This window comes from Paenibacillus sp. SYP-B3998 (assembly GCF_010820665.1).
Classification (GTDB): Bacteria; Bacillota; Bacilli; order Paenibacillales; family NBRC-103111; genus Paenibacillus_E.
On sequence record NZ_JAAIKC010000010.1, the window covers coordinates 1 to 57,671 of the forward strand.

51 protein-coding genes, 6 pseudogenes and 1 riboswitch (1 of these 58 running past the window's edge) are annotated in these 57,671 nt (G+C 41.9%); of the genes and pseudogenes, 15 read left to right on the forward strand and 42 right to left on the reverse strand.

Going from position 1 to position 57,671, the window contains the following annotated elements; translation table 11 throughout:
* Positions 1–285 precede the first annotated feature (285 nt).
* Positions 286–1,092, reverse strand: a complete 807-nt coding sequence (locus tag GK047_RS21415; RefSeq protein ID WP_163951559.1) for a helix-turn-helix domain-containing protein — start codon at positions 1,090–1,092, stop codon at positions 286–288.
* A 75-nt stretch (positions 1,093–1,167) separates the two neighbouring features.
* Here GK047_RS21415 and GK047_RS21420 point away from each other — a divergent pair, with 75 nt between their 5' ends.
* A complete protein-coding gene (locus tag GK047_RS21420; protein ID WP_205516906.1) occupies positions 1,168–1,644 on the forward strand; it encodes an SRPBCC family protein in 477 nt (158 codons plus the stop codon).
* Positions 1,645–1,809: 165 nt separating this feature from the next.
* Here the strand turns inward: GK047_RS21420 and GK047_RS21425 are convergent, their stop codons facing one another.
* Complete coding sequence (locus GK047_RS21425; RefSeq protein ID WP_163951562.1) at positions 1,810–2,391, reverse strand: hypothetical protein; 582 nt, start codon at positions 2,389–2,391, stop codon at positions 1,810–1,812.
* Between the two features lie 209 nt (positions 2,392–2,600).
* The gene (locus tag GK047_RS21430; protein ID WP_163951564.1) at positions 2,601–2,825 is read right to left on the reverse strand and encodes a hypothetical protein; all 225 of its coding nucleotides are present in this window, start codon (positions 2,823–2,825) and stop codon (positions 2,601–2,603) included.
* Positions 2,826–3,163: 338 nt separating this feature from the next.
* Here GK047_RS21430 and GK047_RS21435 point away from each other — a divergent pair, with 338 nt between their 5' ends.
* Positions 3,164–3,379: a hypothetical protein gene (locus GK047_RS21435; protein ID WP_163951566.1), complete on the forward strand. Its 216-nt coding sequence runs from the start codon at positions 3,164–3,166 to the stop codon at positions 3,377–3,379.
* 23 nt (positions 3,380–3,402) lie between these two features.
* On the opposite strand, the gene GK047_RS21440 is transcribed toward GK047_RS21435, so the two are convergent.
* The gene (locus GK047_RS21440) at positions 3,403–3,804 is read right to left on the reverse strand and encodes a DUF4362 domain-containing protein (protein WP_163951567.1); all 402 of its coding nucleotides are present in this window, start codon (positions 3,802–3,804) and stop codon (positions 3,403–3,405) included.
* A gap of 309 nt (positions 3,805–4,113) precedes the next feature.
* On the opposite strand from GK047_RS21440, the gene GK047_RS21445 reads away from it, so the two are divergent.
* Positions 4,114–4,974 (forward strand): alpha/beta hydrolase, encoded by an 861-nt coding sequence (locus tag GK047_RS21445; RefSeq protein WP_163951569.1) that lies wholly within the window; start codon positions 4,114–4,116, stop codon positions 4,972–4,974.
* A gap of 341 nt (positions 4,975–5,315) precedes the next feature.
* Here the strand turns inward: GK047_RS21445 and GK047_RS21450 are convergent, their stop codons facing one another.
* Entirely contained in the window at positions 5,316–9,254 is a 3,939-nt protein-coding gene (locus tag GK047_RS21450) for an S-layer homology domain-containing protein (RefSeq protein WP_163951570.1), read from the reverse strand.
* A 271-nt stretch (positions 9,255–9,525) separates the two neighbouring features.
* Here GK047_RS21450 and GK047_RS21455 point away from each other — a divergent pair, with 271 nt between their 5' ends.
* From GK047_RS21455 to GK047_RS21475, 5 genes and pseudogenes are all read left to right on the forward strand, one after another.
* Positions 9,526–9,864 carry a hypothetical protein gene (locus tag GK047_RS21455; protein ID WP_163951572.1) on the forward strand — a complete coding sequence of 113 codons (339 nt, stop codon included), beginning with the start codon at positions 9,526–9,528 and terminating at the stop codon, positions 9,862–9,864.
* Between the two features lie 37 nt (positions 9,865–9,901).
* Positions 9,902–10,135, forward strand: a pseudogene (locus GK047_RS30695) (hypothetical protein); the annotation flags it as partial.
* A complete protein-coding gene (locus tag GK047_RS21465; protein WP_163951575.1) occupies positions 10,123–10,509 on the forward strand; it encodes an alpha/beta fold hydrolase in 387 nt (128 codons plus the stop codon). The pseudogene GK047_RS30695 and the gene GK047_RS21465, both read left to right, overlap by 13 nt.
* An 83-nt stretch (positions 10,510–10,592) precedes the next feature.
* Positions 10,593–12,716, forward strand: a complete 2,124-nt coding sequence (locus GK047_RS21470) for a sensor histidine kinase (RefSeq protein ID WP_163951577.1) — start codon at positions 10,593–10,595, stop codon at positions 12,714–12,716.
* A gap of 3 nt (positions 12,717–12,719) precedes the next feature.
* The gene (locus tag GK047_RS21475; RefSeq protein WP_163951579.1) at positions 12,720–13,427 is read left to right on the forward strand and encodes a response regulator transcription factor; all 708 of its coding nucleotides are present in this window, start codon (positions 12,720–12,722) and stop codon (positions 13,425–13,427) included.
* Between the two features lie 562 nt (positions 13,428–13,989).
* Here GK047_RS21475 and GK047_RS21480 read toward each other — a convergent pair.
* The 14 genes and pseudogenes from GK047_RS21480 to GK047_RS21545 form a co-directional block, all read right to left on the reverse strand.
* Entirely contained in the window at positions 13,990–15,276 is a 1,287-nt protein-coding gene (locus GK047_RS21480) for an IS110 family RNA-guided transposase (RefSeq protein ID WP_163951581.1), read from the reverse strand.
* A gap of 220 nt (positions 15,277–15,496) precedes the next feature.
* Positions 15,497–16,123, reverse strand: a complete 627-nt coding sequence (locus tag GK047_RS21485) for a hypothetical protein (protein ID WP_163951583.1) — start codon at positions 16,121–16,123, stop codon at positions 15,497–15,499.
* Positions 16,124–16,537: 414 nt separating this feature from the next.
* Positions 16,538–18,016, reverse strand: coding sequence for an Lsa family ABC-F type ribosomal protection protein (locus tag GK047_RS21490; protein WP_163951585.1), 1,479 nt, complete (start codon positions 18,014–18,016; stop codon positions 16,538–16,540).
* A 435-nt stretch (positions 18,017–18,451) separates the two neighbouring features.
* Complete coding sequence (locus GK047_RS21495) at positions 18,452–19,075, reverse strand: HutD/Ves family protein (protein ID WP_163951587.1); 624 nt, start codon at positions 19,073–19,075, stop codon at positions 18,452–18,454.
* Between the two features lie 84 nt (positions 19,076–19,159).
* A complete protein-coding gene (locus GK047_RS21500; protein ID WP_205516907.1) occupies positions 19,160–19,423 on the reverse strand; it encodes a hypothetical protein in 264 nt (87 codons plus the stop codon).
* A gap of 18 nt (positions 19,424–19,441) precedes the next feature.
* Positions 19,442–20,722 (reverse strand): Glu/Leu/Phe/Val family dehydrogenase, encoded by a 1,281-nt coding sequence (locus GK047_RS21505; protein WP_163951591.1) that lies wholly within the window; start codon positions 20,720–20,722, stop codon positions 19,442–19,444.
* A gap of 30 nt (positions 20,723–20,752) precedes the next feature.
* The gene (gene hutI / locus GK047_RS21510; RefSeq protein ID WP_163951593.1) at positions 20,753–22,036 is read right to left on the reverse strand and encodes an imidazolonepropionase; all 1,284 of its coding nucleotides are present in this window, start codon (positions 22,034–22,036) and stop codon (positions 20,753–20,755) included.
* Positions 22,037–22,111: 75 nt separating this feature from the next.
* Positions 22,112–23,776: a urocanate hydratase gene (gene hutU / locus GK047_RS21515; protein WP_163951595.1), complete on the reverse strand. Its 1,665-nt coding sequence runs from the start codon at positions 23,774–23,776 to the stop codon at positions 22,112–22,114.
* A gap of 29 nt (positions 23,777–23,805) precedes the next feature.
* Positions 23,806–24,774: an agmatinase family protein gene (locus tag GK047_RS21520; RefSeq protein ID WP_163951597.1), complete on the reverse strand. Its 969-nt coding sequence runs from the start codon at positions 24,772–24,774 to the stop codon at positions 23,806–23,808.
* A gap of 205 nt (positions 24,775–24,979) precedes the next feature.
* Complete coding sequence (locus GK047_RS21525) at positions 24,980–26,173, reverse strand: helix-turn-helix domain-containing protein (protein WP_163951599.1); 1,194 nt, start codon at positions 26,171–26,173, stop codon at positions 24,980–24,982.
* A 110-nt stretch (positions 26,174–26,283) separates the two neighbouring features.
* On the reverse strand, positions 26,284–27,714 hold the full coding sequence (locus GK047_RS21530; protein WP_240344088.1) for an amino acid permease: 1,431 nt from the start codon (positions 27,712–27,714) through the stop codon (positions 26,284–26,286).
* A 62-nt stretch (positions 27,715–27,776) separates the two neighbouring features.
* The gene (gene hutP, locus GK047_RS21535; RefSeq protein ID WP_163951603.1) at positions 27,777–28,253 is read right to left on the reverse strand and encodes a hut operon transcriptional regulator HutP; all 477 of its coding nucleotides are present in this window, start codon (positions 28,251–28,253) and stop codon (positions 27,777–27,779) included.
* A 246-nt stretch (positions 28,254–28,499) separates the two neighbouring features.
* Positions 28,500–30,035: a histidine ammonia-lyase gene (gene hutH, locus GK047_RS21540; RefSeq protein WP_240344089.1), complete on the reverse strand. Its 1,536-nt coding sequence runs from the start codon at positions 30,033–30,035 to the stop codon at positions 28,500–28,502.
* Positions 30,036–30,469: 434 nt separating this feature from the next.
* Positions 30,470–30,990 (reverse strand): annotated as a pseudogene (locus GK047_RS21545) (transposase); the annotation flags it as partial.
* Between GK047_RS21545 and GK047_RS30700 the strand changes: the two are divergent.
* Positions 30,947–31,216: a polymorphic toxin-type HINT domain-containing protein gene (locus GK047_RS30700; protein WP_481856034.1), complete on the forward strand. Its 270-nt coding sequence runs from the start codon at positions 30,947–30,949 to the stop codon at positions 31,214–31,216. The pseudogene GK047_RS21545 and the gene GK047_RS30700 overlap by 44 nt on opposite strands.
* A gap of 377 nt (positions 31,217–31,593) precedes the next feature.
* Positions 31,594–32,430: a DUF2599 domain-containing protein gene (locus GK047_RS21555; RefSeq protein ID WP_163951611.1), complete on the forward strand. Its 837-nt coding sequence runs from the start codon at positions 31,594–31,596 to the stop codon at positions 32,428–32,430.
* Positions 32,431–33,451: 1,021 nt separating this feature from the next.
* On the opposite strand, the gene GK047_RS21560 is transcribed toward GK047_RS21555, so the two are convergent.
* Positions 33,452–34,366, reverse strand: coding sequence for a helix-turn-helix domain-containing protein (locus tag GK047_RS21560; RefSeq protein WP_163951613.1), 915 nt, complete (start codon positions 34,364–34,366; stop codon positions 33,452–33,454).
* Between the two features lie 425 nt (positions 34,367–34,791).
* On the opposite strand from GK047_RS21560, the pseudogene GK047_RS21565 reads away from it, so the two are divergent.
* Positions 34,792–36,022 (forward strand): annotated as a pseudogene (locus GK047_RS21565) (IS110 family RNA-guided transposase).
* 355 nt (positions 36,023–36,377) lie between these two features.
* Here the strand turns inward: GK047_RS21565 and GK047_RS21570 are convergent.
* The 8 genes and pseudogenes from GK047_RS21570 to GK047_RS21595 all read right to left on the reverse strand — a co-directional run.
* Positions 36,378–37,541, reverse strand: coding sequence for a DUF4317 domain-containing protein (locus GK047_RS21570; RefSeq protein ID WP_163951614.1), 1,164 nt, complete (start codon positions 37,539–37,541; stop codon positions 36,378–36,380).
* A 345-nt stretch (positions 37,542–37,886) separates the two neighbouring features.
* Positions 37,887–38,111: pseudogene (locus tag GK047_RS30705) on the reverse strand (transposase); the annotation flags it as partial.
* Between the two features lie 286 nt (positions 38,112–38,397).
* Positions 38,398–38,865, reverse strand: coding sequence for a hypothetical protein (locus GK047_RS21575; protein ID WP_163951617.1), 468 nt, complete (start codon positions 38,863–38,865; stop codon positions 38,398–38,400).
* A 170-nt stretch (positions 38,866–39,035) separates the two neighbouring features.
* Positions 39,036–39,236 carry a carbohydrate-binding protein gene (locus tag GK047_RS29815; protein ID WP_240344091.1) on the reverse strand — a complete coding sequence of 67 codons (201 nt, stop codon included), beginning with the start codon at positions 39,234–39,236 and terminating at the stop codon, positions 39,036–39,038.
* Positions 39,229–39,336, reverse strand: coding sequence for a hypothetical protein (locus GK047_RS30710; protein ID WP_481856035.1), 108 nt, complete (start codon positions 39,334–39,336; stop codon positions 39,229–39,231). The genes GK047_RS29815 and GK047_RS30710 overlap by 8 nt, the downstream gene beginning before the upstream one ends.
* 564 nt (positions 39,337–39,900) lie before the next feature.
* On the reverse strand, positions 39,901–40,920 hold the full coding sequence (locus GK047_RS21585) for a cysteine synthase family protein (protein WP_163951619.1): 1,020 nt from the start codon (positions 40,918–40,920) through the stop codon (positions 39,901–39,903).
* 33 nt (positions 40,921–40,953) lie between these two features.
* Positions 40,954–41,805 (reverse strand): DMT family transporter, encoded by an 852-nt coding sequence (locus GK047_RS21590; protein ID WP_163951621.1) that lies wholly within the window; start codon positions 41,803–41,805, stop codon positions 40,954–40,956.
* Positions 41,806–42,299: 494 nt separating this feature from the next.
* Positions 42,300–42,419 (reverse strand): annotated as a pseudogene (locus tag GK047_RS21595) (ArsB/NhaD family transporter); the annotation flags it as partial.
* Positions 42,420–42,707: 288 nt separating this feature from the next.
* On the opposite strand from GK047_RS21595, the gene GK047_RS21600 reads away from it, so the two are divergent.
* Complete coding sequence (locus tag GK047_RS21600; RefSeq protein ID WP_163951623.1) at positions 42,708–42,917, forward strand: hypothetical protein; 210 nt, start codon at positions 42,708–42,710, stop codon at positions 42,915–42,917.
* 290 nt (positions 42,918–43,207) lie between these two features.
* On the opposite strand, the pseudogene GK047_RS21605 reads toward GK047_RS21600, so the two are convergent.
* The 4 genes and pseudogenes from GK047_RS21605 to GK047_RS21620 all read right to left on the reverse strand — a co-directional run.
* A pseudogene (locus GK047_RS21605) lies at positions 43,208–43,590 on the reverse strand (DUF1405 domain-containing protein); the annotation flags it as partial.
* A 278-nt stretch (positions 43,591–43,868) separates the two neighbouring features.
* A complete protein-coding gene (locus GK047_RS21610) occupies positions 43,869–44,069 on the reverse strand; it encodes a hypothetical protein (RefSeq protein ID WP_163951625.1) in 201 nt (66 codons plus the stop codon).
* An 11-nt stretch (positions 44,070–44,080) separates the two neighbouring features.
* Entirely contained in the window at positions 44,081–45,475 is a 1,395-nt protein-coding gene (locus tag GK047_RS21615) for a sensor histidine kinase (RefSeq protein ID WP_163951627.1), read from the reverse strand.
* The gene (locus GK047_RS21620) at positions 45,472–46,074 is read right to left on the reverse strand and encodes a response regulator transcription factor (protein ID WP_346010374.1); all 603 of its coding nucleotides are present in this window, start codon (positions 46,072–46,074) and stop codon (positions 45,472–45,474) included. Before GK047_RS21620 ends, GK047_RS21615 begins: the two co-directional genes overlap by 4 nt.
* Positions 46,075–46,821: 747 nt before the next feature.
* A riboswitch (cyclic di-AMP (ydaO/yuaA leader) is annotated at positions 46,822–46,952 on the forward strand.
* A 6-nt stretch (positions 46,953–46,958) separates the two neighbouring features.
* Between GK047_RS21620 and GK047_RS21625 the strand changes: the two genes are divergently transcribed.
* Entirely contained in the window at positions 46,959–47,444 is a 486-nt protein-coding gene (locus GK047_RS21625) for a C40 family peptidase (protein ID WP_163951629.1), read from the forward strand.
* Between the two features lie 247 nt (positions 47,445–47,691).
* Here GK047_RS21625 and GK047_RS21635 read toward each other — a convergent pair whose 3' ends face one another.
* From GK047_RS21635 to GK047_RS21670, 8 genes are all read right to left on the reverse strand, one after another.
* Positions 47,692–47,892, reverse strand: a complete 201-nt coding sequence (locus tag GK047_RS21635) for a DUF2933 domain-containing protein (RefSeq protein ID WP_163951631.1) — start codon at positions 47,890–47,892, stop codon at positions 47,692–47,694.
* Positions 47,893–48,464: 572 nt separating this feature from the next.
* Positions 48,465–49,250: a prolipoprotein diacylglyceryl transferase gene (gene lgt, locus GK047_RS21640; protein ID WP_163951633.1), complete on the reverse strand. Its 786-nt coding sequence runs from the start codon at positions 49,248–49,250 to the stop codon at positions 48,465–48,467.
* 115 nt (positions 49,251–49,365) lie between these two features.
* A complete protein-coding gene (locus tag GK047_RS21645) occupies positions 49,366–50,184 on the reverse strand; it encodes a prolipoprotein diacylglyceryl transferase family protein (RefSeq protein ID WP_163951635.1) in 819 nt (272 codons plus the stop codon).
* A 19-nt stretch (positions 50,185–50,203) separates the two neighbouring features.
* The gene (locus GK047_RS21650; RefSeq protein ID WP_163951637.1) at positions 50,204–50,716 is read right to left on the reverse strand and encodes a TlpA family protein disulfide reductase; all 513 of its coding nucleotides are present in this window, start codon (positions 50,714–50,716) and stop codon (positions 50,204–50,206) included.
* Between the two features lie 17 nt (positions 50,717–50,733).
* Positions 50,734–51,474, reverse strand: a complete 741-nt coding sequence (locus GK047_RS21655; RefSeq protein ID WP_163951639.1) for an urease accessory protein UreH domain-containing protein — start codon at positions 51,472–51,474, stop codon at positions 50,734–50,736.
* Positions 51,475–51,488: 14 nt separating this feature from the next.
* Positions 51,489–52,202, reverse strand: a complete 714-nt coding sequence (locus tag GK047_RS21660) for a cytochrome c biogenesis CcdA family protein (RefSeq protein ID WP_205516910.1) — start codon at positions 52,200–52,202, stop codon at positions 51,489–51,491.
* A 61-nt stretch (positions 52,203–52,263) separates the two neighbouring features.
* Positions 52,264–53,124, reverse strand: a complete 861-nt coding sequence (locus tag GK047_RS21665) for a M56 family metallopeptidase (RefSeq protein WP_163951643.1) — start codon at positions 53,122–53,124, stop codon at positions 52,264–52,266.
* Positions 53,121–53,552, reverse strand: a complete 432-nt coding sequence (locus GK047_RS21670; RefSeq protein WP_163951644.1) for a BlaI/MecI/CopY family transcriptional regulator — start codon at positions 53,550–53,552, stop codon at positions 53,121–53,123. Before GK047_RS21670 ends, GK047_RS21665 begins: the two co-directional genes overlap by 4 nt.
* Before the next feature lie 144 nt (positions 53,553–53,696).
* Between GK047_RS21670 and GK047_RS21675 the strand changes: the two genes are divergently transcribed.
* Positions 53,697–55,280, forward strand: a complete 1,584-nt coding sequence (locus tag GK047_RS21675; RefSeq protein ID WP_163951647.1) for a multicopper oxidase family protein — start codon at positions 53,697–53,699, stop codon at positions 55,278–55,280.
* 77 nt (positions 55,281–55,357) lie between these two features.
* Positions 55,358–56,191, forward strand: coding sequence for a C39 family peptidase (locus tag GK047_RS21680; RefSeq protein WP_163951648.1), 834 nt, complete (start codon positions 55,358–55,360; stop codon positions 56,189–56,191).
* Between the two features lie 66 nt (positions 56,192–56,257).
* On the opposite strand, the gene GK047_RS21685 is transcribed toward GK047_RS21680, so the two are convergent.
* Together GK047_RS21685 and GK047_RS21690 are read right to left on the reverse strand one after the other, a co-directional pair.
* A complete protein-coding gene (locus GK047_RS21685; protein WP_163951650.1) occupies positions 56,258–57,166 on the reverse strand; it encodes a WD40/YVTN/BNR-like repeat-containing protein in 909 nt (302 codons plus the stop codon).
* Between the two features lie 12 nt (positions 57,167–57,178).
* Positions 57,179–57,671: the 3' portion of a TVP38/TMEM64 family protein gene (locus GK047_RS21690; RefSeq protein ID WP_163951652.1), read on the reverse strand. It continues 74 nt past the right edge of the window; only the last 493 of its 567 coding nucleotides appear in the window; the start codon falls outside the window, past its right edge — the gene reads right to left on this strand; it ends in the stop codon at positions 57,179–57,181.

Below are 57,671 nucleotides of genomic sequence, written 5' to 3' on the forward strand. Positions count from 1 at the left end.
AAGAAACCGTCTCCTTTGAAATGGTTGGGTGGTACCTCCATTTTACCAAAGAACGGTTTCTTTTTGTTGCATAAAATGAAAAAGAGGCCCTCCCTCAGTCATTATTCATGACTTTTGGGACAGCCTCATGCTTTATGGGACGGTTCTTTTCCGTTCACTTTTTTAAGTACACCACCTCATGAATTCGCCATTAATAATTAAATATTGACAAGCTATTAGCTGGAATAGCGGAGTGAGGCTGCCATCGCGTGAAACGAATGGCACTTTTCTCTCTTACAGCGGCAACTATTCACTGGATGCTCTTCTGTTGCGAAATTCTTCCGGAGTCAATCCAATAACGGATTTGAAAGCTTTTATAAGATGGGTTTGATCATGATAACCGAGATCTAATGCCAGTTGGGACCAATTCAGCTCCTCATCCCTGGCTGTCCTTTCTGCGATGTCATGGAGCCGATATCTCTGGATCACCCATTTGGGACTGACGCCCACATACAAATTAAACAAACGTTGCAGTCCCCTTGAATTCATTTGAAAATGGGAAGCAACATGTTCAACCCTTGTCAGTTCCCGATCTGACATCATGACTTGGTGGATTCGGTTAATCAATTCCACATTGTCATCACGTTCCGGAAGCCTTGCAGTTAAAAAAAATTCCACCGTCTCGACCATTTTCTCTCGGTCCGCCTGCGATAAGATTGCATCCTCAAGCTCTTGTACATTTAAATCAAATAAAGCGGTAAGTTTCATCGTTCCATTCGTAATTTGCGACACCGGAATGTACATGAAAGGATAAAAAGCCCCCGGCCTAAACTTTATGCCAAATATGGTTCCATAGCCTTCGAGCAAATAACCGAATTTTCCGGTGACAACGCCAACCACCCTCGTGTTGTTCTTCTCAAAGACCATATGGACGCTAGGATGAGGCAGATTTTCTGAAAGAAACGGTTCTTCTCCACGTAAATCCCACTGAACCATCCAGTAATTCTCCACAAAAAAAGCAAGATGCTCCGAAGGTCGAAATAAGGATAACTTAAACTTAGTCTCTGCGGATTTATTGTTTAACATGCCGATTGGTTTTATTTCAGCCGCCATTATTTTACCTCCTGTCGCATTTTTACGATACTTCCCTTTCCTCATGTTGTAATATTTCATATTGGAAAGATTATATTGACCATTAAATTTAATAAAGAAAGGTTTGAGATTATGAGCAACATGTTATCCATTGACAAACAAAGAGAAATTGTTGCAGCAGCAGAGACTGTTTGGAATGTCTTAATTGACCCTGATTTTATTAAACAATGGCTGGGAGTCACAATCAAGACTGATTGGAAAATTGGCCATCCGATTTCCTTTTCCTTCAGTTGGGATGGCAAAGTTTTCGAAGATAAAGGACATCTATTGGAGTTGGAAGCTCCCAAAGTTTTCTCGTATGACTACTGGAGCGGCCTCTCCGGCACAGATGACACCCCTGAAAACTATTCAATCATCAAATTTACGTTATTAAACCAAGATAACAAGACAATTTTAAAGTTAAAACACAGTAACTTTTGTACTTGGACTATGTACGAACATTCAGATAAGAACTGGGAAGAAACATTGGACAGTATAAAGAAAATTGCTGAAAGAGAATCTATAATCAACTGACCCGCACTTGATCTTGAAACTATCCTGCCCATTCAACAGGCTGCCGATTATACCGGCAGCCTCGTCGTGTCGTTCTGTAATTGAGCTATAGTTCTGAGTTAGCTTAGTCCAAGGTTTACATTTCGTACGAAACGGGACGCAAAAAAGGCACTTCCCTATTATGTGTCATTTATCATTTGCCTTCATTTTTCGGCGTCTTTTGAAATAGAATATAGTCACAAGAAGGCACAATATCAACATACCACCCAAGATCAAAACATCATAGTCCTTATCCGTCATAAACCACATTTTGTATTCCATATTCACCTGATTTATTGGAGTATTTCCCTCACCAAATTGCTTGTCTATCTGGTTAAGTGACTGTATTTCTTTAACTGGACCACAGGGACTATTCACTAACTCTCCATTGAGATTTTGTGCATGAAGTAAGTATGATTTTCCTTTTTCAAATGGAAATCCCCAAGAATAATCTGTTGCCACAATTATTTGTGAGGGGACCTCAATATTCCAGCTTCTTTCAACATCAACCAGTATGTATGTAACATACTCCTTGGGACCAATAAAACCTTTTTGCTTGATATCTCCCTTAATCTGAATTACTTCACCATATATTGCTCCTCCGAAAGTCTCCATTTTCTCCTTATACCCATCTACCTTAACGCAAGATAATGCATTCACATCATTTTTTGGGGAAACAAGAAAAATAAGACTAACTATAAGTAAAGGCATCCAAATTTTAAACTTCAATCAACTCAACCCCTAAGTGTGTGAAGTACTTTAAGTTTAAGACGAAACCTCCTATCGATATGTTTCAAAAAAAGTATCTTTTTGCACTATCCTGCCCAATAGCTTAATGAAGCTGCCGACATCCTTCCGCGGCAGCTTCATTGTCAATGCATTAAGCTCTTGTACATCGTTAGAGTGTAATGATATCAATCTAAGTTAAGATTAATTCGTTAAGGGCTTACTTTGGCATGTGAATTCTTCCCCTCATGATAATCTTCCCATAGTGGGGCGATGTATTTTTCTAATGTTTTTACGACGTCATCTCTTCGGCTCTCTTCGACATTTACAGTGTCACTTGAAATATCATTTCTAATTCGTATGAGCACAAATAAAGGGGGTAATGCAGCCTCACGAAGAGCCTTAATCATATTTTCTTCTTGTGGAGTAATATCCATAACGTATCACATTTCCTTTCTAATAGATTTCTGCTCGATATAATTCCATTATAAACCTTGACCTCAGTGTTAGGGTCATGTGGAAGTAAGCTATTCAACTGTGCTGCCCGTTACTTAAATGAATCAAAAAAAGAGCTTCTTCAATGCAGCTCCTGCGCTATAGTTCTGCGTTAGCGTAACATGCAGATGCCGTGTCCGTGAGGATGGGTAATGGGGAAAATATTTACAAAGAAGCATTTGGTAGTCTATGATTTAAATATTCGCCCCTGGGGGAAATTGTGCGTCTTTTGGGACCGACTACGCCGGCAATGAAATCAAGCTGAAGGAGATGAATAAAGGTGAAGAATAGATTCGAATTTACTGCGGTCGTCTTAATAGGCAATGGTGAGTTAACAGACGACTTTACCATCGATATCGCCAAAATGGCTGACCGTTTAACCACACAGCTGGAGATCGCCAAGAAAGCGCTCCAAACTATTGCGGTGAGCTCAGCGCAAGGCAACGAGGCAGCCAAGACGATTGCCGCAGAAGCTCTAATAGCGATTGTCGAGTAGGTGCCGACTCCTATCGATTTTCTTTAGCGGAATAAATCATTTTTCTTGAGGATGCTAAAAATTGACAGGCTATTTTCACCTTCATTGTCACATTGATCGAGTGTATAAACATAATGTTCTTTTGTCTCATGCATGCTAATGCTCTTGCATCGGTAAACCTGTTTACCATGCTCAGAGCTCATTCCATCCCTGTTATTGTCAATGGTCCATGTGATTTCATTGCCATCTGATTGCACATCATGTATCCAGTACCCTCCATCGATAATCGGCGGAATTAGCATGAGATAATCACCTTTTCCATTTTTATGACGCTCAACCAACTCGTTTAACCGTTTTATGTCAGTTTGGTCGAAACGGTGAAGGATAATATCTGTACTTTTAAGAGCACCTTCATCATGTCTAAAAATAACGAAAATAATCGTCAACAAAAGCCCGATGATAGCAATTAGCAGTCCTATCGTTACCTTTTGTTCGTATCATGTATTCCTCCTTATCTTCAGTTTATTAGACGTTCTACCGCTAGTATCGTTGCGTTATTCTGTCCGTTACTTGAACAGGCTGCCCAATGCAGGCAGCCTGTTTTATTATTTTGTAATCGTTTTCCGTTAGCGTAGGGCACTCTTCCTCCCCTGGACCAAGTTATTACCATCCGATGATAACTCTTTCCATTAATGATTGCCTCTTGTAAGATTTATATAAAGGAAGGTCAAAAGAAATGCGGAGGGATCAGCTTTATGAATACTTACCCTGAAGACTTTGAAACGTACACCGCTCGTGATGGTGCTCAACTTCCATACCGTTTTTTTGAGGGTCCACCCGATGTTGTGCTTATTTTCCTACACGGTATTACGGAACCTAGCCTGTATTTGAGGGAATTCGGCCAATATATATCCCAACTTGGGCTCGCCACCGTGTACCTTCCGGATCTACGTGGGTATGGAAATCATCCCATTCGACGCGGTGACATTGACTACATCGGGCAACTTGATGATGATATGGAGGACCTGTTCTGTTTTGTTCAGAAGCACCATCCCGGTGCGAGGATCATTGTAGGAGGTCATTCTGCGGGAGGTGCAACCGCGCTCAGACAAACAATACGACCGATTCATAAGGACATTTTTGCCTATTTACTCATTTCACCAGCACTTAGCCCCAATGCGCCACTTGATCGAAAAGGTGGTTCAGGTAACGAATCCAAGGTGAGCATCCCACGATATCTGTTGTTAATGCTGCTCAATGTACTTGGCATTCACCGTTATAACAACGCTATTGTATACCGCAGACTCACACCGATTGAAAAGCTACATGGGACTGAATCCTGCAATCTTAGCTATCGGCTCGCCTTGTCGCGCATGGTGGGAAATAATTACGAAAATTATTTGTCGCAGTTGACCCAACCGACTTTCGTCATGGTTGGGGCTGATGACGAGGTATTCGACGCTGGTGCATACAAACCACTTTACGAAAGATTTTGCAAGGCTGAGGTCCGCATCATCGCTGATCAAAATCACGACTCGATTGTAAAAACTGAAAATGCACTCTCAATCATGGGGAACTGGCTCAGGTTGATTCAGGAAGGGGGACAAGCAAAATGAACTAGTGAAAGATAAGCCATTAAACAGCGTCTGCCCGTAATCAATACAACTACCCAAGCTAAACTGCCCCTTAGTTTAGAAGACTACCAATTCCATTGGTATCGGCAGCCTTCTAATGTTGATTGAGCTTTAGTTCTCCGAGGGGGTTGAATGTTAAAATGTCATATCGTAGTTATACGTTGAAACCGCCAGCATTAACTGGCGGCTTATTGTGTTAAATAGTTTGAGCCAGGTAATGGCTTGCTGCGTGTATTTCCGTGGGCGGCGGATTGAACATCTCGCACGATCAAGCAGTCTACGGATGAAAGCAACACGCTGCATGACAGCACTTTGCAACGGAATTAGTTAATTAGGTTTAAATTCTTTAACATACGATACAAAAATGATGCACTCTGAGCGCGGTCTGCATTCATGGCAGGAGCCAGCTGGTCATCCGCCACACCGCTTGTAATACTTGTTTTTATCGCCACAGCCATCGCTTCTTTCGCCCAGCCTTGAATGCTGTCATGATCAGCATACCGGGAGAGAATTTTGTCGATATCCGCCGAGGACACTGTCCCCTTCCACATTCCACTCGCATGCATTGCATTATAGATCATTTGAAGCATTTCCATTCTACTTATCTCTGCATTCGGTTTAAAGGTTCCATCGGAATAACCATCGATCAGATGTGCTTTCACCGCAGCCCCAACGGATTGCGCGAACCAATCGCCGGACTTCACGTCTTTAAAAATGGGTTGACTATCACTTGTATCAGGGGTGACGCCGAGCGCTCGCGTAAGCATCGTGATAAACTCGGCACGAGTTACCGTTTTAGTTGGCTTAAAGCTACCATCTTCATATCCGCTTAGCACATATTTGGAAGCCAGTGTATCAATCGCATCTTTTGCATAACTGTTCGCTACATCGCGGAATGTTTTACTATTTTGGGCAACAGCATATATGGCATTATTTCTCCCATAGATCTGCGCCTGAAGTTGTCCATTCGAATCTTTGGTAAATACTGCTGGCACAGGATAATATTTTCCTGTTGCCGGATCGACCATGACGCCAGCCAGATTGCTTAGCGGCGTTTGGCTAAATGAACTTGGCAGGTTTAATAGGTGTTTTGTATAGGAATCAAACTGAGTCATAGAATGATCCGACCCATTTTTCTCGATGAAGTTCATTTTATAATCAATCGGTGTAGTAACAGACGAAATGCCTAATTTACGCAAAAGTTCATCACTTACCTGACTCTTCTTCGACATACGCAGCTTAACATGTGCACCCGTCAAAGGTACCCCGAATTGTTCAAGCGATTTTTGCACAGTGCTAGCGGGAAAATGAAAAGCTGCAAACTTGGACTGGATGATCAGTACCGTTTTCGGGTTTTTATTCAGTAGTTTTTGAAATAGTTCCACTTCAAAATCGAACTCGAAATCATCCCATCCGTCAGATGGTATTTGCATAACCAACTGATCCTTATCACTAGATGATGGCAAATGATCCAACGCATCCAGAATCGTTTTCGTATCCACGCTAACTTGCGAAACCTTGTGCCCATTGGAATCGGTAACCGTTGTCGGGTTTACGGAAAGGCTGCCGTCACTATTCTGTTGCACCGATGGTGATTGGGCGCTGTCGCCTCCTTGGTTGCCTCTCGGGTTGCCTCCTGGGTTGCCTCCCGGGTTGTCTCCTGGGTTGCCTCCCGGGTTGCCTCCTGGGTTGCCTCCTGGATCAGGCGAATAAGGAGTAATCACAACAACTGAAGTATAAGGAACAAATTGGGAGTTGGAATTCAAATATCCTAACAATTGCCCCATTACATTTTCTACACCAATCATGTATTGGTTGGCAAGTGGCTTGGAGTTAAAGTTATCCAGCAGCATGAAATCAGACAAGTTAAATGAGTATGCAGAAGCTCCAGTTGCCGGTATCTCCGCAATTCTATTTTCATTACGTTCATTATTGCCGTCGATCGTCTGAAAGTCAGGCATGATAACATAGCTTGATACGCCTGTCACATTTGATGCTGCATCCCACTTAATAGTCCCACTCAAATTGTTTCCGGTCGAATCTGTGCTTTGCATAGATGCATGCAGCGGCAGCATGGAATCATTCCAAAGACTAACAAAATCTGGGGTGATATGCTCAGATGTACCATCAAAGGTGTATAAACGAATTCCTATTGCACCGGTTGGGATATTGGTTTCTGGTACATCCGGAGCATAATTCGTCGAATCAGGAACAAACGGTGTATCGAGAATCATGTCGCCCAGCTTATTCCCGTTTCCATCTTCGAAATAAAAGCGATAATCCTTTGGCTGTAATGGTCCAGATGAGGGATACCAGGAAACATAACCGGAAATTTTCCCTGCCGGCGTACTACGAGCTTGCCGGTACACAAAATTAGTCGGCTGCGTATTTGAAATCGTCTGAAGCGTATGTGAAACTTGGCTGCCGAATACAAAAACCGAATCCTCAACGATAGTTTCGGGCTCCTCACCGATCATGCCATCTGTAATACCTACATGATATAGACCAGGATACAGATGATTGAATACGGCAACTCCATCCATTGAGGTGTTAGCTGTCATTTTATGACGAAAATCACCATCAGGTGCAATTGTAACTGTAACCCCGGAGACAGGAACACTGTAAACAGAACCGTAAACGGAGTTCGAAACCGATTGATTTGCCGCTCTTGACACATTCCATTCTTTAACCGGTACTCTTAACGTCACGGAACCCGGGTTTACCGTATACCCTTTGCCATTATTATTGTAGGTTACGGTTTCCGATACGGAACGATTCCCCGTATATTCGGTATGGATTTTTACACTGTACGTTCCTGGTGGCAAGTGACCATCCAGTGTATGAGTTACTCCTGTAACACCGTACGGCGAGTCGTATCTACGGGTTGAACCGCTTAGGCTTACAGTGCTTCCACCCAACGGAAATACATCAAAATAGATCTTGTCCAAATTCGACAAAGCCGGAATATCATACGTAAACTTTAATTGATCATTATTAATCACTTGAATGGAAACATTTTTCAATGGTTTTGGGGCTACATCGTACGATGACGCAAAAGGAATCATGGGTATTGGTCTATTTGTAGTATCGAAATTGTAACCGACATCCAAAAGTCCATAAATGCGCGTGTTATTATCATAGTTTGATCCGCTTGCAACGACAGTACCATCCTCATTGATGAAAAAGGAATTGTCAAAACCTGCAAAAACAGCTTTTACGTTGGATACGGTTGTGATTTTCGTGAACTTGGTTACTTGCCCATATATTTGAGGATCGCCTAGTTGTCCACGATAGTTAGCGCCTATTCCCCAAACAGAGCCATCGTTCATTAATGCGAGCACATGGCCCTTACCGACATTTAACGATTTCAAACTTTTGTCTTTCAAAGATGTCACCTGTACGGGGGTGTAGGAATCTTTGGTGTCCCCTGTCCCCAGTTGTCCACTGCTGTTTTGCCCCCAAGCGAAGACACCGCCGCTTGTTACGGCATACGCGAATGCGGCATTCGGGTTAGATACGATTTCGGTTGCTCCAGAAATGCCGTTGACTGCAGTCGCCACGGAAGACGTCGTAAAATTCCGAAGATCTGTCAAACCCCATTGATAGATGGTTCCGTCGTCTTTTAAAGCATATGAGGCCAGATTGCCTTTAGCTATTTGCTTAATACCAGTCAATAGTGTTTTGTTCTCGTCAATAACAACTGGCGAGGGGGTAAGATTCATGGAGAGTGGACTACTGAATTGACTACCTTGTCCCAGCTCTCCCTCAAAATAATTACTGCCCCATGTCAACACTTTCCCATCAGATGTTAATGCCATCGCCATCGTTTGACCTGCTGCAATCTGTTGGATGTTGCTCAGACCATTTACTAATGTTGGAGTATTAATTCCGGTATTGTTAGGATTTGGCGGCAGCATCCCCCATTCCCACACATTGCCTTGGGTGTCTAGGGCCAACGTGTAAGTGGGACCTGCGACAATATCCTTCATTTTTGGAGAACCGCCAATCGCAACCTGGACTGGGTATTGGTGGTCGGCGATATCGCCTATTCCCAGCTGTCCATAATTATTTTTCCCCCATGTCCACACCGATCCGCCGGCATCCAGAGCGACTGTAAAGCTTCCTGAGGAAACAACTTTAACCGGGTAGACACCGGCAATACCCGTCTGAGAAGCATCCGTTGAAGCGAATGAGGCAGGGACAGGAAATACCGACACGATCATAATCATCAATGTCAAAATCCGAAGCAGCTTGAATTTCATAAACACACTCCCATAATTTTTATTAAAAACTTCATTTCAATAGACCTTGTATGTTAAAAAGGTTCTAATGTAACCTAGTCCCATACTCTAACAACGAAAGCGCGTTTCAAAAAGGGATCCCTCTCTTCAAATGAATTCTTGAACTCAAGTATGGAGAGTATCATTGAATGTTTAAAACTGGTTTAAAAAAATAAAATTATTATGATTTTTAATCATTTTTAAACTCTACTGGTTACAGTGGGGTAAAGTTTGCCGAAGGGGGGCTGTGCACATGTTCAGTTTTGTCGTATTGTTGACGATCATTGGGGGAGTATTGCTTTATACGGGAACGGCGGGCGTGCTTCTTATGTTCGCTCCTAAAGGTAAAAAAGTGACCGCGGAAGATGTCAGAACGGAGCCGGTAAGCCAGGATTTGTCCGGCCTCCCCGCTCTTTCGAAATATAAGGCGAGAGATGGAAACGAGCTTGAATATCGCTACTATCCCGTTGTGGATTTTCCGGATAAACCGGTATTTATTTTGCTTCACGGCATAAGCACGGACGGAAAGTATCTTCATTCATTGGCATTGCCGGATAACGCAAAAAGAGATGGCGCATGTATACGTCCCTAATCTCAGGGGATACGGTTAACAGCCGCGAAGAAGGGGGGATATCGACTACATCAGCCAGTTGGAGGATGACCTGTCGGACCTGATCCGCTTCATCCATATGGATCATCCATCTATGCCAATCACGCTCGGAGGGCATTCGGCCGGGGGCGGCACGGCACTTCACCTCTTATTGATGCCTGTCTGCTGCTTTCGCCTGCGCTTCCACCGAGTGCCCCTTTCCATAAAAAAGGGAAATCAACCAGGCTTGTCAGCCTCAGTTTGCCGCGACTGATCGGGCTTATGATGTTGAATACGGTCGGCGTGGAGGCATTTAACGGATTGCCAGTCATGATCATCAACAAGCAGGAGGAAACGCTGGACAGAACGGAAACGTTGTCACTCAGCTGCCGGCTGTTAACTTCGAGGATGCCGCCACTACGTTACGAATCCTCCATGCGGGCACTGCCCGGAACGTCGCTGGTCCTTGTCGGTGAACGGGATGAGGAGTTTGCAGGCGAGAGCTACCAGCCTCTCTTCCCTCTACATACCGACGCCGAAGTCGAAGTACTCCCAGGGCTGACCCACGACGGCATGTTCCTCAGTGAAGAAACTTTTCGCAGGATTGAGGCATGGTGGAACAAACTGGATTGGATGCCGAACACTTGAATTTTCTGTATATCTGGTTCAAAGGTCTTATGATACAATGGTAGCAAAAGACAAGATTCGACACTCGATTTGAGGAGGGACCGATGCGAAAGTCTGCGCTTTATAGCGTAATGCTTCTCATGGTGGTTTTTTGTACGGCCTTTCGGGCTGACGAAGCTCTGGCTGTAGTGAAAGCCCCACATGCCCTGCAAGGTGTGCTGGATGCCACAGGCTGGAGCGCTGAACGGGATGGAGACCTTCCATTGGAAGGAGAATGGGAGTTTTATTGGAACCAGCTCCTTGAACCGAATGATATAAACGATCAATCCTCCCACTTGAATCCTACATACGTGAAAGTGCCGAATGAGTGGCATGGCTACACGATTGGTGGCAAGCCACTTTCCAACGATGGATACACTACATACCGGCTGCAGATCAAACTGCCCCCCGGCGAGATCCATAAACATGAGGCCTTATACATCTCGGGGATAGCTACCGCTTACCGACTTTGGATCGACGGAAGTTACGCCACTTCCAACGGCACTGTCGGAAACAGTAAAGACAGTATGATTCCGCGGAATTACGCCAAAATCGTGACATTTACTCCAGATAAGCAGCAAATCGAACTTGTGCTGCAGGTTTCCAACTTCGTACAGCGCAAAGGTGGTTTATGGTCAAGCATTCGACTTGGGAGCGAGCAGCAGATCAGCTATGAACGGGATAAGAAAGTTACGGTCGAAGCCTCGTTGGCAGCGAGTCTTGCGATCATGGGGTTCTATCATCTTGTGATTTTCTTACTCAGGCGCAAGGACATGTCACCATTGTTTCTTGGCACGTTGTGCTTGGTCATTGCCATTCGGACATTATTTGTCGGCGAGGCGTTGGCGATTCGGCTGTTTCCGGGCATCAGTTGGGAGTGGGGGACGAAGCTGGAGTATCTCGGCGTCTTACTCGGAATTGCCCTAGTCGTAGCGCTCGTAAACTCCCAGTACCCCGGTGAAATGAACAGAAACATGTGCAAGATCGCCGTCTGGGTCAGTGTCTCTTGCGCATTCGTGGTACTCATCACTTCCGCTGGCTTATATACCCGTATGATGCTTGCTTTTCAGCTGTGGATATTGCTGATCTTCGGATACGTCGCCTTCGTATATGTACTGGCGCTACTGAGAAGGAAGGAAGCCGCCGGATTCAACTGCGTGGCGCTTTTATTGTTTATTGCCGCAGCCGTTAACGACACCTTATACTACAATCATACTGTTTCAACGGGAGATTCGTTCCCTCTCGGCTTGGTCGGAGCACTGTTTATACAATCGTTTGTTTTGTCACGCAAATTTTCGCGTTCTTTCAAGCAAGTGGAGAAGCTGTCCAGAGAACTCGCGGTGATCAACGAAACGTTGGAAGAAAAAATTAAAGAAAGAACCGTGCAGCTACGCCAGTCGGTGGCCAACCTGCAAAAGGCGAATAATGAACTCTCACAATTGGAGACGTCCCGACGCCACCTGTTGTCCGGCATTTCGCATGAACTTGGCACACCGCTTACGTCGATTCAAGGTTATGTAAACGGCATGAAGGACGGGGTCATTGACCCAGGAAATCCAAAATATTTAAATTTGATCTATGAGAAAACCGTGTATTTGGACCGAATCATTGGCGATTTAATGGAATTGTCCAAACTGGAAGCTAGGCAAATGGCGTTTCATTTTGAACCGCTTCCCGCGGAAGACTATTTTCGCCATATCTATGAAAAGTATGAGCCGGAGCTTCGTTCGAACGGCCAGCAGTTCGAGTGGGACGGCCTCCAGTCAGCCGAGGAGAGTTTAAAGAACGATGGCAGAATTGTCATTTTTTCCGGCGATCCGCTTCGGATGGAGCAAGTCGTTTCCAATTTGCTTACAAACGCCAGAAAGTTTACGTCAGCAGGAGGAACAATCCGGATAGACCTGCTGTTCGAACATGAGCCAGGTACTATCACTTTACGTGTATCCGATACCGGGGAGGGCATCGCCGATGAGGACCTTCCATTCATTTTCGATCGGTTCTATCGCGGCAAAGGTTCGAAAGAACGACGTGCCGTAGGAACGGGGTTAGGTCTGGCCATCGCCAAAGAAATCATCGAGGCGCATGGGGGAACGATTGGTGTGGAAAGCAAACCAGGGCAAGGAAGTGCGTTTTTTTTCAAACTTCGGGCGTACTGCGAAAAGTTCGGCGGCAGCGGAGAGAGGATGTAACTCATGGCGGGAGAACATATTATGTTGGTCGAGGACGAGGAGGATATCCGCGAGTTAGTCCGGCTATATTTGGTCAAGGAAGGATACCGGGTATCCGTCGCGGAAAATGGTGAGCAGGCGATGGAGCTCGCTTCCAAGGAACGATTCGATCTGTTTGTGCTCGACATTATGCTTCCCGATGCGAACGGTATGGAACTATGCCGACGTATTCGCGCCAATTCGAATGCCATTATCCTTTTCCTTACCTGCAAACGGGAAAGCGATGACATCATTGCCGGTTTGGAAAACGGCGCGGACGATTATGTCGTCAAGCCGTTCAATCCGAAGATGCTGGTGGCGCGGGTCACTGGTCATCTCCGACGTTCCGTGCTCGCTGCTGCTTCCCAAGCGGGAAGGCGCAAAGATGGTCAACTGTGGCGGCATGGGCGCCTGGAGGTGGACTTTGGCAATTACGATGTTCGGGTAGATGGAGACGTCGTCCCTATGTATGCCAAGGAGAAGCAGTTGCTCACTTTCTTCATCGAAAACCCCAACCACGTATTCAATGTAGGACAACTATACGACCGCATTTGGGGTTGGGATCGTGAAAGTGATGAACGTACCGTGATGGTGCATATCCGTAATCTTCGCAAAAAGATTGAAGAAGACCCGGGAAATCCGCGTTATGTGGTGACTGTTCGTGGATTCGGCTACAAGTTTTGTTTGGAATAGGCTTTTCAAAAAAAACTTATTTTAAATTCAATCTTCTGTACAATCCAAATTGCATTTTTCCAGTTTTAACACTTTTGTTTTGTATTTCCACTCTTCTACCCTCCACTAGGTGTCCTTATTGTAACAAGAATTAAGTAGGAGAGTTGAACTAAACTCCCTCTATGGAGAAACGATTTGCTCTTAAATGCTCATGTATTCTTGGAGTCTGACCGTAATGCGTGTGCAGCAGATAAAATTAATGTGGAACTAAATTGAAGATGAAGAAATATGTGGGGCTGGCAAATGCGCAAAAAATCCTTACCCAGACCACTCGCAGTAAAAAGTGGCTCTTTCGGTAAATTATGGTTGCACTTATTGGATCTCCACATCTGCTCATGGAGGTCAACCCTCCCATGTCTCACAGAGTCTATGCTCCCACATTCCTTCATTCAACCTGTCCATGAGGTGGAGGTCAGATATGCTGCCCGACAGGATCTTCGTCCGTAAGATAGTTGCGTTCCGACTCATCCGTGCTTCTTTTATCTGTTGTTGCTACGATCTTAATCTCTCATCATACCTGCATTCAAGCTGCCTTCAGTAACTCTGCGAATCGAGGGATATCTTGCATCATCTTGCTTTCATTGAATTCATGTCCCTTTTTCAATATACCGAACAGCACCCGAATGAGCTTGTTGCATAAGGCGATGAGGGACTGCATCTTTTTCAAGGGATTATCCGGTCGGTTGGTGTAGTACTCGTGCAACGCTTTAAAGGCCGCGTTCTTAGCAACCAACGGCATCATGACACGGAAGAGTAAAGCTCGAAGCCTCTTCCTGCCTCTCTTCGTAATTTTAGCCTGTCCCTTGTGTTTTCCCGAGGTGTTTTCTTTCAGGTTCAGCCCCGCAAGCTTTATGATCTGCTTTGGATGTCGGTACTGCTCAATGTCTCCTACTTCAGCAAGAAATCCAGCGATGGTGTCTCTGCCAATCCCTTTAATCGCTAGCAATTGCGGCACAAATGGAATTTGCATCAGCAGTTCATCCAATTGAGCTTCCAATTCTTCAAACTTCTTTTGGAGCAGATTGTATTGGGTTAATAGAAGACGCAGCTCCATCTTGGCCAGCTGTGATCCTTGCTTTATGCCCACAGAACGACTGGCAGCTGCCTTCAAACTTTTCACGCGACCCAGTCCAAGTCCACGCTTTGCAACTTCTCTTAGATGCTGCAGCAAGGTTTCGTCTGAAAGAGAAACAAACTCATGCGGCAGTAAACAAAGGCTTAGTAAGTGGATGGCTGACTTGCACTCCCAATCCTTAAATACCGTGAGGAACTCTGGAAAATACCGATCCAACCAATTATGGACACGTCCCTGTACCACGCTCAGATCAGTCGACAGATGATCGCGAATTTTCATTGCTTCCCGTAATTCAGCGTAGACGCCCTGAGGAAGATTGGGTACAGCGTACCTTCCGTCTTTGACCAGTTGAGCGATTACTCTTGCGTCCTTGATGTCATTCTTTGTTGGCGAGTTGTCGTCCAACTCTTTACTTTTCTTGACGTGTAGCGGATTTACCACGCCATACTTGACTTGCTGTTCTCTTAGGAAATGAGCAAGATTCAGCCAATAGTGGCCTGTAGGCTCCATGCCGACGATGACGTCCTGGAAGCCTTGCTCAGCCCCAAGTCCTTTGAACCAACTAACAAAGTATTCAAAACCTTCTCGATTATTTTCAAACACAATTGGCTTCCCGAACTCGACTCCGCGGTAGTCTTGCGCACGAGCCACATGTTTAAATTTGGCGATGTCTACACCGACAATTAAGGTTAAAGAAGTGATTTGATTAATCCGTTCATTTTGAGTAGAATGCATGTTGTAGTCTCCTTGGTTTGTTTTTGGATCCGACGCTGGCCAGCATCTGGGACCCATAAACATCATACCAAGGAGTCTTTTTATATCTCAAACTCCGTATTTCTTCAAAATAGGAATGCTGCCCGTTAGCTGAACGAGGCTGCCGTTTCTTACCGGCAGCCTCATCCTGATGTTTATTAAGCTGTCGTTCTGCGTTAGCGTAATGGCATATCCGTGGTTGTTAACCTCTTACTAAACTTGCATAATCCCTTTCTACTATCATAACTCCATTCTTTATATGTTTAATGTAGTATTTAGTTTCTAATTGTTTTTCCAGTTTCAGAAAGGTTTGTTCATCCACAATGCAAAAAGGATTTGTCCGTGGCTGTACACCTTTGCATACCTTGCTAAGACTTTCTGGTGCGTCTAATTCGTGATATGTCTGGACGACATTTAGTTTTTGATTTTCCCATAATTTCACGGAAAGATTAATGAGATTATAAATACGTTCACCATTAAATCTCCAACTTTTATCATCCAATAGCACTTCGTGCTCAGGTGTAATCATATGCAATGTTACTTCGTTGTTTTGATAATTCCAGAATAATCTGAGGTGTTCATGTTTTTCAGATTCTAAAAGTAACTGTTTATAGTCATGCATGACATGTTGATCAAATCCGAGCTCAAACTTACGAGTAAGTAACTCGGAGTTCCAGCTTATTATCTCTTCTAGTGAATTTTTTTCTGCTTGCCAGTATCCTGATTTATAGGGGAAGTAATTTAAAAAAACAGAATATACTTCACTAACGAACTGATCTGAGACAGAAGTATAAGGAAATGAATAATAGACAGAAAAGTATGGTGGCATATTTATGTCTCCTTCTATAAAATGTGCATATTAAGGTATTCTTACCATTCCTTAAATCTCCTTCTCCGTTTATAGTACCCTTCGGCACAATACAAAAAATACCTTTGTACGAAGATGATATTTAACAAATCTGCCCTTTAGCTGAGAAGGCCGCCGAAATATAGCTTGGTTTCAAATCATTTCTAACTGCAGAACAGACGTTAAAAGGAATCGAGGCTATTCATATGATTTGGAAAGGGCAGGCCGAAAATAATTCGTCTGTCCTCTCTGCTGTTGAATGGCTCAATAAAATATTTGGTATTGTGGCATAGTTAATTACAATTTATTAGGTACTTGCTATCTTTTTTAATTCTTGCACCACAGCCGAAAAGGAGAAGCCGCCAATGTATGGCGACTTTCTTGTTAGAAACAACATCAGAGTTCGATGATTTTTGTTGCAACATTTTCACAAAATTCTCTATCATGCTCGACAAAAAGAATGGTTGGTGAGTATTCAAGCAGCAACTCTTCAATTTGCATGCGAGAAATAATATCAATAAAATTAAGCGGCTCATCCCAAATATGCAAATGAACATTCTCACTAAGACTTTTTGCAATCAATACTTTTTTCTTTTGTCCTCCACTAAATGATGAAATATCCTTTTCAAATTGACTTCTTGAAAAATCAAGTTTTCTTAAAATCGATTTAAAAAGACTTTCATCAATCCCGCTGTTTGCAGCATAGTCAGATAAATTTCCTTGAAGATGGGATGTGTCCTGTGAGACGTAGGATATTCTCAACTGGCCGTCCTTCCGGAAGGTGCCTGTATAGTTAATATCCTCACCACAAATAAGTTTGATGATACTTGATTTTCCTGAGCCATTTTTACCGGAAAGAGCAATTCGCTCACCTTGCTTAATCGTAAAACTTACATCTGCACAAATGATCTTCTCATCGTAAAAAATGGAAACATGATCAAGTTCAGCAAGTTGGTTTTTATGAAAAGCAAGCTGTGAAATCTCTAAGCTGTCTGAGCTCTCGATATTTTTTAGGAGTTTAGACTTTTCATGAATAGCAGATTGCTGTCTTTGTTCAATAGCTTTAGAGCGTTTCATCATTTTAGCAGCTTTATGGCCAATATATCCTTTATCTACCTTAGAACCGGAATTTCTTGTTCCGTTTTTTGTTTTTTCCACTTCGTGTGACCAGTTGCCCGTCCGTTTAGCGGAATCTGACAAACGGTTAATGTCTTTTCTAAGTTTCTCGTTCTCTGCAAGCTCAAAGGTATCTTGCCTCATTTTATTTTCCCACCAACTTGAAAAATTACCTTTTTGTATTTCTATGTTGGTCTTATTAATTGAAAGTATGTGATCTACACAGTTATCAAGAAAAGCTCTGTCGTGAGACACCAAAATAAATCCGCTTTTAGACTTGAGATAATCACTGACCAGTTTTCTTGCATTCATGTCAAGATGATTGGTTGGTTCATCAATTAACAGAAAACTATTTTCCTTAATAAATAAAGTAGCCAGTAAAACTTTCGTTTGCTCTCCGTTAGACAATGAATCAAATGGCCGATATAAAACATCTTCAGAAACCTTTAATAATGAAAGCTCACGCATTAATTGCCAGTGAACATAGTCTGGAAAAATGTCGTTGATTACATCAAGCGTATTATTTTCTTTATTTTCTACAGGGAAAGGGAAATATTCAAAACTGATATTAGCAGAAATATTTCCACTGTATTCATATTTACCAAGCAACAAATTGAGAAATGTTGTCTTACCTCTACCGTTTCTTCCTGTAAACCCCAATTTCCAATCGGAATCGATTTGAAAATTTACATGTTCAAAAATGTTATCATAACTTCCTTCATAGGCAAACGATAGGTTTGTAACATTTATTAATGACATAAAAGTATCCTCCTGTATGAAAAAAATAAAAGCTACAAGAAAGTTACATTCTTGTAGCTCAAATAAATACAGTTAATCAACCCCTGCACGGAGTTAAATAAAGATATCGTTCGAGTGAAAGGTAATGTAACTTTCTTGCATACAAAATAAAACATGCGATAATATCGCTTTTACTGTTTTATCGTTAGCAAGAAATCCTACATTATTCTTTCAACTCCAGTCATTAATTTATGTGAATTATATCATCCTTATTATTAATTTTCAATAAATGAGTTTCTAGTTAATATCACCTATATAAACCTTTAGATATGCTGCTTCCATTTACAATTTCCATTATGAAGGGAACCAATGCTTTAGGAAAAACCTATATTCATCAAACTTTTTCACACATCCTCATCAATTCCCTTCGTTTGTTATCCAAACATCTGCGTCCACTCAATTCATAATAATTACTCGAATAACATGCGCCGTAATTTTGTCATGATTATTGTAAATCTTAATATTTACATTTTGGCATGTGGTTCTTTGGGGTAAAAGGATAAAGTCTCCTTCCTCTAAACATTGAGACTCTCCATCATTTACTTTCAAGCCTATACGTCCCCGAATACAATAAAAAGCTTCTGTTACTCGCATAAATTCAATGTTATCAACATTATCCTCTAATTCATGAAACTCTCCTCTACGTATTTGAAAAGCTTCTACTTCTCCCTGGCATCCTGCCGCTGTGATGAGATTGAAGTCTGTTACCTTCCCCATACTTCGGGTAACCCATCCTCCGCTGAAGCTCTCCTGCTCGTAGGGTTTTAACCCCACCTGATGTGATCCTTCATATTCGAGAATCACCTCTCCCTCTATAACCATAAGCTTTCTCCAAAACTCAGGAAGGCAGGTAAACAAAGACTGCTCATCTTGAATGCTGGCCGTACTGATTCTCCATAAAAAATTTCGTTTATTATACTCCGCATGTTCAGGATATATGGCTAGCTCCGTTGTTGTACCGCCTGACCAAGCGGACGTTATTTGCTCATGCTTTTTAATTATTTTTATCGAATGAGACATATCACCATCTCCTTGAATCCTTTCTCATTCCAAGTAAAAAAGGACCTGAAAGTACCAAGTCCCACGTAGAAGTCTTAAGAATACCTATTCTTTCTCTGTCATATCAGCGTACCAAGAAAAATATGAACCTACCGCATCGTTCTTGCGGATCAGTTTCTTTGTTCTATCCTTAACCTCTTCCGCATTGATGTATACGCTTGCGCAACCCGTATCCATTGCTGCTTGAGCAACGGCAGCAGCAACATTCGGAGCAATCATCGGTTCAAACGGAGGCGGAATCATATAGTCCCGATTCAACTTATGTGCAGGAACCAAATCGGCAATGGCGTACACAGCTGCTAGTTTCATGGCCTCACAGAGCATACATTAGATCCAGCCGCGCCATTTTATCGCTTCGACCATTCGCTTTAAACCAACGATATAGGCCGCCAATCTCATGTCGACTTGCTTTTGCAAGGATAACTGATAGACGTTGTTAAACGATTTTTTCAATATTTGTTGAAGCTTTTCATTCACTTCTTCTTCATTCCAATAGTACCCCTGATTGTTTTGAACCCATTCAAAGTAAGAAACGATCACCCCGCCTGAGCTGGCGAGCACGTCTGGAACGATCAAAACGCCTTTATTGGTCAAAATTTCAGTAGCCTTCAAAGTCGTCGGTCCGTTGGCCGCTTCCACCAAAATCTTCGCCTTGATGTCGGGCGCATTGTCTTCTGTGATCTGGTTTTCAATCGCAGCCGGCACTAAGATATCACAGTCTTGGATTAACAGCTCTTGGTTCGAGATGGCATTCGGAAACAAGTTCGTCACCGTTCCGAAAGAATCCCGTCTATCTAATAAATACTGCACGTCCAAGCCTTCAGGATCGTAGAGAGCCCCTTGAGCATCCGAAATGCCTACCACTTTAGCTCCAGCCTCATGAAGGAACTGAGCAAGAAAGCTGCCTGCATTGCCAAAGCCTTGGATAATGACGCGCGCGCCCTCAATCGGAATCCCAGCGACATGAGCTGCTTCTCTAAGCAATAGTACAACGCCCATAGCGGTAGAAGATTCTCTTCCAATCGATCCGCCCAAGACGAGCGGCTTGCCAGTTATAAAACCTGGCGAATCGAATTCCCGAATCCGGCTGTATTCATCCATCATCCACGCCATGATTTGTGAATTCGTGAACACGTCCGGCGCTGGAATATCCTTGGTCGGCCCAACAAGCTGGCTGATTGCCCGTACGTAACCACGGCTTAACCGCTCCAGCTCGCCGAAGGATAATGTGCGCGGATCGCACTGAATTCCGCCTTTGCCTCCACCATAAGGCAGATCGGCAATGCCGCATTTAATGGTCATCCACATAGAAAGAGCCTTCACTTCGTCTTCAGTGACCCCGGGATGGAAGCGAATGCCCCCCTTGGTCGGTCCGACCGCATCATTATGCTGCGCACGGTACCCTGTGAATACCTTCACCGAACCGTCGTCCATTTTCACAGGAATGCGTACGGTTAGCAATCGAAGCGGCTCCTTTAGCAATTCGTATAAGGATTCCGCGCATCCCATTTTATCGAGAGCAGCTTGGATTACAAGCTGCGTTCTGCTCAAAACATTCAAGCTTTCCGCTTGCATAGGCTTCTCTTTTACTTCCGTCGGAGCTTCCATGATGATCCCCCTTGAGATTTAGTACACCTTTTAATGAATCCGATTGCCGTCCGAGACGACCATTTTTCCTTGCTTGAATACAGAATGAACATGGTTGATCCCAAAGTGATAAGGCAGATAAGCCACGTTATCTGCATTGAAAATAACCAAATCCGCCTGTTTTCCTGCTTCCAAACTGCCAATTTTATCCGCTTTTCCGATCGCGTGAGCCGCATTGATGGTCACAGCCGTCAGAACTTCCTCCGGCGTCATCCCTAAATTCAGGCAGCCCAGCGTCATGACAAGCTGCATAGATTCCGTTGGCGAACTACCCGGATTATAATCCGTGGATAACGCTACGGGGAGTTCCATTTCAATCATCCTACGCGCACGGGCGTGATGTTTCAGTCTTAAATTAAAGGAGGTAGCCGGCAAACAGACGGCAATGACGCCAGCTCGCTTCATCGCTTCCAATCCTTCATCTGATGCAGCAATCAAATGCTCAGCGGAGATACAGCCGAGTTTACCGGCAAGCTGCGCGCCACCCATCGGCTCGATTTCGTCCGCATGGATTTTCAGACCGAAGCCCATTGCTTTTGCGGCCAACAGGATTTGCTCCGATTCTTCCACGGAGAATACGCCATGCTCACAAAACACATCGCAAAATTCAGCAAGTCCCTGACGTTTCACTTCGGGGAGCATTTCTTCAATGAGAAGCTGAACGAATTCTTGTGACCGGCCCTTATATTCTTCCGGAACCATATGAGCACCCATGAACGTAGATACCAGATCAACCGGATGTTCCTGGTTGAGTTTGCGAGTAACCCGAAGCTGCTTAAGCTCATCCTCCAGCGTTAGACCATACCCGCTCTTGGCTTCTGCTGTGGTAACCCCATAAGAAAGCATCGTATCCAAGCTTTTTTTAGCCTTTACGTACAACTCATCTTCCGAAGCCTGACGGGTTGAACGGACTGTACTGAGAATCCCGCCGCCTTGAGCTAAAATTTCTAAATAAGAAACTCCTTTCAGCTTTAAGGCTAGTTCATTCTCGCGAGAGCCGCCGTGAACCAAATGCGTATGAGGGTCAATAAGTCCAGGGGTAACAAGCTTACCCTCAGCATCATGCTTATGAGTTACCGGCCGTCCACCAATTTGTGCCAAAACTTCTTCTTCCGTTCCGGCTGCAACTATGATACCGTCTGTGATTGCCACTGCTCCCCTTCGAACTGCCGCAACCTCTGACATTTCATCGCCTCGGCGCGGCTCCTGAGTTCCTTGCATGGTGATCAGTGTACCAATATTATGGATCAGCAGGTCAATCCGATTGTTCTCCATCGTTTCTCCCCCTCGAAATACAGCAAGCCTGATCGGGCTTGCTGCGAGTTATCATCATTCTTTTTCCAGTAACAATTAGATGCCCATCATCGGTACGCGAACACCGCGTTCCTTCGCCGTTTGAATGGCAATGTCATAGCCGGCATCGGCGTGACGGATGACGCCCATTCCAGGGTCCGTGTTCAAGACACGTTCTAACCTTTCGTCTGCTTCTTTGGAACCGTCCGCGACGACAACCATACCTGCGTGCAGGGAGTAACCCATGCCTACGCCGCCGCCGTGATGGACGGAAACCCAGCTCGCACCGGATGCTGTATTCACAAGCGCATTCAAGATAGCCCAGTCGCCAACTACATCGCTGCCGTCCTTCATGGACTCGGTTTCACGGTTAGGCGATGCCACGGATCCGCAATCCAGGTGATCACGTCCGATAACGATCGGCGCGGATAATTCTCCATTGCGCACCATTTCGTTAATCGCCAGACCCATCTTGGCCCGTTCCCCATAACCCAACCAGCAAATACGAGCTGGCAAACCTTGGAACGCGACTTTTTCTCTGGCCAATTCGATCCATTTACGCAGATGCGCATTTTCTGGGAACAGTTTCAAAGCAAGTTCATCTGTTTTATAGATATCCTCCGGATTACCGGACAATGCCGCCCAACGGAACGGTCCTTTCCCTTCGCAGAAGAGCGGACGAATGTAAGCCGGAACAAATCCAGGGAAATTAAAGGCATCCTTAACCCCTTCATCAAGAGCCACTTGACGGATGTTGTTACCATAATCAAATACGGTTGAACCAAGTTTTTGAAGATCAAGCATCGCCTGAACATGGTCAGCCATCGATTTTTTGGATAGCTTCACATACTGCGCTGGATCGTTTTTACGCAGGTCAGCCGCAGCTTCCAAAGAATAACCGACCGGCACATAGCCGTTAAGCGGATCATGAGCCGAAGTTTGATCGGTTACGAAATCAGGCACAATTCCGCGTTTCACAAATTCCGCGAAAACCTCTGCAGCGTTTCCTACTAGCCCAATAGCTAGCGCTTTCCCCTCAGCTTTCGATTCGTTCGCAAGCTTCAACGCTTCATCCAGATCGTAAACCATGACGTCGCAATAACGAGTGTCGATTCTGCGTTGAATACGAGTCGGATCAACGTCTACACCGATAACCACACCATCGTTCATCGTTACAGCGAGAGGTTGAGCGCCGCCCATACCGCCAAGTCCGGCCGTTAATGTCAGGGTACCTCTTAATGTGCCTCCCGAATGCTGCCTAGCTGCCTCAGCGAAAGTCTCATACGTACCTTGCAAAATGCCCTGCGTTCCGATATAAATCCAGCTGCCAGCCGTCATTTGGCCATACATCATAAGACCCTGTTTATCGAGTTCATGGAACGTCTCCCAGTTGGCATATGCCGGAACAATGACCGAGTTGGAGATGAGAACCCGCGGCGCATGCGAATGCGTTCTGAATACGCCAACCGGTTTCCCGGATTGTACAAGCAGCGTTTCATCCGCTTCTAGGTTCGTTAAACATTCTACGATCTTGTCATAAGACTCCCAGTTTCGTGCAGCCTTGCCGATTCCGCCGTAGACGACGAGATCTTCCGGACGTTCTGCTACGTCTGGGTCCAGATTGTTCATCAACATACGCAGGACAGCTTCCTGCTGCCAACCTTTTGCCGTTAACTTCGTTCCGTGTGCTGCTCGAATCGTACGTTTAATAGTTTGTTCCATGAATAGTCACTCCTCTATGTTGTGTTCATTTAATTTCGTTTCATATATCCCGTCAAGAAAGTCAAGATGACATGCAAGGCGGTCCTGACCGTCGCTCTGCGGGGATCTTGCATTGGATCTACACAAACAATATCAAAGCCTCGGACCTTAGGATGCTGTCCTAATAGGAATACGGCTTCCAACAACTGCCAAGAAGTCATTCCTGCTGGAACGAGCGCTGGCACACCAGGTGCATAAGCTTGATCCAGTACATCCATGTCAACGGTTACATAAATAGCATCCGTCCCGTCACCAGCAACCTCCAGCGCCTTTTCCACCAAAGCTTCGATTCCATCTTTGGCTACCTGACGCGCCGTATATTGGGTAATTCCTTGCGCCATGGCATATTCATGATACGCTCTTGAATTGGCGAAGCTGTGAAGTCCGATTTGCGCAATATGGCGGCCTTCAACCGTCCCCGATTCGATCAACCCGCGGATTGGCGTTCCGTTGGAAGGACCTCCGTCCTCCAGATTCCGGACATCCATGTGGGAGTCAAGCTGAACGATGCCCACCTTTCCACCGACATGGTGCTTAAACGCTTTCACAGAGGGGCAAGTAATGGAATGATCGCCGCCAGCAATAATCGGGAACAAAAGAGGCATGGCTGCGTAAATGTTCTTCAGCCCTTGTTCGATATTGGCATGACAACGCAGCAGATCCGTCACATGCATCTGAATATCACCTAGATCACGTGCCTGCAATTCCTCCAAATCGACCCCGTGGTCGATACTGTACGTCGTGACATTTGCAAATAATTCCCGCAAGGCATTCGGTGTCATCGAAGCGCCTGAAATACTGATTGACGTCTTAGAAAGCGGAACGCCGATGAAACCGACTTGGACTTCTTCCTCGCCTTCCCATGGGGTCAACCACTGGGATACCTTGGTCTCGAATCGATCCCGCCAATTGGACTGTCGTACAAATTCTGGCGGATTCAGCAGTTCAATTTTTCTCAAAGCCGCTTCCCTCCTGTAGGTTCATGAAACAAAGTTTGTTTGTTGCTATGTTTCCATCATACTTAAAAATGGGGCATCTGAATCTAGCCGAATTTGCGGAAAGATAGCACAATATTACGGTTTGATCTAGAAATGAATATTCGATTGAAAACGCTTAAAAGCCAACCCCTGAGCGGATTGGCTTTAAGTAGATATTGCTATAACACTAGCACTGAGCTGAAGACCGATAGTCCGTCGGGCTGCACCCCATAATCATTTTAAATTTCCTTGCAAAATAGTTCGCGTCCTGAATACCGACATGGGCCGCAATCTCTTGTACGGAAAGCTCCGTTTTCTCCAAGAAATAAGCCGACTTTTCGATCCGAACTTTATTTAAGAAATCGACGAAACTTAAACCCGTTTCCTTTTTGAATAAATGAGCAAAATAATGGGTACTCAGGTAACAACGCTGCGCAATTTCCGTTAACAGCATTTTTTCCTGATGATGCTCCTTAATATAGACGATGGCCGACCGGATGACCGGAGATACCTCCAATGCATGATCGTCCGCTACTTGCCTTGCAAGCTTCCTCCAATAAGAGCTCAGCTTTAGAACAAATTTATCATAACGAATGGTGCTGTATAAGTTTTGGAGCATTCTCGCATTGTCCGATAGGATTTCCGAAGCATTCCCGCCTAAATCGACTACCATCCTCGATAGCGATAAGATCAGATCGTAGGCTTCCGATTTGAATCTGTCCACATTATGCTTATACACCCCGGCAAGCCGTTCCAACAACACGGCCAAATAGGCTATCGACCCGTCTTCATCGCCGATCCGGACACGTGAAAGCAGCTCGATTTTTTCCTCTTGAGACACCGGCTCAGTCCGTTCCTCATGAATGTTTCTTTGCTGTTCGTATTGAAAAATCATCCGGTTGCCTTGAAAAAAACGGTCGATTAGTGATTCCTTGGCTTCGCCGTAGGAGAGGTGCAGCTTATAAGGATCGTCGTAGTAAGTACCGATTCCTGCCGAGACGGAGAACCCCTTCCTATCCACCTGATGCTGCAATTTTTTAACCATGCGGACCATGATTTGTTTATAGGAGGGATCCGGCTGCCCGCCTGCGCGTACTTCCAGGAGTAAGGCTAATACCCCTTCTCCCACCCATACCCACAAAAAAGGTGCAGCAAAGCTCTCATAGATCGCTTGCACCAGCTGCTGTCCGATCTCGATACTCCACGGTAAAGACTTATTCATAGCCAAATCGGTGTATCGGTCGATTGAGAGAACTATGACCAATTGAGGGCATGATTCGATACCCAACCTCTCGCGCATGTCATCGAAATCCGCTTCATGGATTAGCGTTCCGGAAATAAGAAGTTGAGAAAAAGCCGCTTGGGCCGTATCCAATTTCATGGTTGAAATCACCCTGCCTATCTATTCAAAAACGGAAGCCGCTTTGCTCCAAAACTTAGGAGAAAACCGCTTCCGTAGTTACTACCATTTTATCTCACCGATCATATTCTTTACAACTTTTGCATTTCCGTTTGCTCATATTTCTTGCGATAAAACAGGTAGTAAACACCATAACAAACAATGGTAAAAGGGATTCCGTAGTAAAGAGCAATTTTTTGTTCTTCATCGAACGCCAAGCCGACTAATGCAATCAGACATAGGATTATGGCAAGAATGGGCACCAGCGGGAAGATCTTTACTTTATATTTCAAATCTTCCAGGCGGTTCCCTTCGGCCAAATAACGACGACGGAACAAATATTGAGATAACGCAACCCCCATCCAAACCAGAATTCCGGCGAATCCGGAAATGCCGCTCAGCCACAGAAAGACAGTGTCCGGGGCTACGATACTTGAAATCAAGGCAACAGACGCAACGATAACACTTACGATCAGAGCTCGAAAAGGTACGCCTCTGGAGGTCAGCTTACTCAAGTAGGGGCTGGCCATATTACTCTTTGACAGCGACCACAGCATACGGGAGGAAGCATATAAGCCGGAGTTGCTTGCCGAAAGAAGCGCTGTCAAAATAACAAAATTCATGATATCCGCTGCAAATGGAATTCCCATTTTATCAAAAACAAGCACAAACGGACTATCCGTAAGACCGGCTTCTTTCCAAGGGATTAAGGAGCTTAAGATAAATACCGACCCTACGAATAAAAATAAGATCCTCCATATTGTATTTCGTGTCGCCTTCGGAATCTCTTCTTCAGGATTTTCACTTTCGCCTGCGGCAATACCGATCAGTTCCGTTCCCTGATAACTGAAATTAACGGCTACCATGGTCATGAATACCGGAACGAAGCCATGTGGAAATAATCCTCCATCGTGGGTGAAGCCTGATAGAATCGGAGCCGAGCTGAGGCCTTCGAAAGGAATGATGCCTGTGATCGCGGCAATTCCTAATAGAACGAACAAAACGATCGTAATGACTTTAATGGTTGAAAACCAGAACTCGGATTCGGCAAAGAGGCTCGCCGAGAAGGCATTTAACAGGAACATGAATGCAATGATTAGTGCGATCCAGGCCCAAGGGGGGACATGAGAGAACCATCGGTTCATCAACATTCCGGCACCGACCCATTCCGAAGCGACGGCTACAATCCAGTTGATCCAATACAACCAGCCTATTGTAAATCCGGTTGCCGGACCTATAAATTTCGTTGCGTAGACCTGAAAGGAGCCCGTCACCGGCATAATAACAGCCAGTTCAGCCAGACAGAGCATGACTAGATACATCAAAAGTCCGCCGAACAAATAAGACAGGACCACACCGCCGGGTCCGGCTTGATTAATCAAATACCCCGTACTTACAAACAAGCCGGTTCCGATTGCGCCTCCTAACGAAATCATATACATATGCCTGCTTTTCATGGAACGCTTCAGCTGATCGTTACTTCCCTTTATTTCGCTTGCCATATGAAGTATACCCCGTTTCATGTAGTTTTGAATGGAAAGCGCTTACAATCACTTCGAAAAAAGGGTCGTTCCGTCATCATTTTTTAAATATGGTTGTACCCAAACCCTAACACATCGTGTTCAAAGCCTTTTTTGGGAGCGCCGATCGTTCCGTAAATGCAGACACTTAACCATTCTTCGGAATATCCTGATATTTCGACCGTCCCTCTTGTAATACAAAATGTTAATCCTACTGTCCGCAAAATATCCCCGAATTGGACTGTCCCTCGCCCAATCCCCTGAATCGCTTCAAGAATGGCATGATATAACGAATGAACTTCCCGATAAGAGTTCGGATCGATAACCTTATTCGATTTGGCGCTGGTTTCAATAGCCGTCACTACTTTTACCAAATCCATTGCGCCAACCTTTCCAATCGTATACCGGTATCCTCTTTTCTTCATTTCATTCTCAATATCCGTACCCGCTTCATCATTGTGCAGCATGACCAAAAGAGAAGTTAGCTTTCCCATCGTATAATTACTGCAGTCGAAAAGTTTTCTTTCATTCAGGTTACTCATTAAGACTCATCCTTTCTATTCTGTAACCTTCCCAAAAAAACAAAAAACTTCGCATCGAAGGATGGTAATTCCTTCATGCCAAGCTCATTCTATTGACTATAGGCTAAGTAGAGCACTAGATTACTTGTCTTGATTATATCAGAGTACATCTTACTGTCAATATCAATACTTTCCATATTTAAAACGGACCGTTTAAAGCCAGAGGAAAGGCAAAAAACGGTCCTTTGCAAGTTTGAAGACACCAAGTTATTGAATTTTCACTACCTCCGACATGCTTTTAGCTACATCGATTTGCTTCATCCAATCCGCTATCTTTTGAAAATCATGTGAAAGCACACGATCCGCTTCAACGGCTGGAACAAGATTGCGGCACTGGTCATAGAGCCATTTGGTCCCGAGCCCGAGCAGCTGCGGATCGCGGAAATCAGCCGCTTGAGCCCCGCACAACAGCTCAATGGCGAGAACAGCATAAGCATTCTCCACGATTTGCTTCGCTTTCCTTGCTGCAATGGTTCCCATGCTCACATGATCCTCCTGATTCCCCGAAGACGGAATGGAATCCACGCTTGCAGGATGAGCCAATGACTTATTCTCGGAAACGACTGCCGCGGCTGCATATTGAGCGATCATAAAACCGGACTCCAGACCTCCATTTTTCGTTAAGAAAGGCGGAAGGTTCTCATTTAAGTGAGGATTGACTAGTCTTTCTATCCGCCGTTCGGAAATATTGGCCAGTTCTGATGCGCTGATGGACAGATGATCCATCGGCAGGGCAATCGGCTGCCCGTGAAAATTCCCGCCCGAAATTACCCGTTCCTCATCCACAAAAATTAGCGGATTATCCGTGGCCGAATTAATTTCAATCTCAAGCTTTTCGGCAATATAAGTCAGCGCATCGCGGCTTGCCCCGTGAACCTGCGGCGCACAGCGCAAGGAATACGCATCCTGCACCCTTCGTTCCCCCTGGTTTGTCATTAACTTGCTCCCGGAGGTTAACCGTTTTATATTTTCTGCAGATTGACTTTGCCCTTTATGCGGACGAATGATATGGGTTAAAGGATCAAATGCGTCCCGGACACCGAACAGCGTTTCACAAGTCAATGCAACTGTGCAATCGGCCCAGTTCGCCAGATTCATGGCATCCCGGCAGGCCAAAGTGCCTACAGCCGTCATCACCTGTGTCCCGTTAATAAGAGCCAATCCCTCTTTCGCCTCCAGGGTTACTGGAACAAGCCCGGCAAGATTCATGGACTGGCCGCCTGGTAGCCGATTACCAAGATAATAAGCTTCTCCTTCACCGACGAGTACGAGCGCCAAATGAGAAAGCGGAGCCAGATCACCGCTTGCGCCGAGCGAGCCTTTTTCCGGTATGACAGGCGTCACCCCTTGATTCAGCATACCAACCATCAATTGGACGACCTCCGGACGAATTCCGGAGTAGCCGAGCGCGAGTGCATTGACGCGCAGAAGTATAATCGCTCTTACAATTTCGATCGAGAACGGCGTACCGATCCCGCAGGCGTGACTTCGAATGAGATTTAACTGAAGGGTTTTGGCATCTTCGCCAGAAATATAGGTATCGCTAAATTTTCCGAAGCCTGTTGTCAAGCCGTAGACCACTTTTTTCTCGCTCAACAATTTTTCCACATAGGCTCTGCTCTTCGCCATTTTACGAATGCTCTCTTCTTGCAACTCGACCTTGGCGTTGAAGCGCGCAACCTGAACGACCTGCTCGATCGTTAATGCCCCTCCGCCCACTAATACCACGTTTTGATCTTTCATCTGTTCTGTTATTAACATATCCGCACCCGCTTTACTAGTAGTATAGGTAGCGGCTTCTAATGGCTATACGCTAAAGGCCGATTCTTCTATCATTGAAATCCTTGCCACAAACTCGTTTCTTTCCCAAAAAAACAAAAAAGAATGCACTTGGATAAGGAATCGATTCTTCCCTCATTCAAAGCTGCATTCTATTCACTAATAACTATATAGAGCTTAGTAAATATGTTACACCTTTGAAGGAGCGTAGTCAACAACAATTTCAACTTATTCTATTACAATATTCTGTACCTGCTTCATATTTGGCACAAAAGACTTCATGGAAAAGTACTTATCTCGGACCAGATTAAAAAAGAGGCTGTCCCATAAGTAACAATTATAGACGTGCGGGACAGATCCAATCGTTAGAAATAGCAAATGGTAGTAGGAAAAAGGAGCTAAGCGGCTTGTACGTGCTTAGCTCCTTTGCTTTTTATGTCTACTGCTGCTTTCTTCAGCAGGTTGTGGGCAAGCGAAAGCCCCCCGACCTCTAAGGCTTTAGTCGATTCAGGAATCTTCACTGCGGAGTTTTTCACGCGCTTGGGTCTTTAATCGCAAATACTTCATGCTCACTTTGACTTCGCGATTGCCCACAGCTTTCGTGCACTGTGCTTTTAACGGGCATCCTTCACAACTTGCACTTCGGTAATGACGGTACTCGATTTCGTATCCACTTTCCGTTTTCTCCTTGCTCACTTTGCGGAAATGGATGGTTTGCCTAGCCGCGCATGTCCATGTATCTGATTCGGTGTTATAGGTCCAGTTGTCGATTTTGCTGACATCCTTTTGCCAAGTCTTACTCTTTTCACGGTGGTAGGTACTATATTTGACGATGCGTTGGCTTCTTCTCTTCACCGCCATATCCCGCATCAGCAATGATCGCGCTCAGCAGCTTGCCCAGTTGCGATTTTACCTTTTCAAATGAATCCATTACGACTTCGGAAGAGCATCCAATTTGGGTGTCCGGGAAGGGCTGGGTAGAAGCCAAGAACATTCGTAAAGGTGATTCTTTAGAAATCAGTAATGGATCCACATTACCTGTAGAGCAAATACTCATTACCAAAGAATATGCCAAGCTTTATAACTTTAGAGTTCAGGATTTCCATACTTACTATGTTTCAAATTTACAATGTATCAAGATATAAGAATGAAAAGATGTTCAAATTATTAAAATATACTAGAAAATTTAAATATAGTTGTAGACTGAGAAAATAAAATATTAGACTCACAGTTACATCGCTCAACTAAACATTCTTGTTAAGGCTAAGAATTACGGATATTGTATACGCGACAAACTGAGTTCACAACAGTATCCAGTTTTTAGTATTGGAGTCTATCTGAATACCCAAAGAGGTATAAATTGCAGAAGTGACTGGCAGAATGGCTGATGATTAGGGATTATCTGAATAAAACTACCATATTTTACTATGAGAAATTTCTGGTATATGTTACAGTTCTCTATGTAATACAAAATATTACCAATATAAGTACAATTTATCTACGAGGAAAAGAGGAAAGGTATATGAAAAAACTATTAAAAAAAGCCTTAATAATTTCTTGTGTTTGTACAACTGTAATACCAGGAGGTACTTTTGTATTTGCGAATAATAACCCAAATTCGCAAAATGTAAATGTTGAGCAAGAAAAAAGCATTCGGATTCTAACACCTAAAGTTAAAACCGAAACTGCAAAGGTATTTGATTATCAGCAAACAAAAGAAAAAAACACAAAAAAACACACTTTTAAAGTTACTCCTTCTGCTAATGACACAATCATTGAACTTCCATATGAATCCAATAATGGAATACACTTAAAATTGTATAAAAATAAAGAGGGTAAAACAGGTAATGCAGGAAATATCTATGATAAGAATGGTAATTCACTTGGAATATTTTCTGTTAACGTTGTTGATAAACAAAATACAGAAAATTTAATTACAAGTATCGATGCTAATATGTTGAAACTTACTGTTCAAGGTACTAATAGCACAGAACCATATGAAATCATGTTAACAACTGAAACTACATATTATTCAACTTATTTTAATAGTTTTGAATGGATAAATCGAGGTGGAACTTATCCAATATCTTTAAGTTTAAATCATACAAATTATATATATGAAGGATCAACTCAGTGGGATGCTGCTATAAGATCCGCAGATGCTTGGAGTAAAGTTGTAGCTGTACATAGTGGAAGTTCAAATTGGAGTAATGCAGGTGGTTTGGAAGATCAATTTAGTTGTCATGTTGGAAGTGCTCAATATAAAAACCCTTGGAATATAGAACCATCTAGACCAGATGTAAGTTATGCGGAGACTGTGGCTAACTTATGTAACCCTGGATCGGGTTATTGGGACTAAAAAAATCTGTATGGTGAAATTTAATAGTAAGAATATTAAAGGAGAAAAGCTTCCTAGCTATTTCGACATGGGTAAAATAGATTGCGATATTATATGGAGTGGTGGGCATGATAGGCTGGTTTGCCGTGCGAAACAATTGTGTTTTAGCCCTTTCGCTTTAAAACATTCCGATAGAGGCTCCAAGTTAAATCGCTCTATTAGTAACGAATACCGTAACTTTTCCCGAGAAGTATAGCGAAGGGCTGGAGAAAAATAAATGCATCATAATATTGTATTTGATTATTTTAGACCAATTTATATTTTCTTTATTATTATTCTTACTATTTTACTGATAAATACTATTTTTAAGAAAAATAGATTTAAATTAGTTAACGGATTTGTAATAATAAGTATTTCATTTATTTGTTTACTAGTGTCTATTTATTTGACTTACCTAGCTGGCATTTTAACTGACGAATTATCAGTGGCTGGTGATCCTTTTTCCTTTTTTATGTTTATTATAATAGTACTAGTGTCTATAATTAATTTTGTTGCTTATTTTTATAAAAAACCTGCATGATTTAAAAGATGCTTGCGACGAAGCTGTTGTAGAAATTTCAGCAGATTAGAAAGCAGATTACGTCGATTAGTATGTGAACGGACTGACAATTTAAACCCTCCCCATTTATTGGTGAGGGTTTAAAATTTAGTTTTTTCCATATGGCGCTAGTCGGGAATGGGAAAGTTCTTGTCATTTAATTTAAAAGTATTAAAGAGGTTACGATTTAGAACATTTGTTTCGTTATATATGATTACTTCATGGATAAATAAGTAATGAATAGTTGTATTTCAAAGGAGAAACTGAATCATTAGCCGCTAAGCTAACGGGACACGATAGTTGAAATAGAGTGAGTTCAAACAAAGGGCCATCCCGCAAAGGATGGCCTTAAAACTTGCCATTACAGACATTGAGGAGAACCGTATCGAAGGGTAGTAGTACGGATCATTCAGCTAACTGGGAACGTTAGTTCATGCTTCTTTCCTATTCCGCTTTAATTACAGGCAAGAAGTAATCAAGAATAATTTTCTGACCTTTTTCTATTGGTGTACAGTATCTTTCGTATGTGTAGACATCGCACCAATAAAAGTTTTCAATATCAATTTTGTATCCTGTTTTCTCAATTGCTTCGGAACAAATCAAGTACGCACTATCAATAATATCGTTTAAGTGATCGGCTTCAATCCATACTTTAGCAACCGTGCCAGCAGGTACATGTTCATCATACATATTTTCTGGAACAGGTGCATCAAGCTCTACAAATTTGCCTATGATATACTGGAAATGATCTCTTCCAACAAATTTACTCATATGCCCAAGTCCGATATAATCATCGATATCTTTGCATATCCATTGCTCAATTTCTTGAAATCTATCAAACAAGCCTTCCCTAAAAGCTGTCCCCCAGCACTCTTCTCCTGCCTTTTGAAACGAAGTTTCCTTCATCATACCGACAACTTTACGAGCGCCAAATTCTACATATTCGATTTTTCTTAGCTCAGCCATAATTCGTTTTCCTCCTACAATCCTAATATTTGTAAAGGAGGTGCGAGGGCATTCATTAAGCTGTACGCTGCCATTTCTAATATGAGTAGGAGAAACCTTGTGGTGTTCATTGAATGCTCTTGTAAAAGCGGCATGCGAATTGAATCCATATTTCACAGCGATGTCTATTATTTTCTCACTACTAGTTCTAAGCTCATAACCTGCCAACGTCAATCGACGCTTTCTTACATATTCACTGATCGTTATCCCTGTAATATATACAAAAATACGCTGAAATAAGGGAGCAGGACAACCTGCAATTTTAGATATAACACTGTAATCAACTTCATCTGAGCAAGGTATAATATTTTCTAGGTATTCCACGACACACTCAAAAGTATTTAAGTTATCCATTACGCCGCACCTCCTCTCGTATTAAAATTATATGACTTTGTTCGCAATATCACTTTACAAGAACTGTACATTTTTTGTAAAGAAAAACGCATTATTATAAAAAAATACTCTATTTATCTAACTTTCTTCGTTCAACAACATAATCAGATGAAAATACTGAAATTTAATAATTTATTAGACCATGAGATTGTTGAACTATCTTGCCCATTAATTCAACAAAAGGACGTAACCCAAGCCTTCGATTGGGTTACGTCTTCCTCATTATATTCCATTTCCAATTACAAATTAAAGAACGTTCTCAGGTAGCATGTAATGCTTAAAAAGGAGCCCTTGCTTAATCTAAGCACTAAGAAAATACTTTATTTTTCAGTCTAACACTTTATTTCGCCCCGACATTTAAATCACAAGATAAGCAAAATCAACTCATTGAAAACATTACCGTTAATCACATTGTTGTTGGTGTAGACATTGCTCAGAAGGCTCATGTTGCTAGAGCAGTTAACTTCCGTGGAGTCGCTCTCGGTAATCCTTTAGAATTTAGTAATGACGAAGATGGTTTCAAATCCCTCGACCGTTGGATTCGCAACTTGTTAGCTTCATAATAAGCTATCTCAAATAATCGTTGGTATGGAACCGACGGGTCATTACTGGCTCAGCCTTGCTGGTTGGCTCAAAAACAAAGCAATTGAAGCCGTGCTTGTTAATCCTCACCTAGTCAAAAAGAATAAAGAAAACCGCGACAATACACGTTCTAAAAGCGATAGAAAAGATGCTTTAGTTATTGCCGACATGGTGAAAAACGGCTACTATTCCCCCGTCCGTTTCCATTCTTCTGAGTACGAGGAGCTCCGCGTCCTGACGGCTAACCGAGAAACAGTCGTTAAAAGGCTTGTAAGTGCAGTTAATCAGATCCACCGCTGGGTCGACATTGTCTTCCCTGAACTGAGGCAAGTCTTTAAGATCTTAACTTGCAAAGGTGCATTGTTAACCCTTCGGCTTTTTCCTCTCCCAACTGATCTATGTAAACTAAGTCCTGACGATGTCAGTAAAGGATGGCAGAAATCCATGAAATGGCATTCAGGTGTGCGTAGAGCCCACCTACTCATCGATCTTGCCAAGCAAACCGTTGGTTCCAAACAGGCTGCACATGCTTACAAACTCCATCTAGAACAGCTTCTTGAGGAGCATGACTTAGCAACTAAACAGCTGCAAAGGATCGAAAAAGAAGCCAAAGACGTTGTTGAACGTATCCCCTATGCAGGCAAACTTCTTGCCATTACAGGTATAAGTGCAATTGCTCTAGCTGGCGTTTTAGGAGAGTCTGGTGATCTACGAGGTTTTGCACATGGGAACGCACTACTCCGCCATGCAGGTCTTAATTTGACTGAGGCAAGCTCGGGTAAATGGAAGGGACAAATGACGCTCAGTAAACGAGGCCGTCCACGCCTGCGTCACTTCCTCTATTTAATCACGATGTGCATGGTTATGAGTAATCAAGAATTTAAAGCTTTACACCAATATAATGTCCAAGTAAAAAAGCTTAAAAAGATGAAATCTATCATGAAGTTATGTGGAAAGTTAGCTCGCCTCTTAGTCGGTATGGCTCGTAGTGATGAAGCCTACAACCCAACTAAAATCTTTGCATTGACAGCTTAAAATAAACCTTACCCTCACGCAAGTTGGCGTATTCGCAGGATGACATAGAAAGCACGGAGTATCGGGATACGTTAAACAACACCACCTGTGATGTTTCATAAATAATTATAAAACGGAGCCCGCAAACCCGCGGCGCTCCGTTATTGTTGTTGCAGAATTGATTAGAATTTAAAGTGCGCCGGGGCGGAATTAGCAGTTTGTTGCAGAATTCGTTAGAAAAATATTTTAACCTTTCAGCTGTACATGCATAAATATACATTTATTTCAAACGAGCGGATTTGTCGGTGTGGCACCCGCCCAAATTAACAAAACTGAGCACGCCAATTGCGCCGTCTGCGTGAATGTTTTCCCTACTCTACAACGTCTCCGTACTGAGCGTAAATCCTTCGATCACGGCGTCTTCATCGACCTCGATCAAGATACATCGTTTTCCTTGATAATTCACCTGTTTCACGTACTTTAAATCTTGCGGACTGACTGAAATCGTGGCGATCTTCGTATCAATCTTAATCGATTTCGAATTGAACTTCGGAAGGACGCTGCTTGCTTTGAGTTCATAGTTTTTGTTGTCGACAACAGTTTGAAACGCTCGTTCCACCTTTTCCATCGTCACGTTTTCCACGCCGCTCACCGTTAGCATGCGTTCCACATCTTTATAGTCCAACTTCGGAGGTTCCTCCTCCTCGTTAGTCTCAATGACCCGATGAATTTCCTCGTACACGTGAGCGATCGTTGAAGCGTCGAGCTGATCTCCCGCCACTTCTTTCACGATTTCCTCAAAAATGGCTCTCTCTTCTTGCGCCGTCACGGTCTTCTCGGCATTCAAAACTTGCTCGATGAAATGCAAATTCGGTTCGTTGGCTTTACCCGTGCAATACAGAATGCGATTCATGTCGGAATAGTTGTCCGTCACACTTGGGTAGAAAAAACCTTGCTCCGGCGAGTTCAATTTAATGATCGGATCTACGAAGACATTATACTTGAATTCCCTCTCGACGTAATCAAACATGAGGGTTTTCCGCTGTTGCTCAGTGGAATTCACACTGCACAGAATGAACGGATTCGCGAACATCTCGTCCTTTTCGCTCTCCTCGGCTTCTTCATTCCTGATCTTGGTCGGCTTAAAATATTGTCCGTGGACGAAAGTAATGACCGTATCCCGTTCATATTTGGTATCCGCCAACATTTTCTCCACCAACAGGAGCATCAGATCTTGCCATTCTTCCGGATTACCAGTCACTATACCTTGATGGAGAAGCACCTGTGAAGGCGTCTCCGCTTCCTCCTGAAACTTTAACTCGAACATTTTCTGATCCAATTCGCCGGTCAGCAGTTTTTTGAAATTGACCATATATAGTTCCTGCTTCTCCCTGTCCAATAGGGAGAACGGCTGACGCTCGTAATGATAGATCTCGTTGCTTTCCTTCATGATATACACGTTAAGAATGTTGAAAATTTCAAGCATGTCGTAATCCAACTTAAGCTGCTTGCGAATATGTGCGAGTTCTTTCTTTATCATGGTCCTTCAGACGCTCCTATGAAGTAAAATGGCCTTACTAGTACTAACGATTGAATTAGAAAACTTGTAACGGATGATTTGCCATCCTGAGTGTTCACATCAAAACAAAAGCCCTTCATGAGAAGGGCTTTCACCGTTACTTCCCTTTATTTCCGTTCCAAACTTAGAGTGAATAGCACTCCACATGTCTCGTAATTAGTTTAATAACTCTACTTTTGAAGACTTGGATAAACTACTTCCTGTATGTTAATGCATTATTATAGATTTCTCAACAATTTTGAGAATCTATCCTCACTAAATCTGAAAATTTTCTCGAAAATTATGACAACACACAACAGTCCCGTGGATGATAATTTCTTGCTCTCCGTACTTGCTGATTACGATCTTCTTGCTCTTTCCATTAGGACTGTTAGTCGTTTTTTTGTTCTCTACTTCATATTTTTGGTAGCCTAAATACGTATCCATTTCAGCTTCTAAATAGATTCTTCAATGCATTTTGGGCATCTTGAGCCGATACCAACTTATTCTCCTTAATAACTCGCGAAGCTGCTGCTTTGTCCATAATCCCATTCATTTATTTATAGTATCATATTGTTCCCGACTATACACAGATGGCTGTTCTTACGGAACTTCGATGGTTGAACCATTTCCCTTAATATCTCATGAAATTATTATTTGTGCCTTCGTCGGCAATCGGTCTATATTCTTGGCATGTATCGGCTCGGCTATGTTCTTGTCAACCGACACTTATGTCATCATAAATGTCTAATTGTCTAATGACACAAATCTGCCTACATCGAGGCATTGAGGACAAAACAAAAACAACAAGATAATTGTTGTTTTTGTTTCCCTGCTATTACTTTACAATTGAAATAATTTTTAATCCAGCAAGATATTTTTCGGCTGCTCTTTTTTCATTGTCAAAACCAGAATTAATTGACAGCCTCACTGGCAAATGAGATATTTCATTTTTCTTGTATTTCTTTTCTTTATAAGGACAAATTATTTGATTTTTCTTCATAGATGCTACTACTTCTCTATTTTTACTAACATAGTACTCTAATGTGCTGTTTAATCCATCATCATTTTCATTTATAACAAATGAAAATAAATCACTATTGTTGAAATCATCATATTTAGTTACTGGTCGAATACCTTTTGCTGCATAATCACTTGCTATATTTATCCAATCATTAAAGTGGTTATTTGCAACCCTCTCGCTATAAAAGGGGTTAATATTATAAAAAGATTCTTTCCAAAATATATAGGCGTACGCATACGGACATATTTCTGGAAAATCCTTCTCCCTACTTATCTTATACAATCCTGAAAATCGCTTTATGCAATGACTATGATTAGATAAAATAGTTTTGAAAAGATACTTTTCAAAACTATTAAGTACATCTCGAGCTGTTTTATAAATCTCATCAAATAGATTTAAAACTAAGACTTCGGCTTGCCATATATCTGAAACTTTGAACTAGTTTCATAGGTTCAGGCTGGAAGATAGACGCCTACAAATTGGTCAGTTTGATCTGTACGTACTTGATCGATCGCATTTTGAACAGCCTGAGGTGTGTTGTTCGCCGGTGTCACTGGTGCTGTCTCATCGCCGTAGAGCCACGCATACCTAGACGTAAGATTGATCGATTTCGCGAACGCACCATTGACATATACATGGAGCGTGTTATCCATTTCCTCCTCCGTTTGGAGAATCTGGAATAGAGAAACGAGCAACGATCGTATTGGCACTTGCTTTCGTCGTAAATTGAACGAAACTGCCCGTAGTGTTCAACGTGGCTGCTCTTCTGCCCGAAGCTTCGCCTGCCAGATCGCCAATTTGGCAGTACGTGTGCGTTTTATGGATACTTCCCCCGTGTTTGCGGTCGTGTCAGCTATGCTGTACTACCCGCAAACGTATGGAATATAATCGTAATTGTTTCCTGATTTCACTTTGAAGTGGGCTCTTTTTTTATTTGTAATCGATAATGTGTTATCTCAAATCTACTTCTTAAGAGTTGCAAAAACCTGAGTCATATCTTCTATACTTGAAAATCGCTGATCAATATCTGCAGATATGCTTTTTATCAAAAAATTTTTAATGTGGTATTATACAGTAAAAAATAGCGGACATTTTCTCCATAAAATCGAGAAAAGGTCCGCCTAATTCAACTATATAAACTTTTTCAGTGCCTCGATGAATACAGGAGTCATTTCCTAACCGCATAACGTCTCTTTCTTGCTTTGTCCTTAAAAGAGGTCATAGTTCAGAAGAAAGATACTGCGGAACAACCCCTAACACTTTTGTTAAAGAAAAAGAAATCAATTCTCTGTAGAAAGTGCGACCAAATGTGTGCCATTATGAACTATAATGAAAACCTCCATCAGGGACGAACAGTTCCATATGAGTAATTGTTTGTTTTAATTCAGTTCGATCTAATAAAGTAATTCCCTTCGTATCAAGCCATTCATCATCATAAATTTGATCCAGATAGTTAATGCCCGTGTCTGGAATAATTGCCAACACCGTACTGGCATTACTGTGATTTAGATAAGATAGAGCAGCTATAACAGCTAATCCTCCTGATCCACCTATCATCAAACCATGCTCTCTGGCTAAGAGGCGACAAGTTGAGATAGCTTCTTGATCACTTGCCATACAAATGTGATCAATTACAGATAAATCGGTATTTTCCGTTCTCCAGCTTAATCCGACACCATTAATTAAGTAAGAATGGAACGATTTGTTAAAAATGGCCGAGCCTTTTACATCACAAGCTACAACTTGCACCTCAGGCTTCTTTGCTTTCATTAATCGACTAATGCCGCAAAGATGTCCACCTGTACTGACAGCTCCCACAACCGCATCCATCGGAAAATTGATTATTTCTTGAGCTGTGGTTTCAAAATGATAAGTAGGATTGCTAGGGTTATCATATTGATTTGGCCAGTAAGCATCTGGATAATTATTAAGAAGTTCTTTGACCTTTCTATATCTCGTCTTTTGATAGCCCCCATCCTCGTCTAATTCTGTTACCATTTCAGTTTCAGCGCCATAAGCTTTATACCACTTCAAAATAGATGGGCTAATCTTAGGGTCTACGACAATTAAGACACGAAATCGATACACTGCTCCGAGCATTGCCAAAGACTTGCCTAAATTTCCAGATGTGGACTCAATTAAAATCCCTCCCGGTTTTATTTCGCCTTGTTCCAGTGCTCTCTTGACCATGCCAAAGCCTGTACGATCTTTCACGCTAAAAGTAGGATTGAAATAGTCGAGCTTTAGAAACAGCTTTTTTCCAGATGGCACCAATTCATCTTCCAAAGCTACGATGGGGGTGTTTCCAATACATTCAGTGATATTGCGATAGATCATTACGGTCACCTCTTTTAATAATACGCAGATTTTTTACAGACGGGTAAGAATCAGGCCAAGAAAAAGAACGAAAAGTGAAATTGTTTGTAGGAGAGAAATGCGTTCGCGAAAAATCCAAATGGACAGTAAAGCCACAACAAGACTATTCGTCGAAAAAATAGGAGCAACAATACTTGCAGGACCATTTGATACAGCAATTACGTATATCTGCATTCCAAAAAAGGAGAATATACCTGATCCAAGCCCCCAATAGACTCCCGTCCGTTTTACTGTGCGTGTTAAATTTTTGTTTTTACGACGAAAAATCTCGATAGAGAACCATAGCAATGCAAAAAAATAGCTAATTAATAAAATCATCGCATTTGGTAAATGCAACTCTTCTGTCACTTTTAAGCCTCCGTTGCGAAGAAAAAAAAGAAAAGTCGCTGTAAGAACTAGCATATACCATCTTAAATTTCGGATACGCAATTTTTCATTAGGATCAATGGGCAGCATGAGAACGGCTAGAACAAGCATAGAGACACCTAACCATTCAAAATAAGAAAGTTGTTCTCCATATAGCGTTACAGATAGTCCAATTGTAAAAACAACATTGCTGTTGACTACTGGGGACGTTAGACTAGCTGGTCCATGTTCTAGTGCATGCATAAACAATAAATTTCCCATCGCAGTTCCAAATCCGATAACGAATCCTGCCAAAACAACTTCGACATTGATAACCCAACTGTCGGTAGAAAGAACCCAAACTAAAAATCCGATCGTGCCTGACAAATATAGCCCCCACAGCAAATGAGCAGTAGAGCCACGCTTGGTGGAACTGACTTTCATCATAAAGCCGCCCAGTCCAAACGTAAGTGAACTAAGCAGCGCAAGTGTGTACCACATTGTTTTAGTACCTCATTTAGCGCTTATACTTCACAAAGATAAATACTCTCTGTATATAGGCGCATTCTATCGATTTTCTCTTCACAAAAATGGCTCCAATCGTTCGTGCGAGGAGGTGAGATCAGCCAGTATAAAGGGACTTGCAAATTCAGAAGCCTCCTTAGAACAAGCGCCGTCTACAATTAAATAGCGATTCGCAAAAAGAGAGGTTGCAATTACAGGATGACGTAATAAACCTTCTTGCTGGATGGCTTGGCGGGTTCTCTCCAGCCGACCTGGTTCTACAGCTTCATGAAATTAAACATCGTCAATGTCCACCAATCGGAAACGCGGTAAAATATCCAATCGTTTTCCTCCTCCTCCTTGACTTATAGTTTTATTGGATGTGAATTACTTTTGTTGGTCTTTTTATAGCATAAATTACAAATATGTAGAAAATGAGGAGATGAAATGAATTTTGTGAAATTTCAGTTTTGCATTCGGTCTATTCTGAACACGATCATCCGTCCTGCATATTCCACGAATCCAATCCCGAAGAAATCGGCGGAAACGATATTTACCAAATTACTGACCACGAGCGCCAGCGATGTGGTATCCGCAAATATAAGGGCCGCCCCATCATTTACCGAAAAAAGCACGATGCAGTAGGGAGCCAACGACAACAGGCTTCCAGCACGAATGGCAGCCTGTTCAGATAGATGAATCTATTATAAAATTGGATGCGCCTCACTAGTGGTGCAGACTAAAGATGTTTTTATGAGAGCTAAAACCATTTTGGAGAAAAATATAGAGCTTCAAGATGTATTATTTACTGAATACACAGAGATTTGAATTAGATTATACAATGAAGATCCAGCAACACATCACCTAATCGAAAAGCATCGTAAAGACTTTGCCGCAATTTGCAATTTGCAATTATCTATAAGATACAGCAAGTAATTAAGTTTCCTGCACTAAATGCTATTGAAGAAAGCATCGAGATACTTAAATCATACAAATTATCATTTAGTCAAAAAATGATTTTGGCCCTAGAATTAGAAAAAATTAAAAAGAAAAATGCAATAAAACGAATGGCTGAAGGAACTACCGAAAAAGAATATGGTCATATTTGAGATAAAGTGGCGCACAAATTGGATTAGGTCCAGGATAACAATATGATAAAGCAAAGTACCTTTTTATAAACTCAGACAAAGGAGTTACTTGCTCACTAGACAGAGGAAAAGTCAGTATTACAAAGCATATAGCTTTTTAGTTGATTCTAAATATGATACTTTAAAGCCTAGTTGAGGCTGCTCTGTTTTAGGGAAAAATATTACACCAATATGATCAACAAGCATCGTTAACATTGCTAAGAGTTGCAACAAATGATAACTCGTCCCTTCTTTGTGAGACTTACACTTCTTCAATTGGGAAGTTCATAGATATCTCTCTTTCTTCTGAGACCAAGGTAATATGCCATAGCAACAGATAATATGCTTAGCCAAAATGTAAAATACCCTATGGGATCATATAATGGTTTAGGTCGTGATAACGGGGCATCATACCAAACAAATAATCAATGATGTCATTGTGGAGTATCCAAATGGCTGCTACGACTAAGTGTTTCATTTCAAAACGATAGTATGGGGTAAGCAACATTCCTTGTATGGCCATGACTGCATGAGAAGTTATCAACATATAGCCTTGCCATGATAACTCACCAGTTACAATAAGAACCAATAAATTCATAAACACGGCCCAGACCCCATATTTAAAAAGGGGCACTAATGCTAATGACTCCATCAGCGCCCAATCCACTTATTTTCACACTCAGTATCAAAAAAATCACTCTTATTATACTACAATATGTAGTATTTATGTTTAATATATAAGGCGGGTTTCAGAATCCCACCTATTTGGGAAAACATTGTCAACCATCCTTACACATTACGGATTGCATTTACGATAAGACGTTCAGATGTGAATCAATACCTATTCTTCCGATTAAACCAAGTATCGTCACAATAAAGAACGAGATCAAATATTTAGGCTGGAACCATATCCATCCCTACCTCTATAACAATTCATCTTCGTTTACTTATGTAATATACGAGCCCCCCTCCTATAGCAAGAGGAACAGTACCTATTACACATAGCTTAAGAAGTACAACAGTGTACGAACCAATCGAACTTGTTCGAAGCCAGTTTATCGCTGACAGGCTTAGGCAACATAACCCCATTACAATAAAGATGAGGGCGATCATCCAATCTTTCATTTTCATCATGCACCCTCCTCCTAAAGCTGCTCTGCCAATTTATCGCGAGGAAACAAAATATGAAATTGCGTCCCTATACCAAAGGTACTGTTTACTCTAATACTTCCACCTTGTGTTTCGACTAGTTTTTTTACGATCGCTAAACCCAAACCGGTTCCACCATGTTCACGAGAACGTGACTTTTCTACACGGTAAAATCTCTCGAAAATGTAAGCTATTTCGTCCTTCGGTATACCCATTCCAGTATCTGCAATAATAATTAGTAATTCTGATTGGATTTGATGGATCGTAATCATGATCTCCCCCTTCTCTGAATAACGAATTGCATTATCTAGGAGGTTGAGAAACACCTGTTCCATTCGATTACCATCAGCATATAGCATGGGTAGCTGCTGATCTACATGGGATAAAATTGAGATTCCTTTTTGTTTTGCCTTTAATGCAACTTTTTCAGTACAGCTCTCGACAATTTCATTCAGGTCGATCCATTCTAGGTCCAGGTTAAGCTTCCCTTCCTCCATTTTGGAGAGCTCAAATAAATCTTGAATCAAGTGTTTTAGCCTCACTGACTCTTGACGAAGAACATCAAGATATTGCTTTTTTTCTTCTTCCGTATCGTATAATCCTTCAGATAGTAGTTGCGTGTACCCTTCCAGGTATGTAATTGGCGTTCTTAATTCATGAGATATATTGGCTAAAAATTCACTTCGGTTCGCACGGTAGCGTTGTAGTTCCGTTGCAAGATCATTGATCGCTTGTGAAAGTGAGCCAATCTCGTCCTCAGATTCGACCTTAACACGAGCATCAAGGTCTCCTGTAGCCATCCGCCTCGAGACGGTTTCTATTTGAATTAAAGGCAGTGACATCCTTTTCGAGATAATGTAGGTTATACCTACTGCCAGTAATAGTGCGCCAATCCCTGCTAGAAGAATAAATTGCCTTGCCCTCGTTACTGACCTGTCAAGTTCGTCTAATGAAGAGAAAATAAAAACACTCCCCATATAGGCTCCCTCATGACGTAAGGGTTTGGCTGAGACCAGATATCTTTTATTGGAAGTAAAGTTTACCTCTTTTTGTAACGACTGACCGGAAGCTAGTGTACTTAGATCACTACTTGTTGCCAATATGGATTCGTATTCTTTCAACTGACCTGTTGAAGAGATAACCTCACCTTTGTTATCCATGATGTAAATACCCGCATTGGAAAGCTCCGACATCATATCCATCATGACATCTCCGTGAGATTCCATCATACTTACATAACGGGCAGACAGTTCATCAGCTTCTTTTAATATTTTATTGTGAATAAACCCAGCAAATATCTGATCAATGACAAAAGAGAAGATAAATAGCACAACAAGGAAGAGGATCATTATGGTAGCACCAAGCTTAGTTACAATACTGTTCCATCTCATTTCTTTTTACCAGCCGTATGGAACTTATAACCTACCCCCCATACAGTTTGTATGGGGTTATAATCCAAACCGGATTTTCGTGTTTTATCTCGAATATTTTTAATATGAGAGTCAACTGTCCTTACATCACCGAAGAAATCATGTCCCCATAATTTTTCAAGGAGCATATCTCTTGTATAGGCTCGATGTGGATTATCTGCTAGCAGACACAGTAAATCAAATTCTTTTTGAGTCAAATCCACATTTTGGTCTTTAATTGTTACCGTTCTTGCGTCCGGAGATATGGCCAAATTAGGATGCACAATTTTTTTTATTTCTTGTTCAGAGGTCTGAGCAATTAAAGCTCTTCGAATTAAGGCGAACACTCGTGCGATTAACTCTTCGGGTTCAAAAGGCTTTACTACATAGTCATCCGCACCTAAATTAAGCCCACGTACCTTATCCGATGTTTCCGTACGGGCCGTCAGCATTAAAATCAGCGTATTGTAAGACTCTCTGATCCTTTTACAAACTTCCCACCCATCCATATCCGGCATCATGATGTCTAGAATAATCATATCAAAATGCTGTTGACGAACTGCTTCTAAAGCATCAAGCACCGTTACTGGCCTCGTGAACTTGAAAACCGTTTTTCGAAAGATAAATTCGCAGTAGGTTCCTCATATTCCATTCGTCATCCACGACCATAACTCGTAAGTTCTTCATTGGTACTCAACCCTTTTTCCTTCTGCGTTTAACTATTATAATATCCACTAAATTTGTGGAAAGTATGTACTTCAAATAATTAATAACAAGGTAGATTTTATTCTACAGCTTGAAGTATATACTCCAAATAGAGAGCCCTGGGCTAAAAGTGATACCTAGGGCTATCGTTCAAAACATTTTTTACAACTGATTGACTCGAAACAACTTGAAGCTATAATCCTCTTTTGTTGATTTACGTGAACCTGATTGTATGCTGAGGGCATTGAGCCCTTACAAATTCATCCCATACTCAAATTAGACCCTCTCATGGGTAGTCAAAGTTTAACGCTTTAATATACTACATATTGTAGTATATTAATCTGATTCACGTCAATCTCAATGATGGTAAACAGGTTCTCTCATTTTTCTTGAAAAATTTAACTTCGGTTGCACCACGTAAAGGATCATATATAATATTGCACCCATCGTACCAACTCCAGCACCGTGATTGCTTTGTATTAGGTAAGACAAAATTACTCGTAGCTCTTAGAAGATCGCATACAGCCTGAATAATCTACCAAATCAATTAAACTCTCAAAATTTGAATAATATGTGTCAAAGCAGGAATAGGGAGATAGTAAGTCGAAATTAAAACTCGAAAATATAAAACAATGCCGAATCTTCTTTTGGGAAGAACGGGGGATCCATTTTTGGGGTGAATTGATCTTATTGATCGTAGGGAACCTTCAACCGAACCCTTCAGCTAACCTCGTAGGCTATCGGGAGGAGCAGTTTTCATTTGAAGAAGAAAGTTTCTTTGGTTTTATCCAGTGCTGTCTTACTGTTTTCACTAAGTACCGGGACCGCTTCGGCGAACGGAACTTTAGATGGTACAGTTGAAGAACTACTTGGAACCCCTTACAAATGGGGGGGGACATCACAGGAAAGTGGTTTCGATTGCTCGGGGTTTATTTTGAACGTATTCAAAGAATTCGAAATTGAGTTGCCACGCACATCTAAAACTCAGGCTAACGCTGGGGACAAAATTGCAAAAAGTGATCTTCGAGCTGGTGACCTCGTATTCTTCAACATTGATGGTAAAGGTATTTCACACGCGGGCATTTATATCAGAGACGGCAAATTTGCTCATTCTGCTAGTAATAAAGGGGTTAGTATCAGTAAATTAAGTGATTCTTATTATGCTAAAAGTTATGTGACTGCTCGAAGAATTGCTTCTGAAGAAGATTACCTACATATGATTACTGAACCATCTACTGCAGAGTGAGCACTTACCAAACTATGAAAAGCATCAGATTGAATTTTCGATCTGATGCTTTTTTATTTAAGATGAATAGCGAACGGGATCAAATTAAATTGCATTTATTGCATGCAAACGTGCTAAAAATGCTTTGATGCCTTCCTGCAAGTACCAGACGTTACTGCCTGAGTACATTGTATAAGCATGCTCCGTGATTGTGCTGAAATGTGCTAAGGAATGTCGCAAAATGAGTGCTTAAAACAAATTGAGGGGCTTATGTCCCCTCTTGATTTGATTTTAAATTATCTATTTCTCGCAGCCTGAGTTCAAGATTTTGAATTCTCAACTCATTTATCTCACGCTCGATTCGCTGATCTTGCTGGTGAGTTCCCTGACCTCCCCTTCCATACATTCCTTTCATCATAAATAGCATCATGATAGGACAAACCAGAATTAACAACCACGACCAGTCCATCTCAATCACTCCTTATATTTTGGATAATCGGTAATACGACAAGAGGATTAATTTTGGAATTGTTTACTTTACTGTCCTTAGCATTTTCTCGGAATGAGACATGTAACTGACGCTGATCAGGTCGTGGCTGTGATATTTGGAAGAAATGTGCTCTAACATAGAATGTAAAAGCTGCTCGTCATAAAAACAAGCAACCTTTACATGCATATAATTCCCTCAGGTACATATATTTGAACAGAATATATGTATGTACAAGCTGTGGAGTGATCTAGAGTGAACTTCTTCTTCTTACTCGGGACCTATGTATTTGGCTGATTGGCTTCATTATTGTGTTCCGCAAGCGTTTGACAATGTATGGCCGCCATGGCTCTAGGAATGTCTGTAGGGCTCGGAACAGGAACCTTAGCAGGGCTATGGCTCTCCGAGGCAAGTAAGTTAGAAGATTGAAATCCTTAGTATTCGAATAGATTCAGTAACAGAAACGTAGCTTATACCGTTTTGGAATACCAAGGGTTATTGGAACCGAAACCTTGATCCAGACTTACACATTGCAGTCTCAGAAATCCAACAACTTAGTTAGATTCGATTAACCTTTTCATCTTATGTTGAAGCGCAAAGTAGCTCATTAAGGCCATACTCACAAGAATGACGACTACGCTTGTCCATTGACCGGCCGTCCAATCCATTGCATATCTTGGCGAGTCCCCTCTGAGATACTCGAGAAGAAATCTCCCAATGGCGTACAGAATATTATAAGTTAGGAATAAAAAACCTTTAGGCAGAGGCTTTGTTTTCAATAAAAGCAATATGGCGAATACGACCAGTCCCCACTGTCCCTCCCAGATCTCTGCCGGCCACAGCGGCTGGGCCCCATACTGTTCATAAGCTATAGTACCTTCCGGATATACGATCCCAAAACCGCTGTTTGTTGGTGATCCAAATGCGTCTCCGTTTAAAAAACAGGCAATTCTCCCTATTGCCTGCCCAAGTATGATTGCAGGGGCCAAAACATCGGCTAACTCCCAAAAAGAGATACGTTGCAACCTACAATAGAGTGCCGTTGTGAGAAAGCCACCTATCAATGCACCTTGAATGGATATACCACCATTCCAGATCGCAAATATTTCCGAAATATTTTGCGAGTAATAATCCCATCGAAAGAAAAACACATGCCATATTCTTGCGCTAAGAATTGCCCCGAGTATGGCATAGGTGACAAGGTTAGGGAGGTGATTTTGAAATTTAGTACCTCTTGCCAGAAAACTAGCTACACCAAATGCTAACAACACAGCTAGGGCCACAATCACTCCATACGAAGGAACGGGAAAATCACCAATATAGAACAATATAACTCTCATTTTCAAGTCCCCTTAATCGTTTTATAAGCCTGTTTTCTCTTCCGCTGAAGTAGTTCCTCTCTTACTAACGCATGATGTTTATTTTGATAACCCCCCCCTTTTCTTGGATATTACTTTAAGGTCGGACTTCGTTAACAGCAGCATCTCCTGAATTAGAAGGCAGTACCCCGGTGTTAACATGATGACTTTCCTTCCCTTCTACCTCTGTTTGATTTTGTTGTTGCTTTCTTAGCTTTATATTAGCGAGAATTACACCAATCAGGATTAAAATCAAGTAAATCAACTGCTCCTTGGAAAGTCCGAGAACAAAGTTCGTTTTTCCTTTGAAGAGGGTGATTAACATCAGTCCCACCATATAAGAAGTCAGAACGTTAATGAATAACTTGCCATCTCCGAGTTTTTTTTTGTTAATATAAGCAAATATCAACATCGGTAGCGTTGCAAACAGAACATATATATTCAATGGATGATACTTAAAGGAAGGGTCTTCGATAGAAATCCCCCAAGGCAATGAGGTTAGAGACCCGTATCTCCATCCCAGCCATTGATAAATAAAAATGACCATAAGCAATCCCACAGATAAGAAATCGAAATAAAATAAATAGGATATCTGTAGTCGTTTCAGTTCCCTATATAGGTATATAAAAACGATACTTAATCCTATCCATATACCAAGTTCAGACCCAGACATAATAATTACGCTCAATGGGTTCTTCCATAGGATCGAAGGTTGACTCAGAATCGGACTAAGCTTCCAACTAAAAAAAATAATGAATATGGCATTCAAAGTCTTATCTAAGACTGAAGTGGTGTTGAAAGTGGATTCTCTAAAAAAATATCGTGTTAGTAAGAAATAACTGAAGAACCCCGCGATGAACAGTAATAACAAATCTGTTCTAATCATAAATGGACCGAATTGAATGACATCGTTCAATCATATCTCCCCTTTATACCTACTGAAGAAGCTGCTTAAACTTGTTTTCTAGAGAACTGGGGTCGGCTACTCCATATAATTTTTCCATAATAACGCCATCCTTGTTTATAAAAAATGTAGTTGGTATAGGTTTTATTTGATATTTCCTTGATACTTCGCCGTCTACATCGAGCAAGATTGGGAAATTAATCCCGTATTCTTCTGCGAAGTCTTGCGCATCCTCAATCGTGTCGCTAGTGGTAACATTAACGGCATAAATCTCAATTTCATCTTTATATTTTCCGTACAATCTCACCAGTTCCGGTGCTTCTAGCTTACAAGGTCCACACCAAGATGCCCAAAAATTAACAACTATAGGTTTATCCCCTAACTCTTCTAACGTATATGGGTTACCGTCCAACCCAGTTAGTGAAATACTCGGTGCCTGGTATCCAACAGTGGGTAATTCCTCTTTATTTATCGGCTTATTTTGGTAAATGGCTAGGATCACCAGAATGACGACTATAATCAGTAGCAAGTACTGTCTCTTCAAAATAAATCCCTCCTATGTCAAATAGACCAATATGTTATCGTATCATTGATACCAAAAATAATAAGAAAAACACCAGCTAATTTTTGGATATGGTTCCCCCATCGTTTGGCATGTTTGATCATAGTACGGTCTAAATTTAGTCCTATCGTTAGTCCGAGAAATAATAAAAACGGCATCGCTGTTCCAACTGCAAAAATTGGCGGAAGGATCACTCCATAAGATGACTGTAATGAAATGGGCATTAAGGTTCCAAAAAACAATACATACATCGTCGGGCAAAACCCTAAGGAGAAGGCAACTCCCAAAAGAAAAGCACCTCCTGTCCCGCCTACTCTCTCTGATTGCTTACTAATGAGGTTCGAGAGTCGAACACCAATCTGCAATCGGAACGAAAACCAACCAAGTAGGAAAGCACCGACTACAATAAGTAAGGGTCCAAGTAATTTTCTGGCGAATGCGAGAAGGTATATCGATTCGTTAGCCAGTTGCTGTCCAAATATCCAAAATAACGTTCCTAGTATGATAAAAACAAGCATTTTCCCAACTAAATACATGAATGTTTCTTTCCAGGATAGTTGTTCCTGCGCTTGCCGATTACCGAAATAGGTAATTGCAGCAATGTTAGCAGAGATTTGACAAGGCGCGAGTGAACCGACAAATCCTAGAAATAGAGCCGCGAACAAAGCAAACTCCGTGTTCGCTGCATTAATAAATGGCTGGGTTATGAAAGTACTGAGTTGGCTTAAAAATGAATACATCTTAGAATCCTCTCCTAAAACCCGGTGAACCCACCGTATTTATCAATAAGAAAGACTGTGATCGAAGTCATTTTGTCTGTATATAATAAAAACGCGGTCAAAACCATAAGTGCTCCACCAGCCCTCATCATGTGACGAGAGTGAGTTTGTAATCCTTTCACTTTTCCCAAAAAGAAAGCCATAATGACAAAAGGCAAGGCAAAACCTATTGTATATGCGGCTGTATATAAAACAGCTTGACTAGGACTGCTGACTCCTAAAGTTAGGACTGCTGCTAGAATAGGCCCAATACATGGTGTCCACCCCGCTGCATATGTGATGCCAACCAAAACGGAACCTAAGTAACCTGTAGGTTTAGCATTATGTTGATATCGTACTTCCTTCATTAAAAATGTAGGCTTAAAAATACCCATCATGATCAATCCCATTATGGCGATAAAAATAGCACCGAGTTGGCGGATTAAATCACGATTATTAGAAAATAAGGTCCCTAAAAAACTGGCTGACAATCCTAATGCAAAAAATATAATGGAAAAACCTAGAACAAAAAATAAGGTGTGGAGTAAAGCTCGCTTTTGCAATCCCCCTCTTTCCTCACGAAGTTCTTTAACTGAAACCCCTGTAATGTAAGATATGAATGAAGGATATAGCGGCAAACAACAAGGTGAGATAAAGGAAAGAAATCCGGCCCCAAATACGATCCATACCGTTAAGTCGCTTACGTTCAATGTTATCACCTCCTCTAAAATACTACGCATTGTAGTATTTATATGTATAAAGAAAAGCAGGTCATGAACACCCGCCCCAAACAGCTACTGTCATTAGAAAGGTCATACATAAAGAAATCGCGATCGGCCTAAAGTGGAAGAATGGCACTTGAATCGGCTTTTCAGGCTGAAGTACTTGCAGCATTCTGTAATTAACTGCAACATTTGCAAAATGAACGCCTACTGCTGGTTCGAAAGTATCTTTCCTTTCAGTAAGCTTTACTAAGACACTCCCAAGAACATATTCGGTTCCCATCATTTTAATCACATAACGGTCTGCAAGTAGTTCTTTCCATGTTTTATAATAGTGATGAAAACACTTAAAGATAGGGATGTATCCTAAGCCTACGACCAAGAGAGTGGAAATAAATATCTTTAAAGGGTCCCGTCTCATACAGTGGTATCTCTCATGCTGTAATATGGCTTGTACTTCATTGACCGAGTAGGAATTTAAAACACCAGTGGATACTATAATCTTTGGCCTAATCATGCCCATCGTTAGTGCAATAAATGAATCATCACTAACAACTACCAATTCATAGCCCCACTTGCGATATTTAACATTCAATCGACGCGTTAGTTTTTTATCCTGTTTATTTTGAAAAGCAACTGACCATTTGATTGTCAAATAAATTTGCTTAACAAGCCTCCATAAAACCCTTGTAACGGTATATAGGATGAACGAGTTAATCATCATTTTTACGGTTATATGAGGGTATGTATTTTCATCCATTAGAGATAAACAATACTGAAATAAATTCCAGCCTAATTGAACCCCAAATAGTTGGTGTGCAACAAAAAAGCCCATCTGCATAAACAGAATCATGATAAAAAGTCCCATAAGGATCGATACCGATTTGTATTTCAAATGATCGATATTCATTTGTTTTTCCTTTTCTGAATCATGGTTAGTTTTTCCTGAAGTCTAACAAGTATTTCTGAATCAACTTCCTCTAAAGCCTCCACCATATGATTAACTACAAGATCCCCGTATTCATGAATAAGTCCATGAGTAACAGCTTTAGTTTGCTCATTAATAAACTGTTCTTTGGTAAGCGTTGCCGCGTATTGGGAAACTCTCCCTCTACCTCGCCCTTCTGACTTTTTATCCAAGTGGCCTTTTTCATGCAATCGGGTTAATACGGTCATTACAGCAGTTAAGCTAATGGGATGGTCTTTGTTTACTAAGGTTTGAACTTCTTTTACCGTAAACCCTTCACTTGACCATAAGATCTCCATAATTTTTGCCTCTAGAGGTCCAAAAAAACGATTTAACCCCTCTTCATTCACATTATACTTTTTTATTTTCAATTATTATCACATCCCGATACTACAAATTGTAGTATATTTTAAACGATCGAGTCAATGACAATAAATGATTTGACGGAACTTCACAGATTCTACACATCGAATCTGTATGATCAGAATATACCAATATTCTATACGGAGGTAACTATGAAACTAAATACTCTTATTAAACTTGTTGTACTAACGGGTGCATTAGCAGCGATTTTATCTGCATGTACATCAGGTAATGGCATGAAAGGCATGGACCATTCTAAGATGGGGCAGACCATGAATACGCAAAGCAGTACTCCTGAGGGGACCCCTACTGGTAATGTGGAAACATTAACAGGAAAGGAATTCAATCTCACTGCAATGGCTGCAACCCTGGATACGGGTTCCGGCAAGATTATTCCGGTGTGGAGCTTTAACAATTCCGTACCTGGACCTCAAATACGCGTTAAAAAAGGTGATGTAGTAAAAGTTAATTTAAAAAACGAACTACCTGAACCTGTCTCCATTCATTGGCACGGAATACCAGTACCTAATCATATGGACGGTATACCAGGTATAACGCAAAATGCAGTACAACCCGGTCAAACATTTACCTATGAATTTAAAGCAGATGACCCCGGTACGTACTGGTACCATTCGCACCAAGATAGCGTAAATCAAGTGGATCGCGGTCTATACGGATCCATCATTGTAGAAGATGATATACAAACAGATCGTGATTATACACTTGTTTTAGATGAGTGGAATAGTTCTGGGATGAGTATGCCATCCACGTCAAAAATGGACATGTCGACAATGGATCATTCCAAGATGAATATGGACAATTCCAAAAATACCTCTACACCAACAACTGCTGCGGCAAGCCACGATATGAATAGTATGTATGATCTATTTACGATCAATGGGAAAACGGGTGAGAAGTTTAATAAACTTCTTGTGAAAAAAGACGAGAAAGTCCGAATTCGGTTAATCAATGCAGGATTTATGTCCCATAAGCTGCATATTCATGGTCAAGAATTTAAGGTTATCTCAACGGATGGGCAGCTCATTAATAATCCATCTGTAATAACGGATCAACTCATTGCAATTGCACCAGGTGAAAGATATGATGTCGAATTTGTAGCCAATAACCCTGGGCAATGGTATATCGAAGAGCACGGAAAAGAAGCTGCCGTCAAAGGAATGAAGGCTATGATTCAATATGAAGGCATCGACGCTTCTAAAGATCAAGCCAATGAGACAGCAGAACTTCCTACTCTAGATATCGCTAAGTATGGCCAAGCATCACAGGCAAAATTCTCTCTTAATCAAAAATATGACCTCGAATATACAATGGACTTTAACACCAAGGAACAAAAAGGTGAAGCCGTGTATACGATTAACGACAAGCTCTATCCTAATACCGAAATGCTCAAAGTTAACAAAGGTGATCTTGTCAAAGTTAAATTCGTGAATAATTCTAAATCGGATGATCATCCGATGCATCTGCACGGTCACTTCTTCCAAGTTCTAAGCAAGAACGGAAAACCGCTGGAAGGTTCTCCAATCATTAAAGACACGTTGAATGTTAAACCAGGTGAAGAGTACGAGGTCGCATTTGAGGCCGACAATCCTGGGGACTGGATGTTCCATTGCCACGACTTGCATCATGCTTCTGCTGGTATGGTAACCCATCTCTTATATAATAATTTCAAACCTAATTTCGTTCCAGATCCGAAAGCAGGCAATAAACCTGAATAAATATAAGGAGAAGGAATTCTACCATATCAAGGTATGAATTCCTTCTTTAAATCTTACAACATACAAGGATGATTCAGATGCTCGTTACCGGTTTAAAATTATTGCTTTCTACCATATTGATCGTAGGACTTGCCTTCTTTAGCGGACTATTAAGCATCCTTTTGTATTTCAAGGTTTCAGGGAAGGAACCCGAGTTTGGGTTTGGGGATGCCATAGCTTCTGCGGCCATTCAACCTTTAAAAGTGGAGCCAATACCTGCAGACAATCAACCGCAGCAGCCTGCACCGAAGGAAATTAAAAAAAAGATGATGATAGACGCGCCATTAGTCTTACAAAACCCTGAGCTTCCCTCAGGTTGCGAGCTGGTCTCACTTACCATGCTGCTACAATTTTATGGGATAAAAAAGGGGAAAATGGATCTTCTACCGGAAATGAAGGTAGATACGACACCTCTACAGCGGAATAAAGATGGGACTATCGCCTATTGGGGAAATCCTAATTCAGGATATGTCGGTGATATTACCGGTAAGAAGAAGGGGTTCGGGATTTATCATGCTGCATTATTTGATCTACTTGCAAAATATGTGCCTTCAGCTGCTGACTTAACAGGAACAACATTCAATAAACTGGAGGAAAAAGTATCTGAAGGTATACCTGTTGTCGTGTGGACAACAATCCCTTTCACAGTCCCCAATGAAAACCAATGGGTAGTATGGGACTCTCCCCTTGGACCCATAAAAACAACGTTTATTGAACATGCTGTTCTTCTTGTTGGCTATGATGAGGAACATGTATATGTCAACGATCCACTCAGTGGGAGGAAGCAATATCAAATCGAAAAACAACGATTTATTAAGACCTGGGATGCGATGGGACGTCAGGCGCTAACCTATACGAAGAAGGAGGCATAAATTTGCCTCCTTCTTCGCACTTTAAATGGTAACATCTCTTCTACTCTTCGAACGTCCCAATCCACTTTATTTTCGCTCTGACCAGCTATTACCACTATCGGTGCTTTCATACGCGGTTAGTTTATCCGTGAGAATTAACAGTTTATTATCATCGGACCTAGAACCTTCGATACCTAACGGCATTTTACCGTTTAGTTGTACATGTATAGGATTCCAGGATTTTAGATCCTTGGACATAAGTATACCGCTCTCACCTACTGCAAACACCGAGCCATTTTCCAATGTTAACAACTGAAAAGCCGGCTCATTGTTTACTTTCGTTTCTTTTAATGCTCCATTAATGTTGTCATATCGATAAATACCAGTCTCGGTTGCAACAAGAACGGACGTATCGCTATCGGGTGCTAGTGCAATTGAATAAGCATCCTGTTGAATAGAACCAGCTTCTTTCCAGCTTTGTCCTCCATCTTTGGTTTCAAACAAGTTTTTTCCCTTTCCGGCTAACAAAGTAATCAGATGATTCGGATCACGCGGATTCATGGTAAGTTGGTGTGCATCTGGTACATCCGGTTTGGGTTTGTTAGGTAGGCCATTTTCCGCTGCCTCCCATGTTTTCCCCCCATCAGTTGTCCTTTTTACAAATCCATGACCGGAAACAGCCATCGTATCCGTTTGATTTGGGTTTATTTCCAGACCCATGACATCATTACTGCCCAATGGAGGAACTGCTTTTATCCATTTTCCATTACGCGACTCATATATACCCTTATGTGTCCCCAACCATAGCGTGCTTTCATCCGGTGAATAACTAAAAGTATGAGGATGATTGGATCCATCCGCTTTATATTCATCCGTTACTTGAGAATCCGATTTATCCAGCATTCCCCAGATCACCAGACCTAGAAATGCTGCAATCACTATAACGAAAATCCATCCTAGACTGAAAGACGAACTCTTTTTTTGGCCCTTTGTCATATACCATGCTCCTTAGCGTTGTTTTTGTGTTGTACGAACGAAAATCCAAATTAATAATAAAAAAGCTAATGAAATGATCAATCTAGGTACGTTGCCGCTCAGAAATAATAAATCATGCCCAATAAGAGTCTCCATCGCAACCGAGGGGGCTTTTCCTAAGAATGTGACTACAATGAAATCAAGAACGCGAACATTTGAAAATGCAGCTGCAAGTGTAATTACAACCGAAGGAATCGGTGTCAATCTCGCAACAAATAATAGAAACAAACTACGGACCCTTCCTGCGTTGTTTATTCGTTGTACCCATTTCCATTTTTCCGTATCCAATCTGGAAGCTTTACCTATCCCCCATCGATAGAAGACAAAAGAAATCCATGCTCCTATAACTTCCCCAATTAAAGAAATAAAGAAACCTGGTACCATACCGAATACGGCTGCATTCGCCCCTGAGAGCAGTATTGAAGGCACAACCCCTATGATACTTATGGCCACATTTAACACTATA

What these genes read in the sequence shown, in the direction of transcription:
- GK047_RS21445 (WP_163951569.1), top strand. Translation starts at nt 4,114, where the DNA reads ATGAATACTTACCCTGAAGACTTTGAAACGTACACCGCTCGTGATGGT.
- GK047_RS21675 (WP_163951647.1), top strand. Translation starts at nt 53,697, where the DNA reads ATGAAACTAAATACTCTTATTAAACTTGTTGTACTAACGGGTGCATTA.
- GK047_RS30700 (WP_481856034.1), top strand. Translation starts at nt 30,947, where the DNA reads ATGATCGCGCTCAGCAGCTTGCCCAGTTGCGATTTTACCTTTTCAAAT.
- GK047_RS21500 (WP_205516907.1), bottom strand. Translation starts at nt 19,423, where the DNA reads ATGAAACTAGCAGCTGTGTACGCCATTGCCGATTTGGTTCCTGCACAT.
- GK047_RS29815 (WP_240344091.1), bottom strand. Translation starts at nt 39,236, where the DNA reads ATGGATAACACGCTCCATGTATATGTCAATGGTGCGTTCGCGAAATCG.
- GK047_RS21610 (WP_163951625.1), bottom strand. Translation starts at nt 44,069, where the DNA reads ATGATGAAAATGAAAGATTGGATGATCGCCCTCATCTTTATTGTAATG.
- hutH (WP_240344089.1), bottom strand. Translation starts at nt 30,035, where the DNA reads ATGAAAGATCAAAACGTGGTATTAGTGGGCGGAGGGGCATTAACGATC.
- GK047_RS21585 (WP_163951619.1), bottom strand. Translation starts at nt 40,920, where the DNA reads ATGATCTATCGCAATATCACTGAATGTATTGGAAACACCCCCATCGTA.
- GK047_RS21455 (WP_163951572.1), top strand. Translation starts at nt 9,526, where the DNA reads ATGTTCAGTTTTGTCGTATTGTTGACGATCATTGGGGGAGTATTGCTT.
- GK047_RS21530 (WP_240344088.1), bottom strand. Translation starts at nt 27,714, where the DNA reads ATGAAACGGGGTATACTTCATATGGCAAGCGAAATAAAGGGAAGTAAC.
- hutU (WP_163951595.1), bottom strand. Translation starts at nt 23,776, where the DNA reads ATGGAACAAACTATTAAACGTACGATTCGAGCAGCACACGGAACGAAG.
- GK047_RS21655 (WP_163951639.1), bottom strand. Translation starts at nt 51,474, where the DNA reads ATGTATTCATTTTTAAGCCAACTCAGTACTTTCATAACCCAGCCATTT.
- GK047_RS21615 (WP_163951627.1), bottom strand. Translation starts at nt 45,475, where the DNA reads ATGAGATGGAACAGTATTGTAACTAAGCTTGGTGCTACCATAATGATC.
- GK047_RS21470 (WP_163951577.1), top strand. Translation starts at nt 10,593, where the DNA reads ATGCGAAAGTCTGCGCTTTATAGCGTAATGCTTCTCATGGTGGTTTTT.
- GK047_RS21475 (WP_163951579.1), top strand. Translation starts at nt 12,720, where the DNA reads ATGGCGGGAGAACATATTATGTTGGTCGAGGACGAGGAGGATATCCGC.
- lgt (WP_163951633.1), bottom strand. Translation starts at nt 49,250, where the DNA reads ATGAGAGTTATATTGTTCTATATTGGTGATTTTCCCGTTCCTTCGTAT.
- GK047_RS21485 (WP_163951583.1), bottom strand. Translation starts at nt 16,123, where the DNA reads ATGCCACCATACTTTTCTGTCTATTATTCATTTCCTTATACTTCTGTC.
- GK047_RS21570 (WP_163951614.1), bottom strand. Translation starts at nt 37,541, where the DNA reads ATGATAAAGAAAGAACTCGCACATATTCGCAAGCAGCTTAAGTTGGAT.
- GK047_RS21450 (WP_163951570.1), bottom strand. Translation starts at nt 9,254, where the DNA reads ATGAAATTCAAGCTGCTTCGGATTTTGACATTGATGATTATGATCGTG.
- GK047_RS21490 (WP_163951585.1), bottom strand. Translation starts at nt 18,016, where the DNA reads ATGTCATTAATAAATGTTACAAACCTATCGTTTGCCTATGAAGGAAGT.
- GK047_RS21680 (WP_163951648.1), top strand. Translation starts at nt 55,358, where the DNA reads ATGCTCGTTACCGGTTTAAAATTATTGCTTTCTACCATATTGATCGTA.
- hutP (WP_163951603.1), bottom strand. Translation starts at nt 28,253, where the DNA reads ATGAGTAACCTGAATGAAAGAAAACTTTTCGACTGCAGTAATTATACG.
- GK047_RS21495 (WP_163951587.1), bottom strand. Translation starts at nt 19,075, where the DNA reads ATGTCTCATTCGATAAAAATAATTAAAAAGCATGAGCAAATAACGTCC.
- GK047_RS21480 (WP_163951581.1), bottom strand. Translation starts at nt 15,276, where the DNA reads ATGCATTCTACTCAAAATGAACGGATTAATCAAATCACTTCTTTAACC.
- GK047_RS21415 (WP_163951559.1), bottom strand. Translation starts at nt 1,092, where the DNA reads ATGGCGGCTGAAATAAAACCAATCGGCATGTTAAACAATAAATCCGCA.
- hutI (WP_163951593.1), bottom strand. Translation starts at nt 22,036, where the DNA reads ATGGAGAACAATCGGATTGACCTGCTGATCCATAATATTGGTACACTG.
- GK047_RS21590 (WP_163951621.1), bottom strand. Translation starts at nt 41,805, where the DNA reads ATGTGGTACACACTTGCGCTGCTTAGTTCACTTACGTTTGGACTGGGC.
- GK047_RS21505 (WP_163951591.1), bottom strand. Translation starts at nt 20,722, where the DNA reads ATGGAAGCTCCGACGGAAGTAAAAGAGAAGCCTATGCAAGCGGAAAGC.
- GK047_RS21430 (WP_163951564.1), bottom strand. Translation starts at nt 2,825, where the DNA reads ATGGATATTACTCCACAAGAAGAAAATATGATTAAGGCTCTTCGTGAG.
- GK047_RS21525 (WP_163951599.1), bottom strand. Translation starts at nt 26,173, where the DNA reads ATGAAATTGGATACGGCCCAAGCGGCTTTTTCTCAACTTCTTATTTCC.
- GK047_RS21555 (WP_163951611.1), top strand. Translation starts at nt 31,594, where the DNA reads ATGAAAAAACTATTAAAAAAAGCCTTAATAATTTCTTGTGTTTGTACA.
- GK047_RS21665 (WP_163951643.1), bottom strand. Translation starts at nt 53,124, where the DNA reads ATGAATATCGATCATTTGAAATACAAATCGGTATCGATCCTTATGGGA.
- GK047_RS21635 (WP_163951631.1), bottom strand. Translation starts at nt 47,892, where the DNA reads ATGGACTGGTCGTGGTTGTTAATTCTGGTTTGTCCTATCATGATGCTA.
- GK047_RS21560 (WP_163951613.1), bottom strand. Translation starts at nt 34,366, where the DNA reads ATGGATAACTTAAATACTTTTGAGTGTGTCGTGGAATACCTAGAAAAT.
- GK047_RS21685 (WP_163951650.1), bottom strand. Translation starts at nt 57,166, where the DNA reads ATGACAAAGGGCCAAAAAAAGAGTTCGTCTTTCAGTCTAGGATGGATT.